This window comes from Pseudomonas sp. URMO17WK12:I12 (assembly GCF_000514395.1).
Classification (GTDB): domain Bacteria; phylum Pseudomonadota; class Gammaproteobacteria; order Pseudomonadales; family Pseudomonadaceae; genus Aquipseudomonas; species Aquipseudomonas mucoides.
This window is the reverse complement of record NZ_AZVV01000018.1, coordinates 1-56,967: the sequence shown is the minus strand read 5'-3', so window position 1 is coordinate 56,967 and position 56,967 is coordinate 1. Positions and strand designations below refer to the sequence as shown.

Sequence of the window (56,967 nt, the reverse complement as noted above, 5' to 3'; positions counted from 1 at the left end):
CGCGTTGATTTCCGGGGAGAACGAGCTGATCACGGCTTTTTCGATCCGGCGTGGCTGGTGCGCAAGGGCGACCAGGGTCGCGGCGCCGCCCCAGGAAAACGACAGCACGTGTTCGGCGCCGAAATGGTCGATCAGTTCCAGAAGGATCTGCCCTTCGACTTCCTTGGTCAGCAATTTCTCATGCAGGTTATGGGCCTTCGACTTGCCCGCGTAGGGCTGGTCGTAGCAGACCACGTTGAACTGCGGATGAAGGTTTTTCACGGTTTGTGCAAACGACGCAGTCGTGGCCATCGAGCCGTTGACCAAGATAATGGTCTTCTCTGCGGCGTCTGCGCGATAGAACTCCGTGTAAACCCGATACTGACCCTGTATATCCAGCACAGCGATTTCTGGCCTCATGTCATAAGACTCCTGGCAAGCGGGTATGCGCGCAAATGAGATTGCACGAGCTTTGTGACAGGTAGGCATACGCCTGGAATTTGGAGGCCCATGTCGATCCGTACAGCAGGTCGACGGGTATTATTATTGGCGGGCAGTCTGCCGGTCTGAGGCGGAACCTGAGGGTTCTCTAACCGACAAAAAGTTTCTTAGAAGTATGTTGTGACTCGTCAGTCACATTTCGGCTGACGACCTGATTCAAGCAGGGGTGACGTCTTCGCGCAAGTGTCATTGGTAAATTGTTCGACAACTTCTGCTGAGCGGTCGCCTGCTTAGATCAATTGAATCTCTTCGGTGCGCAATGCGCGGTACTCGCCCGGTTTTAGCGCGTTATCGAGCGCCAGCGGGCCCATGCGCTCGCGGTGCAGGCGCAGGACCTTGTTGTCGAAATGACCGAACATGCGCTTCACCTGGTGGTACCGGCCTTCGACAATGCTCAGCCGCGCCGATTTCGGCCCCAGCAGTTCCAGCCCGGCGGGCTGGGTGGTCAGGTCTTCGAAGGCGAAGTACAGCCCTTCAGTGAACTTCAACGCATATTCCGGGCCGATGTCCTGCTCGGTCTCGACGTAGTAGACCTTGGGCAGTTTGGTCTGCGGTTGGGTCAGGCGTCGCGACCAGCTGCCGTCATTGGTGATCAGCATCAGACCGGTGGTGTTGAAGTCGAGGCGGCCGGCGATGTGTAAATCGTCCTTGTCCGGTTCGTGGATCAGGTCCAGGACCGTCGCGTGCTCGGGGTCGCGGGTGGCGCTGACGCAGCCGGGTGGCTTGTGCAGCATGAAGTAGCGCGCAGGTTTGCCGGCTTGCAGGACCTCGTCATCGACTTCGACGCGGCTGAACTCGAGCACCTCGGCATGCGGGTCGCTGACGATACTGCCGTCGATCCGCACGCGCTTTTCCACCAGCAACAGACGCACCTGCTTACGGTTGAAGCGCGGCAGGTTACTGAGGAAACGGTCAACGCGCATGGCAAGGGTTCGGTGGGAAAAGGGCCGCGTATCTTACGTGATCGGCCGGGCGCTTGCTTACAGCTGCGCCTCGACCTGAGCGCAGCGTGGGCACAGGCAGGATTTATCGCGCAGTTCCGGCGGCAGCGCTTCGAGCACGGCCGGGTCGATGCTGACGCCATAGCACCAACAGGCGCGATCAGCGGTTTTCGGATCGGCCAGGGTGCAGTCGTTGGACGCACCGCAGGCCGGGCAGAAGTCAGGCTTGTTCATGGATTATTCATAGCTGGAGTGAGACTTTTCCACGCAGGTGCGATTACGGCCGGATTGCTTGGCCCGGTACATCGCATGATCGGCGCGAGAGAGCAGGGTGTGCAAGGTGTCATCCGGCTGCAAGGTGGTCAAGCCGATACTGACGGTCAGCTGCAAGGCCCGATCGTTGTAGGCATAACGCTGTGTTTCCACATGCTGGCGAATTTTCTCGGCAACTTTCAGACCGGTCTCACCGTCGGTGTCCTTGAGCAAGACGATGAATTCTTCACCGCCCCAGCGGCAGACGATGTCAGCGTGCCGCAGGCAACTCTGCAGATCCCGGGCGAAGCCGATCAGCACCTGATCGCCGGCCAGATGGCCGTAGGTGTCGTTTAATGCCTTGAAGTGGTCCAGGTCCAGCAGCAATGCGGTCAGCGGTTTCGGCTCGCGCTGGGCTTCGTGCATGGCTTGCGCGGCCAGCAGGTCGAAGCCGCGACGGTTCGGTAATTCGGTCAGGCTGTCGAGCGTCGCCTGGGCCTGGATCTTGTTCTGATAACGCTTGATCACCCGGTTCAGCAGGGCTAGCACAATCAGCGTGACGAGCAGGCAAATCAGCAGGTTGAGGTACAGCGACTGACGGATTTCACTGAGGGCACCGTCTTCGCGCTTGTCGACAAACAGATACCAGTTCAGCTCCGGAATGAACCGCACGTTGAGGAAATGTCCCTGGCCCTGCACGGAATATTCGTAGCTGCCGCTGTGGGGTTTGGGCAGTTGGCTGACCAGGGTTTTCATGCTGTCGAGCTCAGCGAGACTCTGCCCGATTTTTGCGCCTTGCGGGCCGCCCTCGGCGCCGGTGAGCACCAGGCGCCCGAAGTTGTCGACGAAATACACGCTGCGCTGATAGCGCTGCTGATACTTGTCGATCAGCTTGATCACTGCATCGACGGTCAGGCCGACACCCGCCGCGCCGATGAAACGGTCGTCGTAGTCGTAGACCTTGTAGTTGATGAAGAAGGTCAGGTTGTCCTTGTTGGCCATGTCCGGGTCGACATTGATTTCGTAAGGCTCGGCCATGTCGCGTACACGGAAATACCAGGTGTCCCGGGGCTCGCTGGCCTTGATCTGTTTGAGCACGCCTTTGGCGTGGTAGTAGGTCAGGGTGCTGTTGGAGACGAAAAACGCGGTGTAGGCGCCGTAATGGGTCATGACCTCGTTGAGGTAGCGGGTCATTTTTTCCGGCTCGTGCTCGCCGTTGACCACCCAGTCGCGCATGAAGGTGTCGCGGGACATCATCGAGGAAATCAGGATGGGCCTGACCAGGTCTTTCTGGATTTCCGAGTAGACCGTGTCCGATGTCAGTGGCAGTTCGGTGTTGACGATGTTGTCGCGAATCGACGCTCGCGAGGCGTAGTAACTGAGGAAGGACGTGGCGAGGAAGCCTGCGCCCAGCAGCGCAATCAGTGTGAGGACCAACGAACGTTGCGAATACAGCGGCGAGCGAAGCGGCATGACGATTCCGTTGGCAGAGACCCGATGGCAGGCATTCTAATGGCACTGCCGGGAAATAACTGCTCTATGTGCGCAGAACACGGTCCTTGTTGGAGTGAGCCTGCTCGCGATGGCGGTGTGTCAGTCGACATCTATGTCGGATGTTATGACGCTATCGCGAGCAGGCTCACTCCCACAAGGGGACGGTGTTTAGGTCAGGGATTGCAGGTAAGCGCGCCATCCACCGAGGTGGCTGATATCCACTGCGCCTTCCAATCCATACGCCTCGCAGATAAACCCGCTCTCCCAACGCCCATCCGCCAGTTGCACTTTGCCCAGCCCCAGCGGCGCCGGAATCCCGGTCAGGAACGAGCCCAACTCGCTGCTCGGCAATTCCCAAACCTCCACCGCAATCGCCACACCGCCATCCTTCACCCGCACCATCCCCGGACGAAACGGTGGGCCGCCGGCCAAGGCATACAGTTGATAGTCCGGCGAACTGAACGTCGTCTCGACCAACCGCGCCCCACGGCGCTTCAATTGCCAATTCAGCGCCAAGCCGTCCAGGTGCGCGCCACACACCACCAACCGCGCCCGATCGTTACGCGCCGCCGCCGTTGGCGCCGCCGTGGTCAGACCTTGCTGGCGCTGGAAAGCATCCGCCACGCTCAGCAAATACTGATCGGTAAACGCCCGGCCAAACAGTGTCACGCCCCACGGCAGGCCATTGCCCATAAAGCTGCTAGGCACCGCGACGGCGGCGTAGTCGAGCAGGTTCATGAAGTTGGTGTAGTAACCCAGTTCCGAATTGCGCAGCACCGGTTCGGCGTCCAGCTGTGCCCGTGTCACCGGGCGGCCGATGGTCGGCGTGAGCACGCAGTCGAGTTCTTCCAGCGCCTTGTCGCACAACGCTTTCAACGCTTGCAGCCGATACTGCGCGCGGAAAGTTTGTACGCCGGTCACCGCTGGCGCCTTGGCCAGCACCGCACGAATCACTGGCAGCACCGCTTGCGGATTGTGCTCCATCAACTCCCCGGCGATGCTGTAGCGTTCAGCCACCCACGGCCCTTCGTAGAGCAAACGGGCCGCTTCGAGAAACGGCGACATATCCAGTTCGACGGCTTCACCGCCCAACGCCTCGAGCCGGTCGATGGCATCCCCAAACAACAGCGGGCCTTCGGGGCAACCGAAAAATTCCAGGTCCTGCGCGCGCGGTACGCCGAAGCGGAACGGGCGCGGCGTACCGAATGCTGCGCCGTCATTCCACTGCGGATTGCGGCGGCTGTATTCATCACGCGGGTCGAGGTGGGCGGTGAGCGCGAGTAACTGGCTGGCCTCGCGAGCGGTCGCGGTGAAGGTCGTCACGCAATCGAGCGTGCGACAGGCCGGCACCACACCCGCCGTGGAGATCAAGCCTTTGGTGGCTTTCAATCCCACCAGATTGTTCAACCCCGCCGGCACACGCCCCGATCCCGCCGTGTCGGTGCCCAACGAAAAGCTCGCCACGCCGAGCGCTACCGCCAACGAAGACCCGGCGCTGGAGCCGCCCGACGGATACTCCGGCAACACGCTGTTCGGGCATGCCCCATACGGTGAGCGGCTGCCGTTGAGGCCGGTGGCGAATTGATCAAGGTTGGTCTTGCCCAACGGGATCGCCCCCAGCGCCAGCAACTGCTCGACGATGGTCGCCGATTGCTCTGGCACGTAGGCAAAGTCAGGACACGCGGCGGTGGTCGGAATACCGGCCAGGTCGATGTTGTCCTTGATCGCGAACGGCACGCCGTACAACGGCAGGCTGTCGATGTCGCGGCCGTCGAGGGCGGCGAGGTACGGTTCCAGTTCTTCGACACTGAGCAAGTGGATGAACAGGTGATAGTCCGGGTTCAGCGCGGCGGCTTTGTCGCGCAGACCCGACAGCAATTGACGGGGCGTGATGTTGCCGAGGCGATAAGTGCTGCGCAGGGCGTCGAGTTGCAGATTGATGTTCATGGCGTTAATCCTTTTAGAAATGGGTTCAGTCGAGTTCCAGCACCACGACGCGCTGTCCGGCGCGCACGGCGGAACCGGGCTGCACACGAATCTCACGCACCACACCAGCCGTCGGCGCGAGCAGCGGAATTTCCATCTTCATCGACTCCAGAATCACCAGCACATCGCCGGCTTCCACGCGGCTGCCGGTCTCCACCTGAACCTGCCAGAGGTTGCCGGCGATGTGGCTGTCGACGCTCATTTCACCGTTGGCGAGCGCGGCCTCTTCGGTCGCCTCCGGGACCAGTTCTTCGCTGTCGAAATGCGCTTGGCCGCTGGCGATCCAGCGTTCGCGTTCAGCGTTAAAAGCGCCTTGTTGCTGATCGCGAAACGCAGCGATGGTCTCGGCTTCTTTCGCCAGGAATGCCTGATAGTCCGCCAGGTTCAACTGGCTGTGCTCAATGTTCAGCTCGAAACGCCCGAGCGGGAAGTCCTTGCGGATGCGCAGCAGTTCATCGGCGCTCACCGGGTAGAAACGGATCTGGTCGAAGAAGCGCAGCAGCCACGGTTTGCCATCGAACGCGGCGACTTCGCGATAGCGGTTCCACATCTGCAAGGTGCGCCCGACAAACTGATAACCGCCGGGACCTTCCATGCCGTAGACGCACATGTAGGCGCCACCGATGCCCACCGAGTTTTCCGCGGTCCAGGTGCGGGCCGGGTTGTATTTGGTGGTCACCAGACGATGACGCGGGTCCAGTGGTGTGGCGACGGGTGCGCCGAGGTAGACGTCGCCCAGGCCCATCACCAGGTAGCTGGCGTCGAACACCGTGCGCTGCACTTCGTCGAGGTTGGGCAGGTCGTTGATGCGACGGATGAACTCCAGATTGCTCGGGCACCACGGCGCGTCCTTGCGCACGGTGGTCATGTATTTCTCGATGGCCAACTGGCAGGCCGGGTCGTCCCAGGACAGCGGCAAATGCACGATGCGCGAGGGCACTTGCAGGTCCTTGGCGGCGCACACGGCGTCCCATTCACCGGCGACGATGCCGAGCAGGTCGGCCAGCGGCAGTTGCTCGGGTTGGTAGTGCACTTGCAGCGAACGGATGCCTGGGGTGAGGTCGATCACGCCATGCAGGTGTTTGCTTTCCAGGGCTTGCATGAGGGCGTGGGCGCGGAAGCGCAAAACAAGATCAAGCTCCGGCGCGCCGATTTCGAGCAGCAGGTGAGTATCCCCGGAAAGGCGTGCAACCAGCCGCGTATCCCCCTGACCGATATCCAATACAACAGGCGACATAATTCCCTGTGGGAGCTGGCTTGCCTGCGATGAAGTCGATGCGGTGTCTGGCCTGGCCCCATCGCAGGCAAGCCAGCTCCCACAGGGGGAGTTCCATTTCAATGCGAGGGTGCGGGCGGTCTGGATATCGACCGGGATGAATTGCACTTTGTCCCCGGCCTTCAATTGACCCAGCTGCCAAAGGTCCGCCTCGATCACCGTCACCGGGCACACAAACCCACCCAGACTCGGGCCGTCCGGCCCCAGAATGACCGGCATATCTCCGGTAAAATCCACCGCCCCGATGGCATACGGATTGTCATGAATGTTCGACGGATGCAGACCCGCTTCACCGCCGTCGGCCCGCACCCATTCCGGCTTCGGCCCGATCAGGCGCACGCCGGTCCGGCTGGAGTTGAAATGCACTTCCCACTGGGTCGAGAAGAATGTGCCGATATAGTTTTCAGTGAAGTATTCCGGCGCGCCATGCGGGCCGTAGATCACGCGAATTTGTCGTACGGCAGACATCTCAGCGACTTCAGCCAGTTCGGCACCCGCGCTGCGGTCGAGCAAAGCAGGCACATGCAACACATCCCCCGCCCGCAACGCACGACCGCCATGCCCGCCAAACTGACCGAGGGTGAAGGTGCTTTTGCTCCCCAGATAATCCGGCACCTGCAAGCCACCGCGTACGCACAGATAGCTGCGCGCGCCCGCACCGGCCATCGTGCCGAGGCCCAACGTGGCGCCGGCCGGAATCAACAGCGTCGTATTCATCGCGACGGATTCACCGTTCAGCGTCAGTGGAGTCACCGCACCAGTCACCGCCACCACCGCATCACAATTGAAGCGCAGCAACGGTCCGCTCATGGTGATTTCCAGCGCGGCGGCACCTTCTTCGTTGCCCAGCAAAAGATTGCCCAGACGCAACGCGCGACTGTCCATCGGACCCGACGGTGGCACACCCACCGCCCAATAACCGAGGCGCCCCGGATAGTCCTGAACGCTGGTTTGCGTGCCGGCGCTGAGCACTTCAAAGGTGTTGGCCTGATACACCAGGCCTTCCAGGCAACGCGTCCACGGCTGGCCGCTGGCGAAAGGCACATCCAGCAAAATCTGCCGCAGATAATCGCGGTTGGTTTCCACGCCATAGAGCAGGCTGTCGCCCAACGCCTGATGCAGATCGGCGCGTGCTTCTTCGCGGGTCGGCGCCCAACTGATGACCTTGGCGATCATCGGGTCGAAGTATGGCGGAATCTCGCAACCGGCCTCGACCCAGGTGTCGATGCGCAGTTGGATGCCGTTGGCGGCCGGGAAATTCACGGCAGTGAGCAAGCCTGGGCTTGGCTGGAAATCACGCCCCGGATCTTCGGCATACAGTCGTGCCTGAATCGCATGCCCTTCGGCTTTCAACCCTTGGCTCAACTCACGCAGCGGCGGCAAATCACCCGCCGCGAGTTCGACCATCCAGCGCACCAGATCGACGCCCCAGACTTGTTCGGTAACGCCGTGTTCCACCTGCAAACGGGTGTTCACTTCAAGGAAGTAGAAGCGCTGGTCTTCGCTGTCGAAGACAAATTCCACGGTGCCGGCGCTACGGTAGTTCACCGCTTTCGCCAGTTTGATGGCCGCTGCGCACAGGTCGTCGGCCATGCCTTCCGGAAGGTTAGGCGCCGGGGTTTCTTCGAGGACTTTCTGGTTGCGCCGTTGTACCGAGCAGTCGCGCACGCCGAGGGCAATCACCTCGCCGCGACCATCGCCGAACACCTGGACTTCCAGATGCCGCGCGCGCTGGATGTACTTCTCGATGAACACGCCGGCATCGCTGAAGTTGTTCTGGCCGAGGCGTTTCACCGCCTCGAAGGATTCGCTCAGTTCAGCCGCGCTGCGGCACACACGCATGCCGATACCGCCACCGCCGGCAGTGCTCTTGAGCATCACCGGGTAGCCGACCTGTTCGCCGGCGATCAGGGCGGCGTCGAGGCTGTCGAGCAGTTCGGTGCCTTCGAGCATTGGCACGCCGTGTTGCTTGGCCAGGGCGCGGGCGGTGTGCTTGAGGCCGAACACGCGCAGCTGTTCAGGCGTCGGGCCGATGAAGGCGATGTTGGCAGCTTCGCAGGCTTCGGCGAACGCGGCGTTTTCCGAAAGGAAACCGTAGCCGGGATGAATCGCCGTGGCGCCGGTGGCTTTGGCGATGGCGAGGATTTTGTCGACCGCCAGATAGGTGCCGGCCGCCGCGCCTTCACCGAGGCTGTGGGCTTCATTGGCTTGCAGGATGTGCAGGCTGGCGGCATCGGCTTCGGAGTACACGGCGACGCCTTTGACCTGCAAATCACGCAGGGTGCGCAGGATGCGGCAGGCAATGGCGCCACGGTTGGCAATCAGGACTTTTTCGAACATGGCATAACCCCCGGAGGCGATTGCGCATCAGCCTCGACCTGGGATGCGGGCCGTCCCGCAGTTTTTCGATAGGCGCCAGGGTCGTCCCCGACGGCAGAATCACTTCTCTTGCGAACAACGCCGAACCTGTGGGAGCGGGCTTGCCCGCGATTGGGCCGGCACATTCAACATTGATGTGGCAGACGTACCGTCATCGCGGGCAAGCCCGCTCCCACAGGGTTTAGTGGTGGTTTTACTTTTTGAGGCACTGGCCGGAGCGGGCCTGGCACAGGGTGAACAACCATTTACGCAACCGCGCGATTTTCAGTTCCATACCAGTAACTCCGCAGGTGTCGGGTTGTAGGCGTTGCACGGGTTATTCAATTGCGGGCAATTGGAGATCAGCACGATCACGTCCATCTCGGCCCGCAGATCGACGTATTTGCCCGGCGCCGAAATGCCGTCTGCAAAGGTCAAGCCGCCGTCCGCCGTGACTGGCACGTTCATGAAGAAGTTGATGTTCGGCCCGATGTCGCCCTTGCCCAGTCGCCCGTCGTGGACGCAGGCGCGCAGGTAGTTGTCGCGACAGCTGTGCATGTAGCGTTTTTCCAGGGCGTAGCGCACGGTGTTGCTCTCTTGTGCGCAGGCGCCGCCGAGGGTGTCGTGACGGCCGCAGGTGTCGGCGACGATGGTCAGCATCGGTTTGCCGAGGTTCGAATACAGGACGCTGCCGGTGCTCAGGTAGACGCTGTTTTGCCGACGCAGCGTGCGTTGCACGTCGTAGCGTTCTTTCGGATTGGCCACGCTGTAGAACAGCGTATCGACGGCTTGATTGCCTTCCAGGTCGAGGATGCGCAAGGTCTGGCCGGCCTTGACTTCCATCAGCCACGGTTCGCCGGCCGGGATGGTTGCGCGGTAGATCGCAGTGTCAGGTTGTTTGTGAGCGGTAGCGATTGCAAGTGACATGGCAGCGATCCTCAAGCGAACAAACGGTCGGTGTTGATGAAGCCGCGCTCGTTTTCCGGGCGCGAAGTGCGGCAGTGTTCGGCGACGCTGGCGTCGGCGTTCATCCAGCTGAGCTTCAGCGGTTTTGGCGCGTAGTCGGGCGAGGGGTCCATCGGGTGTTGCAGTGCGGTGAGCACCACCAGTGTGTCCATCGGCGCGTACAACTCGATGTAATCGCCCGCCCGGGAATTGCCTTCGACGAAGTGGAAGCGCCCGGCTTCGTCGACGTCGACGCGGCTGAACAGGTTGAGGGTCATCAGCAGATCGGACAGGCCCAACCCCCACTTGCCGAGCTCGACCAGCAGATTGTCGGTGCCGTTGCGGAAGAAGCCGTTGCGCAGTTCCTGATAGCGGCCGGCGCCGTATTTTTCCGCGACTTCTTCAGCGCAGAGCACACCGCCGAGGCTGTCGCTCCAGCCGCAGGTGTCGGCGGTGATCGCGGCCAGTACGCGGCCCATGTCCGAGTACAGGCAATGGCCACGGGTGAGCTTGGCGGTGTGTTGGCATTTGAGGCTGTCGGGCAGGTTCAGGCGTTCGGTTTTTTCGTTGGCATTGAGCAGCGTCAGGCTGACGTTGGCACCGCCGCGCAGGTCGGTCAGGCGCAGCAGTTGGCCGCGCTTCAACACGAACGAACGATGGCCGCCACCGGGCAGTAATTCTTCGGCGAAGGGGGTGAACAGTTGGGTCGAATCAGTCATGTGCAGATTCCTCTAAGCGATACGAAGCGTGCCTGCCATGGGCATCGGCAGGGCGTCGACGGCGGCACGGGTGGTGCGGCGGTCGCTGTTCAAAGGGATGTCGTAGGTGATGCGCGCGCCATAGGCACCGGGGGCGTGCGGGTCGATGCGAACCTTGTCGAACACCAGCAGACGCGTGCCGAGGCTGAAACCTTCGGACAGGTCGTGGGTGACCATGAACACCGTCAGTTGGGTCTCGCGCCACAGCTCCAGCAGCAAGGCGTGCATGTCTTTGCGGATACCCGGATCGAGCGCGCCGAAGGGTTCGTCGAGCAGCAACACCCGAGGTTTCATGATCAGCGCTTGGGCGATGGCCAGCCGTTGCTGCATGCCGCCGGACAGCTGCGCCGGGTATTTGTCCAGCGAGTGGCCGAGGCCGACTTTGTGCAGCAACACCGAAGCCTGTTCGCGCGCATCACGCTTGGCGCTGCCGAACAGGCGTCCGATCAAGGGCGAGCGCGGCAATTCGAGACCGAGGGCGACGTTGTCCAGCACGGTCAAATGCGGGAACACCGAGTAGCGCTGGAACACCACGCCACGGCTCGAATCCGGTTCGCCTGCCAGGGTTTGGCCATCGAGCAGGATCTCGCCGCGACTGGCGCGTTCCTGGCCAAGCAGCAAGCGCAGGAAGGTCGATTTGCCGCAACCGGAAGCGCCGACCAGTGTGCAGAACTCACCCTCGTTGACGTTCAGGTTCAGGCCTTCGAGCACCACCTGATCGCCGTATTGCTGCCAGACGTTTTTTACCGTGATGAAGCTCATGCGCGTGCTCCTTCATACCAAGGGAAAGCACGTTGGGTCAGGCGCTTCAGGCCCCAGTCCATCAGCCAGGCGAGGAGGGTGATCCACACCACGTACGGCAGGATCACGTCCATCGCCAGGTAACGGCGCACCAGGAAGATCCGGTAGCCGAGGCCGTCGGTCGAGGCGATGGCTTCGGCGGCAATCAGGAACAACCATGCCGAGCCGAGCATCAGCCGCAACGAGATCAGCAGACGCGGCAACAGCTGCGGCAGCACCACGCGCAGCATCAGGGTCCAGGTCGAGGCGCCGAGGGTCTGGGCCTTGATCAGCAACTCGACCGGAATTTCCCGGGCGCGCTGTTCCAGATCACGGGCCAGGGCCGGGGTGATGCCGATCACGATCAGCATCACTTTTGACAATTCCCCAAGGCCGAACACGATGAACAGAATCGGCAGGATCGCCAGCGGCGGCACCATCGACAGCACTGTCAACAACGGTGACAGCGGCGCGCCGAACAGCGGCAACGTCCCGGCCGCCATGCCCAGGCACAACCCTGCCAATGCGCTGATACCGAGGCCGATGGCCAAGCGGCGCAGGCTTGAGGCGCTGTCCTGCCAGAGCAGGTATTCGCCGGTACGGGAGTCGGCGACGAAGGCCAGGCGCTTTACCGCGTCGGTCATCTGCACGGCGCTCGGCAGCAGCTTGTCGTTGGGGTTGTCCATCAGCCGCTCGGCCGAGCCCATGAAGTAGGCGAACAGCACCAGGGCGAACGGCAGGATCACCAACAGCAGGCGACTCGGGCGATCCGGGTGGCGATTGATCAGGCGCATGGCCAGCTCCTCGTGATTACAGCTGGGCGTCAGCAGCCATCTGCACGTAAGTCGGGTCGAAGCGCAGCTTGAGGTTGGACTTGTCACCGCTGGTCACACCGTTGGCGAATGCCATGCCGACCGCGCTGGTGTCCTTGGCGCCTTCGCCGAGCAAGCCGTGCTGGAACGAGAACTCGGCGACTTTGCGCATGGTTTCCGGCAGTTGCTTGCTGGTGGAGAAGTCCAGCGCCTCTTTAGGCGTGGCGAACAATTTGGTGGTGTCCAGTTGCGCCTGGAAACCCGGCAGGTCGGTGCCGGAGGCCTTGGCCATGTGTTCAAGCGCGGCTTTGCTGGCAGCGTTTTTCGCGTTCATCAACTCGACCACTTCGAACCAGGCGCCGGTCAGCGCTTTGCCCAAGGCCGGGTTGTCTTTGAGGGTGGCGCTGTTGACCACCATCATGTCCATGATCTCGCCGGGGATCTGGCTGGAGTTGAACACTTCGGTGACGTCAGGCTTGGCCTTGATGTCCGAGAGCATCGGGTTCCAGGTGGTGACGGCGTTGACCTGCTCGGTGTTGAAGGCGGCCGAGATGTCGGCGTCGGAGGTGTTGACCACTTTCAGGTCTTTCTCGGTGAGGTCGACCGAATCCAGCGCGCGGGCCAGCAAGTAGTGGGAAACCGAGAGCTCCACGAGGTTGACGTCCATGCCCTTGAGGTCGGTGATTTTCTTGCCGTCACCCTTGAGCACAATACCGTCGTTGCCGTTGGAGAAGTCGCTGACGATCAGCGCGGTGCTGTCGACGCCGCCAGCGGCCGGAATGGTCAGCGCGTCCATGTTGGTCATGGTGCAACCGTCGAACTGGCCGGCGGTGTATTGATTGATCGATTCGACGTAGTCGTTGAGCTGCACCACGTCAATCTTGATGCCGTACTTCTTCGCCCATTTGTCGACGATGCCTTGGCTGCCGGCGTATTCCCATGGCATCCAGCCGGCATAAATCGTCCAGCAAACGCTGAAGTGGTCTTTCTGGGCGGCCTGGGACGAGAAACTCACGAAGACTGCGAACGCAGCGGCGAGCAGGGCGGGTAAACGAAGCTGGGACATGGTGGTTCTCCAGTTGATCAGGGGCGGGCAGGAGTCAACGCGGCACCGCGAACGGTGGCTTGTCTCCCGGGCTTTTGTCCCGCCGTGTAACCTCAACTGGAGGTCGCCAACTCTCGGACCAGCCACTCGCACAAGCGAGCCGGAACCCTAGTCAGCCATTGCAAATTGTGGTGCCGCGAACCTGTGATGAACTCCTGCACACAGTTGCTAAAGCGAGAGGCGTGCCAAGTCGACGCGAGCGCTCTAACGCGGGGGATGACGCGCGGATGGGCGCCGGAAGGGCAGGCGCGTTGCCTTTTGATGGTGCGCGGCTGCACCGCAATGGGACGGGGGGGCCGCTGATCTGAAGGTGTTCGTGGTGCAGCACTCGACGCTGGTTTTCCAGTCAAACGCTATGTCAGCCGACCGTTGCCGGCTGCTGTCCCGGGTCTTTTCGGAGGCCGTCATGCTGCGTCGAATGGTGTTCTGTGCGTTGCTGGGTGTGGGGTTGTCTGGCTGCTACTACTACGCAGGCTACGACGACGTGTACACCGCACCTTATTACTACCCCGGTTATTACTCGCCCTATTACTACGGTGGCTATTACAGCCCACGGTATTACGGGCGCTATCGCTATCGTTACTACGGTGGCCACGGTCCACACTATTACAACGGTGGATACCACCGCTGGCACCATTAATCAGCGTGTGAATAGATGAAAAACCTTTCATCGGCCAGATGTTTCAATGTGTTTCAAGAACGCACCAGATTTCGAAATCGATGTCTGATCTTTCGACAGTCACCGAATAATTGACTGTCGCTCGCCAGCGTCGCTGGTGTGGCTCACTCGCGGTCCAGGAGGCCGCCATGAACTGTCGAAAACAGCTCAGCCGAATTCTTCTGATTGCTCTGTCCGGATTGTCCCTGGGTGCTTGCGTGCCCTATTCCGATGGAGGAGACAGCTACTACGGTTCCGAGGTCTATACCTCGCCAGCGCCCACCTATTACGCCGGTGGCAGTTCCTACTATTCCGGTGGCGGGGGTTATTACTCACCACCGCCCCGGTACTACTCACCGCCCGCGCGGTATTACCAGCCAACGCCGCGCTATTACTATCAGCCAAGGGTGTATCAACCGGCCCCGCGTTATTACCAGTCCCGAGGCGATTACCGGGGCCATCAGAACCAAGGGTGGGACGGGCATAACCGAGGCGGCTGGAATAATGACTACCGGGGGGGGGGCGGACGCAACAACAACCACGGTGGACGCGGTGACCACAATGGTCATGGCGATCACGATGGCCGGGGTGGCCACCGGTAGGCATCACAAGACACTTTTTCGAGAAAGCGGCGCGTCAAGCGCCGTTTTTTTTTCCTCAGAAAAAGCTCGTAGGGAGAAAAAAATGAGGGCACTGCCTGATCAATTCGAAATTCACTCGCTTTGCTCCATCTCCTCGGACGTTCTCGGAACCCTCCTACATTTTTATTTCTGAACGTTTGTTAGCGTTTGTGCATTCGTATTGATGTTCGAAAAAATTCAATTAAATCGGGGTGCACATGAAAGAACCTGAATCATGAATTTACTGATTATTCATCAAAACTTTCCAGGTCAATTTCGACACGTTGCGTCGGCGGCGTTGAATCGAGCAGGCGTTAGGGTTACTGCCATTGGACGAACTACTTCTCCAGGCTTGCCAGGAATAAAATTATTCAGATATCGGCCGGTAAGAAAAGTATCAGGTTGTACGCACCCGTTTTTACATAAATATGAAGACGCAATAGTTGATGGGCAACAAGTACGTCGAATATTACTTGGTCTTAAACAAGACGGTTATTGCCCTGGCGTGATACTTGCTCATCCGGGATGGGGTGAAACGCTGTTCATCAAGGATGTGTATCCCGACGTCCCTCTTATTCATTTGTGTGAGTATTATTATCATCCGAAAGGTACGGATGTCGATTTTGATCCGGAATTTCCGTCTACCCCAGATACTTCTTCAAGCCTTCGTCCGCTTAATTCGATGCATTTGTTGAATCTTGAGCAATGTGATATTGGAATTGCGCCAACCCACTGGCAACGGAGTCTGTTTCCTCGAGCGTACCATTCTAAAATTCACGTAATTCATGAGGGAGTACCTCTGCAAGTAACCGAGTATGTGCCGGTTTCCTCTGTGCAGTTAAATAGCGGGTATGTGCTGGAGACCGGGCAGCCAATCGTTACCTATGTCGCCAGAAATCTTGAGCCTTATCGTGGCTTTCATAGTTTTATGAGATCTATTCCTTATATTCAGGCCGAGTGCCCGGATGCCCAAATTGTAATCGTGGGAGGTGATGAAGTCAGCTATGGGCGTTTGCCGAAAGGGTTTGAGAGTTGGCGTAGTAAATTGGTCGCTGAGTTGGATCTGGATCTTTCCAGAATACATTTTACGGGACGGTTACCTTATAAAACTTATAGGGCCATTTTGGAGGTTTCAAAAGCACATGTTTATTTGACTTATCCCTTTGTTTTGTCTTGGTCATTGTTGGAGGCGATGGCGTCTGGGTGTGTTGTCATAGGTTCAAATACCGCTCCAGTTGAAGAGGTTGTCGTTGATGGCGTCAATGGGATGTTAGTCGATTTTTTTGACGCTGAGGCGATAGCTGGAGAAGTATGCAGGGTTTTGCAAAACGCTGATGATTTCAGTTTTATGAGAGAAAATGCGAAATCGACAGCGAGCAGATTTGATCTGAAATACGGAGTGCAAGGCTATTTCGATATTTTTGATCGGGTAATTCAATAGGCTGGTTTATCATTTTAAATGGAGTTTGAAATGTATAAGGTGATTCGCAAGGATGCATATTGGTGGTGTAAAACCATAATCAAGTACGGTTTGGTTGTGGTTCTTTGTTCTTGGTTGGTGAGTTGTTATGTTGAATCGGAGCGCATGGCGGAGGAGCAAGATCGTAGCCGAGAGATATCAAAGAAATGCAATCAAAAACTAGCGGGTATGGAGCATGTTCCAATATTGGGAGGAAGCCTTCTTGATATAGCTAAAATACCGGGGTTCCATTTCGGTTCTGCCACAAGGAATGGCCAGTGCATTGCAACGCTCCTGGAAGGAGACTTCTGGTGGACTGGCACTGAACTTCGCCCCACTTATCAGGACCTCGGGAACGAGCCGTTATCCCATTGGAGGTATTTTAGTTTGGCTGCCAGGTTGTACACAAGGACAGAGTCCACCGAGCCAATTAACATGGGACGTCAGACCAAGGAATGGCCAGAAGAGCTTATTGTGAAGCTCAAGAATTATCCCGGTCTGGAACTCTGGCTCAATGCTCCCCCTCCTAGTGTTGAAAATGAATTCGCGGTAAGCGGTTTTATAATGCGCGATTGGCGCCGAAGTGATGGAACTCCACGAGTGATTGCATGTGATGGTTTGGGTTCTCCATCTAGCGAAGTTTTGGAAAGTGGGTTCAGCAGAGAGGTTTTGTTAACGTTTAATAAATCACAACTGGAAAACCTGGATTTTGGTCAGTTAAATACCCGTTGCACAGTGGGGTTGCATAATTTCGATTTTGCAGGTGGAGACGCTCGTGTTCATCTAGGGACGCGGTCGCTGCGTGTTGCTCCTGCAGCGCTTAAATTTATTAGTGAATATCTTTCGAGTGCCATAATTACAGGGAAGTAATGATGAGTTATGTTTTTAATGCTGAAGAGAAAGAAAAAATTATTGATGCTGTCAGTGTATGCACCGGAATGAAGTTCGATCTGCATGATAAAGAGTATAAGGCAGTTGCGGTGGTGAGTACGAACTGTGAGCCCTTTTATCAAACATTGTCAGATATGATTGGTGAAAAGCTTTCTGGTTTTGTGGTTTTTGATGAGAGTGTCAAGAAGGTTTTCAAGAGTGCTAAGTTGTGGCTTGATGTGGCGATCGATGCGAACGGAGGGAACGGTGCTTATTCAGCGTTGATCCGTGCTTACACAGTGCGGCAAGGACAGTTGCGACTGAATAAAATGTTTAGTGAAGAATTGATGCAGGAGTCATCGAACCAGGTGGCCGTCAACTTCATGAATACTTTGCTGTACGGATCAATTGAATTCAACTTGGCACCGTGGACCGTGCCTGCAATTGACCAAATCGCTTCCATCGATGCAAGCGCCATCGGTAAAATACTGTTTCCTCAGGAAGGAGCGGAAAAAGACACCGCTGCAAGTCGCAACGCTGGATGGTCTGGCACAATTGGCTTTAGTCTGTTGGGCGGGGAATATCCCTATGAAACGTGGCGATTGATTTCGGCAGGTGATCCCGACTCGGAAATAAAAGGAAGACACGAACTGGCGAGAGTTAATAGGCTGGATGATTTTAAGAATATCTTGTTCGCCATCGATTCCTACAATGTAGCGCTTGAAGCAGTGGCCAAAAATTTTGGTTGGAATGCATTTGAGAGCCTGTTTTCAGTTGTGCCTGAGCAGATAAATATTGCGCGCAGCAGTCGAAGTTATAATCCGTTCATCCAGTCTATTATCAAAGGTACACCTATTTCATCCGCGGTGGATTTGATATTAAGGTATGGGGTGAATGCCTTCCTTGATATGTTCAAACTAACCTATGATGGTGTTTCTTCAGCGTCACTCACTACAGATGCAACATTTGCCGCAAACGCCCATGCGTTTTTCTCGTCTTTATCACCGAGCCAATCTCAAAATATTGTTGCCAGGGCAATTAGAGAATATGGCAGCGCTTCTGATTGGGGAACACTAGCGGCCCAGGAGTCGCCTGCCGGGATGGCGCTACGGAATTCCCTGAAATACTTGAGTGAAATAGTCATTGAAAGAATTGACGGTTTTTCAGGGAGGGGACTAGAACTCTACGACTCTAAAACCGGCGAAGGCTTTATCACCGAACGATGGCTGGTTGATCGCGCGGATATGTTAGGTCGCTTGATAGCCAGGACCAACGGATCATTCGGAGAAAACACGATTCAGGCCCATTCCTACTCGGATCTTCAATCAGGTAAACAAGTGTCTATGACTACCGGGGTTTCAAATCCTCTGGTGATGTTTGGTGATGATGGAAGTCGTTCGCTCAGCGGCGGCCCCAATAGCGACCATCTCTATGGTGGCTTGGGTAATGACACGATCATCGGCCTCGAAGGAAATGATTACATTGAAGGTGGTCAGGGGCGTGATTGGTTAAAAGGCGGAGATGGCAGAGACGTGCTACGCGGTATGTCTGGGGATGATGTATTAGTCGGCGGTCAAGGTAACGATATTCTGATTGGAGGCGTTGGCAGTGATCGATACGAGTTTTCGAGTGGTGATGGCGTCGATCAGATTTCCGACTTTGACGTTGATGGCCAGATACTTATAAATGGTTTACCTATTCCTGCCCTTAAGCGTAGTGGTCCTCTGAGCAATACTTGGGTTACGGAAGATGGGGCTATCGCTTTAACTGTCATCGAAGAGCTTTCTGAAAAAACGCTCCATATCAAATACGGCCGGAATGATCTGGTTTTTATTAAACACTTCACGCCTGGCATGTTGGGCATCCTTCTCCCGGATTACCAAAGCCAGGACTTTTCAGGGCCTGGTCTAACCGTCGTGGGCGACTGGAAAGCAAAAGACACCGACCCCACTGTTCCCGGTGATCAGCTCGCTCATGATGAATTGGGCAACGTTATCGTGCGTAAGGTGAAGCAGAGAAATAAGGCAGATGTGCTTCACGGATCGACGAACGACGACGTCCTAATCGGGCTTGGTGGCTCCGATCAGCTATTTGGTAAAGCCGGAAATGACCGGTTGTTTGCAGATCAGCCGTTAACAATCGAACAAGCGATGGCTGCTGGAGCTGGTCCCGGAAAGGCAAGTCGTGGCGATTGGCTTGATGGGGGGCAGGGTGAGGATCTACTCGTGGGCACTGAGTCCCGAGACGTGCTGCTCGGTGGCGACGGTCCAGATACGCTCATTGGAGGAGCTGGCGATGACAATTTATCCGGTGATGATGTGACCGGGATGCTGGAAAAAACCTGGAATTTCAAAAGGATTGATGTCCCCATTGGTGAAGGTGTCGTTAGCAAGCGTAACGTCTTTGCCCGTGCCTCTCTCAGCGCTCCTGCGGGAGGTGGCAATGACGTTCTTTTTGGTCAGGGAGGCAGTGACTTTATCAACGGCGGCTGGGGCGATGATTTACTCGATGGTGGAACTGAAAATGATGTTTTGAGTGGCGATGGGGGGAATGACACTCTTCATGGTGGCAACGATAACGACATTTTGTTGGGTGACAACCTGGATTGGGGAGGCGGTCTGCAAAGTCGGCACCACGGCAACGATTTGTTGGAGGGGGGCGATGGTAATGATTCCCTGGCCGGTAATGGTGGTAGCGATGTGTTGTACGGCGGTCTCGGTAACGATGAGCTGACCGGCGATGACTTTGTTTTGCAGGGTGTTGAGGGTAACGCAGCAAATTACTTCGGTAATGATTTTCTGGATGGTGGTGCAGGTGACGACACTCTCCAAGGTGGCGGTGCTGATGATTCTCTTTATGGCGGCGCCGGCAACGATGTTTTATCCGGGGATTACTCCGATCACCCGGCTCGATACCAAGGTAATGATTTTCTAGATGGCGGTACTGGTGATGACACGCTTCGAGGCATGGGGGGCTCCGACACGCTGATAGGGGGCGAAGGGAATGACGCCTTGGATGGAGACGAGCACAGCCAGCCAGCCGGACTAACCAATAATGACTACATTCGAGGTGACGCTGGAAACGATACGCTCTGGGGAGGCTTAGGCGCCGACACGCTTCACGGTGGTGCCGATGATGACTTCTTGCTGGGTGATTATGAGCAAACACCCGAAACAGAGCACGGAGCGGACTATCTTGATGGCGGTTCAGGAAATGACACCCTAATAGGCGGTGGCGGAAACGACACTTTGTATGGTGGTGCAGGTGCAGATTACCTTCGCGGTGGTTCCGGTAATAACGTATATAAAGGAGGCCGCGGCAACGACTATTTGGATGGGGAAGACGGCGATGATACCTATCATTTTGGCATTAGTGATGGGCTCGATGTTATTGCTGATGCAGGCGGAAACAACGTCATAAAGTTCGACCCTGGATTTACTGTGGGTAATTTAAAAGCTGACATCATTGTTGTAGATGTTGATCCGGTATTACGAATTTTTAACGGGCTGGGTGATGTTGTTCTGATTCGTGGTTACGATAAATGGCAATATTCATCGTTCAGTTTTAGTGACGGTTCTGTTTTAAGTTTTCAGGACGTTATGAAAATAGTCCATGGCCCGACAGATGTTTCGTCCTTGGCGGAAACGTTTGTGGTGCAAGGTGTAGACGACAGCGTCATTGGGGCTCCAAATAATACTCATATTAAGTCGCAATTAGGAGATAAAGAAAAAACCAATGGGGCGGAGGATGCCAATAATGCTGTGGTTGATATTCCACGAGTTGAAGCTGAAGCTAGTAAATTGTGGAGCGAAGAGTTTCTGGTGAATATGAAAAAGCGCCGCTCGGCATTCATACTAGCATCGGGTTTTGTGCTGAATTCTCAGGGTGCCTGGAGCAAAAATCATATCGTTGATGACGACTACAGCTACCACGAAAAAACTAACATAATTGTTGAACGCTTCCAGGCAGGATCATTGTCAGAGACCCCGGAGCGAATGAGTCTGGTTTCTGGGAGGGCGGTAATTAGCGAAAGAACTTCAAGTGCAACGTCCCATGCTGAGTCCAGACTCCCTGTAGTAGGCGGTATGAAATACAAGCCAAAACAAGAGCCACAGTATTACCCCTCCGGCTCAAGCCATGGTGGTTTTTCTTTAAGTGCTGGGGAAGTTATTGTCGAGCATAAAAGCGCGACTGGTTTCATTCAAGGTTGGTATGTGTATCCACCTGGAAGCTTCGAAGGTAGTGAGTTGAGTTATAAGAAATTCATTTGGGATGTGACGACTGAATCTATCACTCACCAAATTGTTCAAGGCGATGATGAGGGTGGCAGGGTAAATCTCGAAGCCGGTAATATTTTTCATGGTGGAACAGGTGACGACTTGGTGGTTACTTATGAGGCTCCCAATATTTTTTATCGAGAGTATGAGGATAGGATGTCCGGTGCGTTTTTGTCAGGCGGGGCAGGAAACGATACGCTGCTCGGATCAGAGGGCCAAGATTATTTGATCAGTGGCTCAGGGCATGATTGGCTTTACGGAGGAAATGGTCCAGATACTTATATAATAGCCGCGCATAGTGGAGCGACTACTATTGTTGCGGATATTTTAAGCCCTGTTTTTCTTCGTCCAGAAGTGGGCGTTGCCGAGTGGAAAGCTGAGTTCGGATTAGACGATACGGACACCATTAGATTTCCTGAAGGGGTAACGCTTGAGCAGTTGCAGTTAAGCTGGGGTGCTGTGTTAGTTGAGGCGGTTAATATTGAGTTGGCGCCAAACCCCAAACCCGACACCTATCGCAATCCACCCCGTGGACAGATGCTGTATTCGACACTTGATATCTCTTGGAGTAAAGATCAACAAGTTCGCATTGTATTGCCGAATGCTAGTGATCTCGGCGGTTCTGGCATTGAAGTTGTGAAGTTCGCAGATGGGTCAGACATCAGTCTGGAACGCCTTATAAGTAATGGTGAATTGGGTCCCGCGCCTGATACTTATCGCCACGGTGTTTTTATCGATAATGCGCCGGAGTTTGTCTCCCTTAGGGATGATAAAAAACTCCCCCTTGTTGGCGGTCAAGGTAATGATACTTTGAGCGGTAATGGAGATATGCGGGGCATGCAGGGGGATGACGTGATCTCGGGTGGTGCAGAGGACGATATCCTGTGGGGAGGGCCTGGTAACGACACTTTAAACGGCGGCGCGGGTAATGATATTTACAAGTATGAGGGGCTTGGAAGAGATTTAATTGTTAATGCGTCTGGCGGTATGGATGGAATCGATTTTACAGACTTTGGTGCATCCATTCATCAGTTGAAATTTCATCGCGATAATAACGATCTCGTCGTAGTGGTGAATTATGGTGTGGCTCCGAAGATACGAGTGGCCAATCATTTTTTAGGCGGTGACTCCGCGATAAGTTTTGTAAGAACTCAAGGAATGGATAGAACCACTCAGGACTACACCGCTGATCAATTGGTTGGGCTTCTACATCCTCTACCCCCGCTAAGGGATATGGACGATATATTTCTACGTGGTGAGGAGGGGGTTTTGGAGGCGACCAAGGAAATAGCTGAATTTTATGGGCTTAAAATTTAGCTACAGCCCCGAAAAAAAACAGGCAGTGATTATTAGCTAGATCGTACCAAGCGACTTGATCTTGAATTAAAGCCGCCCGCGATAGCCTCCTTTAATATGGCTATCGCGGACAACGCCAGCATTTTAGTATTCGGATAAATCCGCCAGCGGATGCCGACCTTCCCAAGCCTTCTGAAAGTGCGCATCCACCACCGCACCCGGCACATTATTGATGTCTGGCCAATGCCAATGCGGTTTCTGGTCCTTATCAATCAACCGTGCCCGCACACCCTCGCTGAATTCCGGATGACGGCAGCAGTTGAGGCTCAGGGTGTATTCCATCTGGAAAACCTGAGCCAGAGACATATGCCGGGCCCGGATGATTTGCTCCCAGACCAAGTGCGCGGTCAGCGGCGAGCCTTCGCTCAGGGTTTTTGCGGCACGGCTGAGTAACGGATCGGCGCTGTCGCGTTGCAGGCTGATGGCTTTCCAGGCGCAACTCACATCACTGACATCCAGCAGTTCATCGATGTGCTGGCGCCGTGGCAACCACTGGGCTTCGGGCATTTGTGCAACCGCTTCCTGCTGCAAGGCCTTGAGCAAACTGTTGAGTTGCATCGGCGTTTGCTCCTGCCAGTTCAGCTGCAGCAACCCTTGGATCAATTCCTCTTGCTGTTCATCCAGCAGGAAGCGGTCGGCGAGGTCCAGGTCGATGGCATCGCGTCCGTTCATATGGGCGCCGGTCAGGCCCAGAAACAGGCCGAGTTTGCCGGGCAGTCGCGAGAGGAACCAACTGGCGCCAACGTCCGGGTACAGGCCAATGCTGATCTCGGGCATCGCCAGCCGACTGCTCGGCGTGACAATCCGGATGCTCGCGCCTTGCAACAACCCCATCCCGCCTCCGAGCACATAACCATGGCCCCAGCAGATCAACGGTTTCGGGTAGGTGTGCAGTTTGAAGTCCAGGCGATATTCCGCCGCAAAGAAGTGCGCGGCCAGGGGCGGCACCTCTCCGGGATGCGCACGACAGGCTTCCACCAGGCTGCGCACTTCACCGCCCGCACAGAAGGCCTTGGCGCCGTTGCCGCGCAGTAACACGCAGACGATTTGCGGGTCCTTGGCCCAGGTGTCCATTCGATCGCTCAGGGCGTTGATCATCGGCAAGGACAGGGCGTTGAGGGACTTTTCGGCATCGAGGCTGGCGATGCCGATGCGCGCGCCGTCGGTGCCGGTGAGTTCTTCGAAGTGCAGATTCATCGTGACCTCGATCGGGAATTTGAGCGTTCAGTATGATCGCTGTTGAGGAAAGTGCCGGATGTGCGTCAGATCAATTGACAAGCGTGATGGGCTTTCCTAGGGTTCGCCCCATTGTTTTTGCCGGATGTAACCATGACTGCTGACGACCGTATCAAACTCGAACCGAGCTGGAAGGAGGCACTGCGTGCCGAATTCGACCAGCCCTATATGGCGCAGTTGCGTGAATTCCTGCAACAGGAGCGTGCGGCAGGCAAGGAGATCTATCCTCCGGGCCCGATGATCTTCAACGCACTCAACTCCACGCCGCTGGACAAGGTCAAGGTCGTCATCCTCGGTCAGGATCCCTACCACGGCCCGGGCCAGGCCCATGGTCTTTGCTTCTCGGTGCAACCGGGCGTCCCGGCACCGCCGTCGTTGGTGAACATCTATAAAGAGTTGAAGCGCGACCTGAACATCGATATTCCCAGCCATGGCTACTTGCAGAGCTGGGCCGACCAGGGCGTGCTGATGCTTAACACCACCATGACGGTCGAGCGCGCCAATGCCAATGCGCACAAGGATAAGGGCTGGCAGTTTTTCACCGACCGGATCATCGAGGTTGTCAGCGAGCAGCAGCCGCATCTGGTGTTCATGCTGTGGGGCGCGCATGCCCAGAGCAAGCAGAAGCTGATCGACGCGACCAAGCACCTGGTGCTGACGTCGGTGCATCCGTCGCCGTTGTCCGCGTATCGCGGATTCCTGGGCTGTGGGCACTTCAGCCGGACCAACAAGTTTCTTGAGCAGAATGGCGAGACGCCGATTGAGTGGCGGTTGCCGCCACTCTAAAAGCATCGCGAGCAAGCTCGCTCCCACAGGGTTTTTGTGAACGCTGAAGATCCAGTGTGGGAGCGAGCTTGCTCGCGATGGCGGCACCTCGGTCTCAAGAGGACTCAGGCATCCGGTTCCAATACTTGAACAACGGCTCCGCCAGAAACAGCACAAACAACAACCGCATCACCTGCATCGCCGTCACCAGCGGCACCGACAATTGCAGCGTCTCTGCCGTCAGGCTCATCTCCGCAATCCCGCCGGGCATCATGCCCAAAGTCAGCGAACGCAGATCCAGATGGGTCAACGCACTCAACCCCAGCGCCGCCGCCGTGGCGATCAACATGGTCAACACCGTGCCGATCAAGGTCCGTCCCATGAACGAAGGCGCCCGCCGGAAAAACTGTCGGTTGAAGTGACAGCCCAGGCCGCTGCCGATCAGCCATTGGCCAATCTGACTGCCGCCGTGGGGCAAACCGATGTGCAAATCCCAACCGATGCTCACCGCTGCACTCACCAGCAACGGCCCGAACAGCCACGGATTGGGTTGACGAAGACGCTCCCAGAGCCACGCCGCCAAGGCGCCTGCCGGGAACAAAAGGGCCAGCCACCACCCATTGACGGCTGTCGGATGAGCAACTGGCGCACCGTCACCCAACAAATACTTGAACGCCGCCGGCACACACAGCACCACCACCAGTACGCGCAGACTTTGTCCGGCCGCGACACGGCTGAGTACTGCGCCATTGCGCGCGCCGAGGTTGACCATTTCCCCGGAACCGCCGGGCATGCTGGAAAAGAAGGCAGTGGCGCGATCCTCGCCGGTACGGCGCATCAACCAGACGCCAACCACGGCCGACAGGCTGGTGACCAGCGCACCGAAGAAGATCAAACCGAAATGACTCAGCACCTGCTCCATCACCACCGGGGTGAAGTGCAAACCGATGCCGATTCCTACAATCCACTGGCCGCACTTGCGGCCGCCAGGGATTTCCGCCAATTGCCACGGCGTCAGGCAGCGCACGAGGATGATCGCCAGCAACGAGCCGACCATCCACGGCAGCGGCCAGCCGACCTGACTGGCAAGGAAACCGCCCAGCGCGCCGACCAGCGGCGTACCCCACCAGGCGTTGAACGGTGTTCGATCAGACATCGGCGATCGTGCGTTGGGCAGCCGAACGTTTACGCCAGATACGCACGATCGGCATCAACAGCATGATCGCGGTCAGTACCCAGACACCGAACGTGATCGGGCTCGACCAGAGGATTTCCAGCGCACCGTTGGAGATCGACAGCGCCCGACGCAGGTTCTGCTCCATCAATCCGCCAAGGATGAAACCCAGCAGGACGGGCGACAACGGGAAGTCCAGCTTGCGCAGGAGGTAGCCGAAGATGCCGATGCCGATCATCAGGAACAGGTCGAACGTGGTGGCGTGTACCGCGTAGACGCCGATCCCGGTGATGATCGCGATCACCGGCACCAGTGCCCAGTTCGGCACGGCGAGGATGCGGGTGAAGATGCGGATCATCGGGATGTTGAGGATCACCAGCATGATGTTGGCGACGAACAACGAAGCGATCAGGCCCCAGACGATATCGGGTTGCTGTTGGAACAGCAGGGGCCCCGGTGTGATGTTGTACAGCGACAGGGCGCCGATCATCACCGCCGTGGTGCCCGAACCCGGAACACCGAGGGTCAGCATCGGCACCAGTGCGCCGCATGCTGCGCCACCGATGGCGGTTTCCGGTGCCGCCAGGCCACGCATGTCGCCTTGGCCGAAGGTGCCTTTGGCGCCGGCAATACGTTTTTCGGTCATGTAGGCCACGGCGCTGGCGAGGGTCGCACCGGCACCCGGCAACACGCCCATGATGAAGCCCAGCACACCGCAACGAATGTTCACCACGAACACCGCCGAGGCTTCCTTGAAGTTGAACATCATGCGGCCGGTGGCTTTCACCGCTTCCTGACCGTGGTGGGTTTTTTCCAGCAGCAGGAGAATTTCACTGATGGAGAACAGCCCCAGCACCAGCACGACAAATTGAATACCGTCGGTCAGGTGGATGTTGTCCCCGGTGAAGCGGTACACACCGCTGTTGGCATCGATGCCGACGGTCGACAAAAACAGGCCGATCAACGCGGCAATAAACGTCTTCAACGGTCGGTCACCGGCCATGCCGCCAAGGCAGACAATGGCGAATACCATCAGCACGAAATACTCCGCCGGGCCAAAGGCAATCGCCCATTTCGCCAGTAGCGGGGCGAACAGCACCATGCCACAGGTGGCGATGAACGCACCGATGAACGAACTCCATGCCGACAACGACAGCGCGACACCGGCCAGGCCTTTGCGGGCCATCGGGTAACCGTCAAGGGTGGTCATGACGGTGGACGCTTCACCGGGAATGTTCAGCAGGATCGAGCTGATTCGCCCGCCGTATTCGCACCCCAGGTACACCGCCGCCAGCAGGATCAATGCCGATTCCGGCGGCAGGCCCAGGGCAAACGCGATCGGAATCAACAGCGCCACGCCGTTGATCGGGCCCAGACCCGGCAACAGGCCGACCACGGTGCCAATCAGGGTGCCGCACAAAGCGGTCACCAGGTTGTACGGGCTCAGCGCGACGCCGAACCCCTGACCCAAATAGCCAAGCGTATCCATATCAGTTCTCCAGAACGTCGAGCACGCCCAAGGGCAGCGGGACATCCATCAACTTGTCGAACAGCAGGTAAAGGCCGACGGCCATTAGCGTGATGATCACAATGCTGGGCACCCAGCGACCGCCGTACAGGCGCGCCATCGGAATGCCGATCAGGATGCTGGCGACGATGAAACCAAGGGGTTCGAAGGTGCCGGCAAACACCAGCAACAGCGCCACGCAAATGCCGATTTTGTTCAGGGTCTCGCGGTCCATCGGGGGTTCGTCAGCGTCGTGCTTGATCGGTGCGGGACGAAATACCATGTACAGCAGCGCAAGGCCCATCAGCCCGAGCATCAGCAGCGGAAAGGCTCGCGGCCCCACTGGTTCGTAGGAAAAAGCCGCTTGATACGGCCACGCCATCAGCGCCAGGCCAACACAGGCCAGCAACAGCACCGAAGCAAAAATGCGTTGTAAGAGCATGGGAAACTCCTGTGCCGCAGCCCCGCGAAACGGGGCCGCGGCCGCTAGACAGAGGCGATCACTGGATCAGGCCGAACTCTTTGGCCAGCACTTTGTAGTCCGCAACCTGCTTCTTCACGTAGGTGTCCAGCTCCGGGCCGGTCATGGCGAACGGGAACAGTTCACGCTGATCGCGCAGCTTGGCGAAGTCTTCGGACGCCAGCAGCTTGTCGAAAGCGTCTTTCCACCAGGCGTAGTCTTCGTCGCTGACCTTTGGCCCGAGGTAGAAGCCGCGAACCACCGGCCAGACGATGTCGTAGCCTTGCTCTTTGGCGGTCGGGATGTCTTTCATTTCCGGCTCGTCCAGGCGCTTCTCGGCGAACACGGCCAGCAAGCGCATGTCGCCGCTCAGGATGTGTGGCATGGAGTCGGAGATGTCGGTGCTGCCGACCTGAATGTGGCCGCCGAGCAGGGCGGTGGCGATTTCACCGCCGCCTTCGAGGGCGACGTAACGCAGGTCACGCGGGTTGATCCCGGCGGCCTTGGCGATCAATGCGGTTTGCATCCAGTCCTGGCTGCCGACGGTGCCGCCGGAACCGATCACCACTTTGCTCGGGTCTTCTTTCAGTGCCTTGACCAGATCGTCGAGGGTTTTATAAGGCGAGTCGCTTTTCACCGCGATGGCGCCATAACTGGTACCGACGGCAGCCAGCCAACGCACGTTGGTTTCATCGAAACGCCCGAACTTGCCTTGGGCCAGGTTCAGCAAAGAGCCGCTGGACCACGCCACCAGCGTGCCGGCATCGGCGGGGCGCTGAGCGACCACCGCGTTGTAGGCCACAGCGCCGACACCGCCGGGCATGTAGGTCACGCGCATCGGTTTGGTCAGCAGTTTTTCGTTGACCAGCGCGCTCTGCGCCAGTTTGCAGGTGAGGTCGAAACCGCCGCCCGGTGAGGCCGGGGCGATGCATTCCGGACGTTTGGGTTCGGCCATCAATTGACCGGCGAACAGCATGCAGCTGGCGGCGAGGGCGAAACGGCGCAGTGATCGATTCATTATTGTCTCCACGGGAGTTTTTGTTTTTGGGGATGTTTCAGGTGCGGCGGTTTCGCGTCGTGCAGCCGACAACGGCGCTGGCAAGCATCAACGACGGGATTCTGAAGAAAAGGTGGGGCGGGCAAGCCTGAAGCTGTGTGGACAGCATGGTGCAGTACCTCGTTTTATTGTTCTTATTGGCGAAAACGCGTCATGGCGTTTTTCGGGAGCTACATTTCAAAGCACGACTGGAAGGCCGGCAGTCGAAACCCTCCGTGGTGCGACTCTAACGGCCCAACCTTTCACTAACCTTTCAGCAGGCTTTCACGGCTTTCGGGCTTCACAGCAGCGGATGCGGCTGTAAACTCCGCGCCAAAGAATGGCGTCGACCATCCCCTGAATGAGGTAAAGATCCATGCGCGTTCTGCTCGTCGAAGACCATTTGCAGTTGGCCGAAAGTGTCGCCCAGGCGCTCAAGAGCACCGGGCTGACCGTGGATGTGCTGCACGATGGCGTCGCCGCAGACCTGGCCTTGAGCAGCGAGGAATACGCCATGGCCATTCTCGACGTCGGCCTGCCGCGCATGGACGGTTTTGAAGTGCTCGCGCGCTTGCGCTCTCGGGGGAAGAACCTGCCGGTGCTGATGCTGACCGCGCGCAGCGACGTCAAGGATCGGGTGCATGGCCTGAACCTTGGCGCTGACGATTACCTCGCCAAACCCTTTGAACTGACCGAACTCGAAGCCCGGGTCAAAGCCTTGTTGCGCCGCAGTGTGCTGGGCGGTGAGCGTCAACAGCGCTGTGGCGTGCTGGCCTATGATCTGGACACCCGGCGCTTCACCCTCGGTGAAGAATTGCTGACCCTGACTTCGCGCGAACAGGCGGTTCTCGAGGCGTTGATCGCCCGGCCCGGTCGGGTGATGAGCAAAGAGCAACTGGCCTCCCAGGTGTTCGGCCTGGACGAAGAAGCCAGCCCTGACGCCATCGAAATCTACGTGCATCGCTTGCGCAAAAAACTCGACGGCCAACCGGTCGCGATCGTGACGTTCCGTGGCCTTGGCTACTTGCTGGAAAGCCGCGATGCATAAGCCCAGCAGCCTGCGCTGGCGGTTGCTGTGGAACCTCGCGCTGTTGCTGGTGGTGTTAATGCTGGCCAGCGGTTTGAGCGCGTACTGGAATGGTCGCGAAGCGGCCGACACGGCGTATGACCGCACCTTGCTGGCGTCGGCGCGAACCATTGCGGCGGGTGTCACCCAGCGTGACGGCACGCTCAGTGCTGACGTGCCTTACGTGGCGCTGGATACGTTTGCCTACGACAGTGAGGGGCGAATTTTTTACCTGGTCAATGACATCCACCAAAACTTGATTTCCGGTTACGAAAACCTTCCTGCGCCACCGCCCGGAACGCCGCGCACCGATGACTACCCGGCGCTGGCACGGTTTTACAACGCCACCTATCGCGGGCAGAACGTGCGGGTGGTCAGCCTGCTCAAGCCGGTCAGTGAGCCGAACATGAATGGCATGGCGGAAATTCGCGTGGCCGAAACCGATGAAGCACGGGTCAGCATGGCGCGCAGTCTGGCGGCGGATACGCTACTGCGGCTGGGCATGCTGGCGATTGGCGCGCTGTTGCTGGTGTGGTTCGCGGTGAGTGCGGCGTTGCGTCCGCTGGAGCGCTTGCGCACGGCGGTGGAAGAACGCCAGTCGGATGATCTTCGGCCATTGCCGTTGGTGGAAGTGCAGCACGAATTGTGGCCGCTGGTACGCGCGCTCAATCACTTTACCGAGCGGTTGCGCGGACAGTTCGAGCGCCAGGCGCAGTTCATCGCCGATGCTGCCCATGAACTGCGTACGCCGCTGGCAGCGCTCAAGGCGCGGCTGGAACTTGGCCTGCGGGCGAGTGAACCGGAAACCTGGCGCAGTACCCTGGAAACGGCGGCCCAGGGCACGGACAGATTGACGCATCTGGCCAATCAATTGCTGTCGTTGGCACGGGTCGAAAACGGTGCACGGGCCATTGCCGAGGGCGGCGCGCAGTTGCTGGATTTGAGTCAGTTGGCCCGGGAGTTGGGCATGGCCATGGCGCCGTTGGCCCATGCGCGCGGCGTGGCCCTGGCACTCGAAGCGGACGAGCCGGTGTGGCTGCGTGGTGAGCCGACGTTGCTGAACGAACTGCTGAGTAACCTGGTGGATAACGCATTGGCTCATACGCCGTCAGGCGGCAATGTGATTCTGCGGGTCACGGCACCGGCGGTGCTGGAGGTCGAGGATGACGGGCCGGGGATTCCGGTGGATGAGCGGGATCGGGTGTTTGAGCGCTTTTATCGGCGTAATCAACAGGTCGCCGGGTCTGGGTTGGGGCTTGCGATTGTGGGGGAGATCTGCCGCGCGCATCTGGCGCAGATCAGTCTGCATGATGGCGAGACGAAGGGGTTGAAGGTTCGAGTGAGTTTTATTGCCGGGGAGTGAGGGTGCTTGGTATGGCCTCATCGCGAGCAGGCTCACTTCTACGGGGGATTTTCAGTTCAGCGCAGATCCAGCGTAGGAGTGAGCCTGCTCGCGATGGGGGGCGACGCGGTCTCGACTAGTAAAACATCGACCGCGATTCTTCCAGATCCTTGATCACCGCGTCGTTTTCCAGATCAATCCCAAGCTTCTTGAATGAAGGCACGCTGGTCAGGTCGAAACGGGCCAACGGGTGGTCGCTGTCCTTGTGGCAATACAGGCTGGCCACTTGCACCAGATCCACATAATCAATCCGCTCGGATTCACGCTTGAAGTCCAGGTATTGTCCCGGAACCATCACCAGTTTCTCCGGAAACTCCCAAACCCTGAGCAGTTTGTCGCCGATCAGGGGGTGAATGTGGTCGATCACATGGTTGAGGCTGACCGGGTCGGACAGCAGCTCATAGTGATCTTCGGCGTAGGTCAGAATCGGCAACACGCCAATCTGATGCACCAGACCGCCGAGGGCGGCCTGGTCGGGCTTGAGTTGCGTGTAGCTGCGGCACAGCGCATAGCTGACCCCGGCGATCTCCAGGCTTTTGCGCCAGACATCGTGCATCTTCTGCTGCACCACCTCGGAGCGGGCGTGGAAAATCTGTTCCATCACCAGACCGATCGCCAGATTGCTGCTGTAGTTGACGCCCAGTCGCGTGATCGCCGTGTGCAGGTCGTTAACTTCTTGAGTCGCGCGCAGCAGTGGGCTGTTGACCACTTTGATCAGGCGCGCCGACAACGCCGTATCACGGCCGATCACTTTGCTCAGGGTGCTGACACTGATTTCCGGGTCTTCGGCGGCCTTGCGAATCTGCATGGCCACTTCCGGTAACGTTGGCAGAACCAGGTCATCGTTATCGATGGCCTCAACCAAATCCTGTTGGACCTTTTCCGCCAGATCGCTCATTTCGTTTCTCTAGGTGTTGCCACAAATGCTGCGGTTAACGCTGGATCTCGCGATCGCGGTCCAGTGAGTAAGGCAGGTCGAGCAAGTTCAGGGCGGGTCCTTCCAGGGTGCCGAGATGAATGTCGCCACCCTCGGCAGCTTCGGCTTGCAGCACGGCAAGGAGTTCAATGTTTTGTTCCGCGTTGGCCGCCAGCACCACTTCGCCGATGGAACTGCCATGGCTCGGGGAAAACAGCGGCGTGCCGGGGGCGGGCAATTCGCTGGCGTCCAGGGTCAGTCGGTACAAGCGGCGCTTGAGTTTGCCCAGGTACTGCATGCGCGCGACGATTTCCTGACCGGTGTAGCAGCCTTTCTTGAAGCTCACACCACCGACGGCTTGCAGGTTGAGCATCTGCGGAATGAATAATTCTCGTGTTTGCGGCATGACCTGACCGATCCCTGCGCGGATCTGGCCCAGCAGCCATTGATTCAAAGTGCCTTCGGCCAGCAGGGCGGACAGCTTGCCCTTGATGGCGACGGCCTGATCGGCGGCGACCCACAGTTCCGCGCGATCCGGCGAGACGCGGATGGCGATCAGGCCTTCGAGACGCACGACACTGTCGGTGTCTGCCGGCAACGCCAGGCCAAGGCTGCTCAGCGCGGCATCGCCATGATCAAGGCCGAAGCGGACCCAGGCGGCGCTTTCGTCGGTCAATTTGGATTTGGAGAACACGGCGTACTTCTTCAGGTCCGCCAGTTGCGGTTCCAGCAGTTCGGTGGCCATGGCCATCACTACGCCGTCACCTTCCAGCAGGATGCGGAAACTCGACTGCATCCGGCCTTTTTGCGTACAGCGCGCGCCCAGGCTGGCCTGGGTTTCACTGAGGTAATTGAGGTTGCAGGTCAATTGGCCTTGCAGGAATTTGCCGGCATCCGCGCCGCGGACCGCGAGAACGCCTTCGTGAGACAGGGTGCAGAAAAAAGCAGAATCGGCCATGGGTCATCGCAGGGTAAAGAGTCTGGGGGACATCATAAGGGGGCGCCCGTGAAATGGGTAGTTCACAAAAGGTCGGCAGTGCCCGACCAAAGCCGACTGTTCGACGAGGCGCGGGGCTGTATACTTGCCGCCTATTTGAGGAGCGCTCCATGGTCGAAGATGTTGAACTGAATCGCCTCTACTGGCACAGCCGCCGCGGCATGCTTGAGCTGGACGTATTGCTGGTGCCGTTTGTCAAAGAAGTCTACCCGCACCTCAATGAGGTCGACCGCGATTGCTACTGCAGGCTGCTCAAGTGTGAAGATCAGGACATGTTCGGCTGGTTCATGGAGCGCGCCGAATCGGAAGATCCGGAGCTTCAGCGCATGGTTCGCATGATCCTGGACCGTGTCCAGCCCAAGTAATGCGTTCGAATGCCGCTGGCATGCCTCACGGCAGTTGCTGGCGGCGTATCTTCTGGCCCAGCTGTTCGCGCTGGGCTCGTTGTTTCTTTTGTCTATACCGGTCTGGGCCAGTGTGCTCGGCGCTTTCTGCTGTCTGGCGCATGGCGTTTGGGTATTACCCCGTCAGATTCTGCTGACACATCCGCAGGCATATCGCGGCTTGCGTCGCGATGCCGAAGGCTGGCAGTTTTGGAATCAGGCGCGGGGTTGGCAGCCGGTGCAGTTGCGACCGGACAGCCTGGCGCTGCCGTTGATCGTGGTGCTGCGGTTTCGCCTGCGCGGCGAACGACGTATCCGGTCGATCTGCGTACCCCGTGACTCGCAGGCGGCGGATGTGCATCGACGCCTGCGGGTTCGATTGACGTTCAGTCGACGTAGGTGGGCGGCACCAGAATAGTGTCCAAGGCAACCGGTAGCATATCCGGATAGTCGAGGGTGTAATGCAGGCCCCGGCTTTCCTTGCGTTCCATGGCGGACTGGATCATCAGTTCTGCCACCTGGGCCAGGTTGCGCAATTCGATCAAATCGCGGCTGACCTTATAGTTGCTGTAGAACTCGTCGATCTCGTCCAGCAGCAGCCGCACGCGGTGTTGCGCTCGTTGCAGGCGTTTGTTGGTGCGCACGATGCCGACGTAGTCCCACATGAATCGGCGCAGTTCATCCCAGTTGTGCGCAATGATCACGTCTTCGTCGGAATCGGTGACCTGGCTCGCATCCCAGATAGGCAGGGCGGCGGGGATCGATACGTGCGGCAACTGTTCAAGAATGTCCGCCGCCGCCGAACGGGCGTAAACGAAACACTCCAGCAGCGAGTTACTGGCCATGCGGTTGGCACCGTGCAGACCGGTGAAACTGGTTTCGCCAATGGCATACAGCCCCGGCACGTCGGTGCGGCCGTTCTGATCGACCATCACGCCGCCGCAGGTGTAGTGCGCCGCCGGAACCACCGGGATCGGCTGCTTGGTGATGTCGATGGAAAACTCGAGGCAGCGTTCGTACACCGTCGGAAAGTGCGTCTTGATGAACGCTTCGGGTTTGTGGCTGATGTCCAGATAGACGCAGTCGATACCCAGGCGCTTCATTTCATGGTCGATGGCCCGGGCAACGATGTCCCGTGGCGCCAATTCTGCGCGCGGGTCGAAGCGCTGCATGAAACGCTCGCCGTTAGGCAGTTTGAGGTGCGCACCTTCGCCGCGCAGGGCTTCGGTGATCAGGAAGCTTTTTGCCTGCGGGTGGTAAAGGCAGGTGGGGTGAAACTGGTTGAACTCCAGGTTCGCCACCCGGCAACCGGAACGCCAGGCCATGGCGATGCCATCTCCGCAGGCGCCGTCGGGGTTGCTGGTATAGAGGTAGACTTTGGCCGCGCCACCGGACGCGAGGATGACGAAACGTGCGCCGTAGGTGTCGACTTCGCCGGTCCCGCGGTTGAGTACGTAGGCGCCGAGGCAGCGGTCGCCTTCCAGTCCGAGGCGTTTTTCGGTGATCAGGTCCACCGCGACGCGCTGTTCCAGCAATTCGATGTTGGGCCGTTGTCTGGCCTGGGCCAGCAACGTTTTGAATATCGCAGCGCCGGTGGCATCGGCGGCATGAATGATGCGCCGATGGCTATGGCCGCCTTCGCGGGTCAGGTGAAACTCGAACCCGCCGTCTTCGGTTCCGGATTGTTCATCGCGGGTAAACGGCACGCCTTGGTCGATCAGCCATTGAATCGCTTCTTTACTGTGCTCGACGGTAAAGCGCACGGCGTCTTCATGGCACAGGCCACCGCCGGCATTGAGGGTGTCGTCGACATGGGACTCAACGGTGTCGGAGTCATCCAGTACGGCAGCGACGCCACCCTGGGCCCAGAATGTCGAGCCGTTGGCGAGGTCGCCTTTGCTCAGCACCGCGATGCGCAAGTGACCGGGCAGGGTCAGCGCAAGACTCAAACCGGCAGCGCCGCTGCCAATCACCAGAACATCGTGTTGAAACTGTTGGCTCATTTCAGGATTCCGCTCAAAGCGACCCGGGTCGGGGTTGGCGCAAGACTGCTGGAACGGCGAGTCAAGTCGGCCACACAGCCCACTAGTATATAGAGGGGGGGAGCGGCACAATACCCGAGCGCATATGGCATTGTGAAACTACTGTGACGGGAAATACTCGACGCTTCGTCGGATGGTTTTTTGACCGGTTCGACGACAAGGCGACTGTATCGTGGATTTAACAGTATTTTTCTACTCACGGTCTCACAATGTCGGTGCCGTCCGGTTTTAAATAATGGAACTTTTGCCAAAGGCCAAAGATCAATAGACGGTTGCCTGATTCAAGGGACAGTGTCGGCTTCAGGGCAGGATCTGCAGTTTGATCCTTGCTGGCGAATCCGACGACAAGATTATTCGCGCAGCCGGTAACCCGCGCTGCGCTTTTCGTGCGTGCCAAATCAGAGCCCGCAGGAAACTTGCTTGGAGGGGGAGAACTTTTGCGGAAAGCCCGAGTCTATGTTTGCAAGTCTGGTCGTTTAGTTATGCAAGCTTCCTCCGAGCTTATCGAGGAGTGTTCATGCTAACCCAGGAAGAGGATCAGCAGCTGGTCGAGCGCGTTCAACGTGGCGACAAGCGAGCTTTCGATCTGCTAGTGCTGAAATACCAGCACAAAATTCTCGGGTTGATCGTGCGTTTCGTGCACGACACCCATGAAGCCCAGGATGTGGCGCAGGAAGCCTTTATCAAGGCATACCGAGCCCTAGGGAATTTTCGCGGAGACAGCGCGTTTTATACGTGGCTTTACCGCATCGCCATTAACACGGCGAAAAACTATCTGGTTTCGCGCGGCCGTCGGCCGCCGGATAGCGATGTCAGTTCCGAGGATGCAGAGTTCTACGATGGCGATCATGGCCTCAAGGATCTCGAGTCGCCAGAACGAGCGTTGCTGCGGGATGAGATCGAAGGCACCGTCCATCGGACCATCCAGCAACTGCCAGAAGATTTACGTACGGCTTTAACTTTACGTGAATTCGATGGTCTGAGTTACGAGGACATTGCAGCCGTCATGCAATGTCCGGTGGGTACCGTGCGCTCCCGGATTTTCCGCGCTCGGGAGGCCATCGATAAAGCCCTGCAGCCGTTGTTGCAGGAAAACTGAGACAGCGGCGACAGCCAAGAGAGGAACGCCATGAGTCGTGAAGCCCTGCAGGAATCGCTGTCCGCAGTGATGGATAACGAAGCGGACGAACTGGAATTGCGTCGGGTATTAAATGCCTTTGACGATGTTGAAACCCGTGAAACCTGGGCTCGTTACCAAATCGCTCGGGCAGTCATGCACAAGGACTTGCTGCTTCCACGTCTGGATATCGCTGCGGCAGTGTCTGCTGCGTTGGCCGACGAAGCCGTACCGGCAAAAGCCTCCCGTGGTCCATGGCGCAGCCTGGGTCGCCTGGCAGTAGCCGCTTCGGTCACACTGGCTGTACTGGCCGGCGTTCGTTTGTACAACCAGGACGAGATCGCTGGTGTCGAACTGGCTCAGCAATCCAATCAACCGGGTCTGGCCGTTCCTCAGGTCAAGGGTCCAGCTGTATTGGCAGGCTACAATGAGAGTTCGGATGCCACTGGCCCTATGGCCAACGGTGTATTGCAAGGTCAGCCAGGCTGGCACGATCAGCGTCTGCCAAGCTACTTGCGCCAACATGCTCAACAAGCTGCATTGAAAGGCACTGAAAGTGCTCTGCCTTATGCTCGTGCAGCAAGCCTGGAAAACCGCTAAGGAGGATCATGCGCGCCATACCTCTACTTTCGCTTCTGCTCGCAGGCTGGTTTGTCGTACCAGCCCACGCTGATGAAGCCCAGGACTGGTTGACCCGTCTGGGCCAGGCCGAGCAACAGCAAAGCTTTCACGGTACTTTCGTTTACGAGCGTAACGGTAGTTTTTCTACCCATAACATCTGGCATCGCGTCCAGGATGGCAAAGTCCGAGAGCGTTTACTCCAGCTCGACGGCTCCGCACAGGAAGTCGTGCGCATTGATGGGCATACTCAATGCGTCAGCGGCACCCTGATAGCAGGATTGGGGGATTCACCCAATACCGCTGCTCGTGCACTGGATCCACAAAAGTTAAAGAATTGGTATGACCTTGCCGTCATCGGCAAGTCGCGTGTGGCTGGGCGTGCGGCAGTGATTATTTCGCTGACGCCACGTGATCAGCATCGATACGGTTTTGAGCTCCATCTGGACAAAGAAACCGGCCTGCCACTCAAGTCATTGTTGCTCAATGACAAAGGGCAGTTGCTGGAGCGATTCCAGTTCACACAACTGGATACCGCTGACGTGCCGTCTGACAAAGACTTGCAGGCGGGTGATGATTGCAAGGCTGTCACCCTCGACAGTGACAAGGCTTCCGCCATTAAGGTCGCTCAGGTGTGGCATTCGGACTGGCTACCACCCGGTTTTGAGTTGACCAGCAGCAGTGCTCGCAAAGATCCGGAGACCAAAACACAGGTCAACAGTCTGATGTATGACGATGGCCTGGCGCGTTTCTCGGTTTTCCTTGAACCGTTGAATGGCGCAACCGTGACGGACACTCGCACACAATTGGGCCCCACCGTTGCTGTATCCCGCCGTCTGACCACGCCTCAGGGCGAAGTGATGGTGACCGTGGTCGGAGAGATCCCGATAGGCACCGCAGAACGGATTGCGCTATCCATGCGCACCGATGCCACCGCAACCAAGTAGTGGGTCATTACCGAAATGTTTGGTGAGCATTTCAATTTGCAAAAAAACCTGAATTTTTCTATAGGTCAGAGCCTCACGGCTCTGGCCTTGTTTTGTTGTTCCCGGAACAAAAATACCGGCGTATTGTTCCCGGTGTTCCTTGCTCCATATCGCTTAACCATGCTCGTCGTAACGGGAGCCGTATGTCGATACCACGCTTGAAGTCTTACCTTTCCATTGTTGCCACCGTGCTGGTACTCGGTCAGTCGGTCACTGCGCAAGCGGTCGAACTGCCTGATTTCACCCAGTTGGTCGAGCAGGCCTCGCCTGCCGTGGTGAACATCAGTACCACCCAGAAACTGCCGGACCGCAAAGTGTCCGGGCAAATGCCGGACCTTGAAGACCTGCCGCCACAGCTGCGCCAGTTCTTCGAGCGGGGCATGCCTCTACCGCGTTCGCCTCGTGGTGATCGCCAGCGTGAAGCCCAGTCCTTGGGTTCTGGCTTCATCATTTCGCCTGATGGCTACATCCTGACCAACAACCATGTGATTGCCGATGCGGATGAAATCCTCGTGCGTCTTGCTGATCGCAGTGAGCTGAAAGCCAAGCTGGTCGGCACTGATCCACGTTCCGACGTGGCGCTGCTGAAGATTGAAGGCAAGGGCCTGCCAGTGCTTAAACTCGGCAAATCCCAGGACCTGAAAGCCGGTCAGTGGGTGGTCGCCATCGGTTCGCCGTTCGGTTTCGACCACACCGTGACCCAAGGCATCGTCAGCGCCATCGGGCGTAGCCTGCCAAACGAAAACTATGTGCCGTTCATCCAGACCGACGTGCCGATCAACCCGGGTAACTCGGGTGGCCCGCTGTTCAACCTTAATGGCGAAGTGGTCGGGATCAACTCGCAGATCTACACCCGCTCCGGGGGCTTCATGGGCGTATCGTTCGCGATCCCTATCGATGTCGCCATGGATGTTTCCAATCAGCTCAAAGACGGTGGCAAAGTCAGCCGTGGCTGGTTGGGTGTGGTGATTCAGGAAGTGAACAAGGACCTGGCCGAGTCGTTTGGTCTTGAGAAACCGGCCGGTGCGCTGGTCGCTCAGATCCAGGACGATGGCCCGGCAGCCAAGGGTGGCCTGCAAGTGGGCGACGTGATCCTGAGCATGAACGGTCAGCCGATCGTCATGTCGGCCGATTTGCCACATCTGGTAGGCGCACTGAAAGCGGGCGCCAAGGCCAATCTTGAAGTGATTCGCGAAGGCAAACGCAAGAACGTCGAACTGACGGTCGGCGCGATTCCTGACGAAGGCAAAGAACTGGATTCGATGCCTAAGTCGGGCGTTGAAATCAGCAGCAATCGTTTGGGTGTCGCCGTCGCCGAACTGTCTGATGAGCAGAAGAAAACCTACGACCTCAAAGGTGGTGTGGTGATCAAGGAAGTTCAGGACGGTCCTGCCTCGCTGATTGGCTTGCAACCAGGTGACATCATCACTCACCTGAACAACCAGGCCATCAGCTCCAGCAAGGAGTTCACCGAGATTGCCAAGGCGCTGCCGAAGAACCGATCGGTATCGATGCGGGTTCTGCGTCAAGGTCGTGCCAGCTTCATCACCTTCAAACTGGCTGAATAAGCCGGTTGTTGGCTGAATAAAAAAACGCCTCGAAAGAGGCGTTTTTTTGTGCCCGGAATTTGCAGCCAGGCCGTCAGCCCATCATGTCCTTGATCATGCGCTCCTGCTCCATCAACTCACGCTGACGTGCATCGATACGCGAAGACAACGGGAAGTTGCTGCCAGCCTTACGCTTGGCGAAGTCCAGTTGCTGAATGGCCTGACGATAGTCGCCGACCAATGCAAAGTACTCCGCGCGAGCTTGATGCAGGCCGATGATGTTGCCGGAAAGGCCGCGAGTCTCGGCCACCTGATACCACACGTCAGGATCGTCCGGGCGTGACTTGAGCAGGCCTTCCAATGCCTTTTCAGCATCGGCGGTGCGGTTCTGTTTCAGCAGCAGATCGACACGCACCTGATTCAGCGGATAGTTGCCGGGGTATTGCGTGAGCAACCGGTCGACGCGTGATTGAGCATCCGGCAGGCGATTGTTGGTGATGTCCAGATCGACTTCCGCCAGGTTATAGATGATCTCGTTCGGCGCCTTGGCCAGCAGAGGCTTGAGGTTCTCCCGAGCTTCATTCAACTGACCCCCCTTGATCTGGGCGATGGCCAGGCCATAGCGCGCGACATCGTTTTTCGGGTTTTCTTCAAGCAGGGCACGGAAGCGCTTGGCGCCCAGGCCAGGGGTTTCTTCGTAGAACAACTGGACGCGCGCGCGAATCAGCTGATAACGCAGGGTGTCCTCGATGCCGCCCTGCGGAGCCTGTTCGGCGCGGTTGCGGGTGTCGGCGATCCGCGATTCGGTGACCGGGTGAGTCAGCAGGAATTCCGGTGGCTTGGCGTCGAAGCGGTACTGGCGCCCCAAGCGCTCGAACATGGTCGGCATCGAGCGCGGGTCGTAACCGGCTTTTTCCAGATTGACGATGCCGATGCGGTCGGCTTCCTGTTCGTTCTGACGCGAGAAGCGTCGCTGTTCCTGGATCGCCGCCGCTTGCGTACTCGCAATGGCCGCGATCCCGGCATCGCCGGCACCGGCCGCCGCAATCACGATCCCGGCCAGCAGGGCGGCCATCATCGGCACTTGCATGCGTTGCTGGGCTTCAATGCCACGGGCAAAGTGGCGTTGCGACAAGTGAGCCAATTCGTGAGCCAGTACCGAGGCGTATTCACCCTCGGTCTGCGCATTGAGGAACAAGCCGCCGTTGACCCCGACAATCCCGCCCGGCGCCGCAAAGGCGTTGAGCTGCGGGCTGTTGATCAGGATGAACTCCAGGCGCCGGTCATTGACCTGGCTGGTCTCCACCAGTCGGTAAACGCTGGATTCGACGTAATCCTTGAGCTGCGGATCGTTGAGCTGCGCCACCTGGCTGCGCAACAGCGCCAGCCACGCACGGCCCAACTGGTGTTCCTGTTGTGGCGAGACGATGGCAGAACTGGCGTCGCCGAGTGACGGCAGGTCGTCGGCAAAGCCCGGTGAGGCAAGCAGGCAAGCGAGCGTCAGCAGGGTAGGGCGCAAAAAAGTCATGCACAAAGCCTTAGTCGACAAAGACCTTACTGTAGCCGGACACTGGGCTTGGGACCAGATATTCTAGGCAACTCAACCACCTGACTCGGAGTGAAACAATGACCGACGCTGTAGAGCATGACGTCGAACTGGACGCCAGCGGCCTGAATTGTCCGTTGCCCTTGCTCAAGGCCAAGCTGGAGCTCAATCGCCTGGCCAGCGGCGCGGTGCTCAAGGTAATCGCCACGGATGCGGGTTCGCAGCGTGACTTCCGCACCTTTGCCCGATTGGCCGGTCATACGCTGCTTCGCGAAGAAGATGAGGCGGGTGTTTACCGCTACTGGTTAAAAAAAGCCTGAAACCTGCTGCGTTCGTTTTTAAGGAATATTGATGTTCAAGGTGTTACGCGACTGGATTCAGCGCTACTTTTCCGATGAAGAAGCCGTGGTGCTGGCGGTGCTGCTGGTGCTGGCATTCACCGCCGTGCTCACCTTGGGCGGCATGCTCGCGCCGGTACTGGCCGGGATGGTGCTGGCGTACCTCATGCATGGCCTGGTGGCCACCCTCGAACGTTTGCGCATGCCCGGTGGCGTGGCGGTGGGGCTGGTGTTCACACTGTTCATGGGGGCGCTGCTGGTCTTCATGATTGTCCTGGTGCCGCTGCTGTGGCATCAGCTGATTACGCTGTTCAACGAGTTGCCCGGCATGCTCGCCAAGTGGCAGTCGCTGTTATTGCTGCTGCCCGAGCGCTATCCGCATCTGGTGTCCGATGAGCAGGTATTGCAGGCCATCGAAGTGGCACGGGGCGAGATCGGCAAATTCGGCCAGTGGGCGCTGACGTTCTCGTTGTCGAGTCTGCCGTTGCTGGTGAACATCATGATCTACCTCGTTCTGGTGCCGATCCTGGTGTTCTTCTTCCTCAAGGACCGGGAGATGATCGGCCAGTGGGTGCGCGGTTATCTGCCCCGTGAACGGGCGTTGATCACCCGCGTCGCTCATGAAATGAACCGGCAGATTGCCAATTACATTCGCGGCAAGGTCATCGAGATCTTCATCTGCGGCGGTGTGACCTACATCGGTTTTGTCGTGCTGGGGCTTAACTACGCCGCGCTGCTGGCCTTGCTGGTGGGCGTGTCGGTGGTGGTGCCTTACGTCGGCGCTGTGGTAGTGACCGTGCCGGTCATGCTGATTGCTCTGTTCCAGTGGGGCTGGAGCGATCAGTTCATCTATTTGATGGCGGTCTACGGGATCATTCAGACGCTGGACGGCAACGTGCTGGTGCCGTTGCTGTTCTCGGAGGCGGTCAACCTGCACCCGGTCGCGATCATTTGCGCGGTGCTGTTGTTTGGCGGGTTGTGGGGATTCTGGGGGGTGTTTTTTGCGATTCCGCTGGCGACGCTGTTCAAGGCCGTGCTGGATGCGTGGCCGCGCAAGGAGCCAGAAGTCGCGCCGCTGCTTTAGTACTACAGCGAGGCTGATGGCCTCCATCCCGAGCAAGCTCGGTCCCACAGGAATATCACGATACCTGTGGGGCCGAGCTTGCTCGCGATAGCGTCGTAACAGGCGCCAAAAAAATCAGGCCTTATTCAAAGCCTGAGCCGCCGCCAACACCGCATCCACATGCCCCGGCACCTTCACACCGCGCCATTCCTGACGCAGTACACCGTTCTTGTCGATCAGGAACGTGCTGCGATCGACGCCCATGTATTCCTTGCCATACAGCTTCTTCAGCTTGATCACATCAAACAGCTGGCAAAGCGCTTCTTCCTTGTCGCTGATCAGCTCGAAGGTGAACGCCTGCTTGGCCTTGAAGTTTTCGTGGGACTTGAGGCTGTCACGCGACACGCCGAATACTTCGGTGTTGGCCGCTTTAAACGCCTCAAGCTGATCGCGAAAGCCCTGACCTTGAGTGGTGCAACCCGGCGTGCTGTCCTTGGGATAGAAGTAGATCACCACTTGCTTGCCTTTAAGGCCCGCGAGGCTGACGGTCTGTCCATTGGTGGCGGGTGCTTCGAAGTCGGCAACCGGTTGGTCGATGGCAACGGCCATGAAAGCTTCCTTACATTGGGTTTTGTGGGCGCCACGGTTCGATCAGCGCGTCCAGGTTCAGCGCGTCGGCGAAATCCAGGAACTGATCGCGCAGCCAGCTGATCTGCACGCCAGCCGGCAAGGTCACGGTAAACGTGGCGTTGAGCATGGTGCCGCCGGTTTGTGGCGCCTGATAGGTGTCACAGGTCAGGTTTTCCAACTCGACGTTGTGGTCCATGAAGAACTGGCACAGCTCATTGATGATGTCAGACCGGTAGGCCGAACTGACATAAGCCACGTAAGGCAGCGCCTGAGGACGGTTCTCCAGGGCCGCGCTGCGCACCACATTGACGGTGAACGCATGCTTTTTGGAGAGGCTCGGCAAGCTGCCTTCCAGACGCGCCAGGGCGTCCCAGCTACCGGAAATCTCGAGGATCAACGCACTGCACTCGCCATGACGGGTCAGGCGGGAAGTGACCACGGCGCAGCGATTTTCATGGCTGGCGCGGCACAGGACGTTAGTCAGCTCCATGGGGTTGGCGCCGAGGGCACTGATGACAAGGAATTGTTCGCGAACTGTGGGGGTGGACATGCAGCATTCCTAAAGCGATGAGCGGTCGGTACGACTAAGGGCTTTTTTCGGGGACAAGCCTGCGGATGCGAATTCAGAAAACCCGAGTCACAAGTTGCAACGTGCTCCAGTGAGGCCGGAGCGAGGGGTGGCAACGCTGGATCGGGGCTTGTGATGCCGTAAATGGAGGCTTGAACCTGGCGTACGAGCTTATCAGTACCGATCAAAGTCTGAAGGGTAGCGAAAAGCAACGCCAAGGGGAATGGCGGCAGCGCAGTACTTTGCTTGTGCAAGCATCTTGGCGCCAGTACCATTACCGCTCTCTTTTTCCGGCAGGAGCGGTTTCATGATTGCGGGCAGTATGGTGGCACTGGTCACACCCATGGATGCACAAGGGCGTCTTGACTGGGACAGCCTCAGCAAACTCGTGGACTTCCACCTTGAAAACGGCACCCATGCCATTGTCGCGGTCGGTACTACCGGCGAGTCGGCAACCCTCGACGTAGACGAGCACATCGCGGTCATCAAGGCCGTGGTCAAGCAGGTCAATGGTCGTATTCCGGTGATCGCCGGCACCGGCGCCAATTCGACCCGTGAAGCCGTCGAACTGACCCGCAACGCCAAAGCGGCCGGCGCCGATGCCTGCCTGCTGGTCGTTCCGTACTACAACAAGCCGACTCAGGAAGGCTTGTACCAGCATTTCAAGCACATCGCTGAATCGGTCGACATTCCACAGATCCTCTACAACGTTCCTGGCCGCACCTCCTGCGACATGCAGGCCGAGACCGTGATTCGCCTGTCCACCGTGCCGAACATCATCGGTATCAAGGAAGCCACTGGCGACCTGAAACGTGCCAAGGCAATCCTTGATGGCGTGAGCAAGGACTTCATCGTGCTGTCCGGCGATGATCCGACCGCTGTCGAGCTGATCCTGATGGGCGGCAAGGGCAATATCTCTGTCACCGCCAACGTCGCCCCGCGCGAAATGGCCGACCTGTGCGAGGCCGCGCTCAAGGGCGACGCCGAGACTGCGCGGGCCATCAACGAAAAATTGATGCCGCTGCACAAGGACCTGTTCATCGAAGCCAACCCGATTCCGGTGAAGTGGGCTTTGGTCGAAATGGGCCTGATGCATGAAGGCATTCGCCTGCCGCTGACCTGGCTGAGCACACCTTGTCATGAAACGCTTCGCTCGGCCCTGCGCCAGTGCGGCGTCCTGGTTTAATTGAGGAAGTACAACGCATGAAGCGAATGGCCGGACTTTCCGCACTTGCCTTGATTATCTCCAGCACCAGTGGCTGTGGATGGGTCTGGGGCCCGGAAGGTTATTTCCGTGACCGTGGTAGCGACTACCTGGAAGCGCAACAGACAGCACCCATGCAATTGCCACCGGATGTCACCACCGCCAAACGTCTGGATCCGCTGCTGCCGATCCCGCGTAACGTGGCCGATGACACCGCCAAGGGCGAATACATCGTTCCTCGTCCGCAGCCGTTGTCGGCGTCGGCCGATGCCAGTGCCTACTCCCTGCAGAAAGTCGGCGATTCGCGTTCGATCCTGGCGCAGAACCCTCCGGCCGAAGTCTGGCCAGTGGCTGTGCAGTTCTTCCAGGACAACGGTTTCCGTCTGGATGAACAAAAGCCGCAAACCGGCGAATTCACCACGACCTGGCAGCATTCCGACGAACTGTCCGCAGCGATGGCTAAACGCCTGAGCGCAGCCGGCGTCAGCACCGACAGCCAGACCCGCGTGCGAGTGCGGATCGAGCCGGGCGTGCAGCGCAACACCAGTGAAGTCTATGTGGTCAGCGCCGAGCGTCCTGCCGGCAGCACCGCCGATGTGGACTTCACCAACCGTTCGGTCAACACCGGCCTGGATGCAGCACTGGTCGACGACATGCTCGCGAGCATGAGCCGCATTTCGGAGAAGGGCGGTTCGGTCTCCATGCTGGCTTCGCGTGATTTCGATACGCCAAGTCGTATCAGCATGAGCGAAGACGGCAGCGGCAACCTGGTTCTGAACGTCGGCAACGACCTGGACCGTGCCTGGTCGAGCGTCGGTCGTGCGCTGGAACAGGGCGAATGGCGCGTTGAAGACATCAACCGCAGCCTGGGCCTGTACTACATCAACCTGTCCGAAAAAGCCGAGAAGAAAGACGAGAAGCCTGGCTTCTTCAGCAACCTGTTCGGCAGCGCGCCGAGCAAGGAAGAAGTTGAAGCCCGTGCCGAGCGTTATCAGGTTCGCCTGAGCAAGGTCGGTGAAAACGTCCAGGTAACCGTCGAGAAAAACATCAACACCGTGGCGCCGGCAGACGTGGCGCGTAAAGTGTTGAGTGAGATTCAGGACAAACTGGGCTGATCACATGCGTTTTGCCGTTCTCGGCAGCGGTAGCCAAGGGAACGGCACGCTGGTAGCCAGCGATGACACGTACGTGCTGGTGGATTGTGGTTTCTCCCTGCGGGAAACCGAAAAACGCCTGCTGCGCCTGGGTGTGAACCCTGCGCAGTTGAGCGCGATACTCGTGACCCACGAACATGCCGACCACGTGCATGGCGTGGGTTTGCTGTCTCGGCGCTACAATCTGCCTGTCTACCTCAGTCGCGGGACCCTGCGCGGGATGCGCAAACCGATTGAACCGGCTGGCCTTCTGGCCGGCGGCGAGCAACTGCAGATCGGCGCTCTGAGCATCGGCGTCATTGCCGTGGCCCACGATGCGCAGGAGCCGACGCAATACGTCTTCAGCGACGGTGAGCGGCGCTTCGGCCTGCTGACTGACCTGGGCTCGTATTGCGACACGGTGCTGGACGGCTATCGGGACCTCGATGCGTTGATGATCGAGTCCAACCATTGCCGTGACATGCTGGCTCGCGGTCACTACCCCTACTTTCTCAAGCAGCGGGTGGGCGGTGAACTGGGACATCTGAACAACCACCAGGCGGCATTCCTGGTGTCTGAGTTGGGCTGGCAAGGCCTGCAACACCTGGTCCTGGCCCATCTGAGCAGCAAGAACAACCTGCCGCAGCTGGCCCGGCAATGTTTTGTCGACACCCTCGGGTGCGACCCGGACTGGCTGCAACTGGCCGATCAAGATTCAGGGCTCGACTGGCGACACATCGCCTAGCCCATCTACTTAGCAAGCGGAGCCCATCATGGAAAAACGTGAAGAACTCTACCGCGGCAAAGCCAAATCGGTTTACAAGACCGATGACGCTAACCGCTTGATCCTGCTGTTTCGCAACGACACCTCGGCGTTCGACGGCAAGCGCATCGAGCAGCTCGACCGCAAAGGCATGGTGAACAACAAGTTCAACGCCTTCATCATGCAGAAACTCGAAGCCGCCGGCGTGCCGACCCAATTCGACAAACTGCTGGGCGACAACGAATGCCTGGTGAAAAAACTCGATATGATCCCGGTCGAGTGCGTCGTGCGTAATTACGCCGCCGGCAGCCTGGTCAAGCGCCTGGGCGTCGAAGAGGGCATGAAGCTCAACCCTTACACCTTCGAACTGTTCCTGAAGGACGACGCCAAGGGCGACCCGTTCATCAACGAATCCCACGTCGTGGCCTTCGGTTGGGGCACCGCCGAGCAACTGGTTCGCATGAAAGAACTGTCGCTCAAGGTCAACGAAGTCCTGAGCAAACTGTTCGACGACGCCGGCCTGCTGCTGGTCGACTTCAAACTCGAATTCGGCGTATTCCACGACGGCTCCATCGTCCTGGGCGACGAATTCAGCCCGGACGGCTGCCGCCTGTGGGACAAGGCCACCGGCAAGAAAATGGACAAGGACCGCTTCCGTCAGGGCCTCGGTGACGTCATCGAAGCCTACGAAGAAGTCGCCAATCGTCTGGGCGTACCGCTTTAATCGACGCAAGCATCTGATAGCACAGAATTATTTTGCTTAGGGGGGTTCGCTTCCTGCGAAAGTGTTGTTATGATGCGCGCCGTTGGAGAGATGCCAGAGTGGCCGAATGGGACGGATTCGAAATCCGTTGTACCTTCACCGGTACCTAGGGTTCGAATCCCTATCTCTCCGCCATTATTGAACAAGACTAAGCCCCTGTAATCGTTAGAGATTACAGGGGCTTTTTCGTTTCTCAAGTTTGGTTTAGGGCAAATCTAGGGCATAAAAGGCTTCTATGAAACCGCTCTAGGCTGCTACAGCCCATCCGTTTAACGGCCGTGGCACTTCTTGAATTTTGTCCCGCTACCGCACCAGCAGGGTTCATTGCGCCCCGGAATTCGTGTTGGGCTTTTGGCTAACGCTGACGATGAGGTCATTAATTCAATTGTCCGGCGGCTCAGGGCTACCGCGTCCGCTTTAATTGCGTCCGAAGTCATCTGCTCGCGCCGAATCCAGTATGGAGTTGCATGTTTGTACTGGCCCTGCTCACAGACTTCAATAACGAGCATCATCACCTGCTCGACATTAAGGGATTCAGCTACGGCTTGTGCTTTGAACTGAGCGGCTGAGATGTCAGGAGTATCACCATTGCGATGCAGCCAAAACAGCAGTCCCACGTCAACGCGTACTGCAAAATAACGGTGTTTGTACTGACGAAGGCTTTTTCTCAAAGGTTCAAGCTGCTGAGCCAAGTCCTTACGACCTTCAGAGCTAAAATCTCGCAATTTGTTATCAGCCTCGATCCAACCGGAAGCTCGAGTCTCATCCAAAGCTGCGAGTATCCCTTGCAGCTCTTCTGGAATTTCTTGTGTAGGTAGCTGCTTTTTTTCCCATTCGTGCTGGCTGAAATAATCATCCACAATGGAACTCATACCATCCATGGTAATAAGGGTTGCTCCTTCCTTCAGTTGTCGTCGCACGGTTTCGCAAAAGCGATTGTTCGTAATGTATGCCCCCAGATGATCAAATTCGTCGAAAAGGAATACCTCTTTGATCCCTCCAGCTTCCTGCCGAATACTCAGATAATGGATTAGTGCTCCGGTATCGGGAAGGAAACGGTTGAGTACCAGCAGCTCGTCGATGGCCACTGAAATAAATGGATGCTTGCCCAAAATTGGACTAATCCCTGTCAGCTGTTTGCTACCAGTGGAAAAAGGCGAATAAGACTCAACTGTTAATCCTACGGGTAGAACCAGCCAGTAGTCGGAGAGACGGATTCGAGCCACCTCTACGTACCGGCCATCTTTGAATTCGTATATTGGCACTTCGTCCGCTGAAGCGAGGTATTCAATGAACCGTTGACATTGATCGTAGGCTTTCACGACCAAGTCACGCACAGCCCTTGCATGGCGCTCGAAGCTTTCGGCGGGTGAGGCTATCGTCGCGGCGGCGCCTGACTTCGCCTCAATAACCGCGAGCACTCTGTCGAGCATGACCAAAGTATCGTTCTCGAACCACTTACCATTGCGACGGTAATAAACCTCGTTCAGAATTTTTGCACCTTTTAGCTGGCGACCAAAAATTTTTACAAATGAACTCTCACTCCAATCCTTCTGGTTTTGTTTGAAATTTTCGGAATATCCGGGATCTCTAACTAAAAGGTTGTAAAGAATCGCTCGATACGCGGCATCGCGGGCAAAACTTGGATCGGTTAGGTAATGAGCACCATCTAATTTGATCAGCGGTTTTTTGCGTGCGGGCAGCGTACGAAATGGAGTTCCTGAGTAATCTCCGGGAGCATAGAATTCTGTTTCTTCGGCCAACTCGTATGAGAGATCGTCTAAAAGAATATCTGGGAGATTGGTATGGTGCCGGGCGTTGCAGATGCCCCCTTGAAAAAGATCAACGAATGCAGCGCTAGCTGAGTTGGCCTCTTCCGCACGCTCGGCTCTCCATTGTTTCATGCCTTCTTCCATTGACTGTCCGCGAGACTGCACAAACCGTTGTGCATTATTCATGGAGCTTTCAATTGCACGAGCGGCCTTGTCATGCCCCATTCGTATTGAGTCGGCCAGCGCTTGTATACCGATTGCTACTTCGTCAGCCCCTATGCCATAGGTGTGTAGAAGGGCATCATGGTGTGGTTGAAGGGCGAAGCTGAAAAACTCTTGCTCCAATACCTGGTAGCGTCCTCCACGAATCAAAATCCACGTGGAGAGGGCGCGAAACATGAGGTCTCTCGTTCCAGGTCCATACTCGGTTTCGGAGGTTCCCGAGGCAATAAGCATTGTAGCGATCATTGATGCCATTCTCAGCTCCGCGGCAACGAGAATGATCTCCGTGCAGATAGCCTCATCGAGTGCGGTATCCACTTCCAGCGGAGTCGTCGCCAACACGGCATGAACGTATTCAAGCAAGAATTGGGCTTCATCAACGTTAAGCTTTGCTGAATATTTTGCCGTCTTGTCCACTGCGTCTTCGTCTGACCTCGTGATTCCACCAAACAACAGACCGGCGTAGATATACCCCAGCAAATCCTTGGGAGGTTGAGTCGTAATGAGTTGCCGCAATCTCAGCGCCAAAGTTTTCAAATCGTTCAACGCTTCTGATACATGTGTTTCAGAAAAAGCATTTTCACTTAAACTCATGGCGACGATCCTTGGCAACGTTCAAAGATCAGAACATTACATCAATTTAAAGCAGGCCCGTATCGGGCTTATGTTCAATCCGTTCTAAACCCCAACATCTTCGAGACGATACCCGCCATGCTCTTGGTGTCCTTCGGTATCCATCTCCCGTAATGCTTTCGTACCATGGTTGTATCGGCGTGCCCCAGCTGCCTGCGCGAGCTGAACGCCCTGGCTGATCGGGATGAGTTCGAAGCGATTACGCGCAAGATCAATGGCGGCCTCAATGGCCTGACGGATCGACTACAGCTGTGGGAGCGGGCGAGGGCGGTGCTATGCGTCTCGTCGACCTGAGTCCTACGCCGTATCGGCTGTTCGCCGTTGGTGTGTTGCTGATCGCCGTAGCTGGTGGTTCGGCCGCGTTGGCCTGGCAGGTACAGGACTGGCGCTACGGCCAGCAACTGGCGGAGCAGTCCAGTCTGCACACCGACACTATTAACCAATTGATGTTGGTCTCGGCCGCGCAACAACGTGCCGAACAGGACAAACGCCAGTCGCTTGAACAACGGCTTTCCGCCAGTGAGCAAACCCATTACCGAGTGTTAAGCGATGCCCAACGTGATCAAGGTCGCCTGCGCGACCGTCTTGCCACTGCTAATGTGCGCTTGTCAGTCCTACTCGACGCCACTGAATCCGCCAGTGGCTGCGCAGTGTCAGCCACCCCCGCAACCGGCGGCGTGGTTCATGGCCCCACAAGAGCCCAACTTGACCCAGCGCATGCTCAACGAATTATCGGCATCACCGATGCCGGCGACCAAGGACTGATCTCCTTGGCGGCCTGTCAGTCCTATGCCAAAGAAGTCTCAACACCGAAGTGAAAAAGAGCGGCCGGGGTGGATGCGTCAACATCCAACCCGACCGCCGTCCCTGCAGATTGCCCCTGCAAGTCCAGCCAAGGCTCTTACTCCGTGCACGAAGCGCGGCGAGCCTAGCACCTGTTCATCCATACAGTAAAGGTCTTGCACTCTATGTCTACCCCCATCATCCCTTGGATGGGCGGCAAACGCCGTCTGGCCGATCGCCTCATTCCGCTTTTTCCGCCCCACGAATGCTACGTTGAAGTCTTTGCCGGCGGCGCCGCGCTGTACTTCATGCGACCCCAAGCCGCGCCGGTTGAAGTTCTCAACGACATCAACGGCGACTTGGTGACGTTGTACCGCGTCGTGCAGAACCACTTGGAAGAATTCGTGCGCCAGTTCAAATGGGCGCTTAGCTCACGCCAGGTGTTCGAGTGGCAGAAGATGACTCGCCCCGAAACCCTCACCGACATTCAACGCGCCGCCCGATTTTTCTACCTGCAGCACCATGCCTTCGCCGGCAAGGTCACCGGGCAGACCTTCGGTACCGCGACCACCGGCCCAGCGATCAACCTGCTGCGGATCGAGGAAAACCTCTCGGCCGCGTGGCAGCGCCTGTCTGGCACCTACGTTGAAAACTTGCCTTGGCTTGATTGCGCAGAACGCTACGACCGTGCCCACACCTTCCACTACATGGACCCACCTTACTGGCAGACCGCCGGCTACGGTGTGGACTTTCCGTTCGAGAACTACGAGCGAATGGCTGACTTCATGCATCGTTGCAAAGGCAAAGTGATGGTCAGCATCAACGACCACCCGGACATCCGACGGGTGTTTGAGGGCTTTCATTTCGAAACGTTGGACATCCATTATTGCAATACTAATCAGCGTCAAGGAAAGGCAGAGTTGAGTGGAGAACTGGTGATTATGAATTGGAAGCCCGATGCATTGGGAGGGTTGTTTTAGATAGTGATAATTGTACTTCCTGGCTAACCATGTCCAGATCTGTCGCTGATCGCTCTTGTGGCAGTACAGTTCGCTAACAACAAAAAGCACCGTCTGCTGCGGGGCCATTTAAAAGAAGGTTGTTATTGTTTTGCCCGGGAAAATACCGCCAGCTTACATATAAAAATTCTGCCCAGTAAATAAGGGTGAGAATTTACTTGATTAGCCCTGTTCTTGATATTCAAATTGTTCGTACTATAATTTGGATGCTTTCGGCCAGCCAAAAGCCACCGCTGCGAGTATTAGGCTCAAGATAAACAAAATTTTCGCCGCTGTAACGAGAAAGTCAAAATCATCGGTACTCCCCCCACCTCCGGTCACGGTGCCTGCAACACCGCCCATCCACAGCAAGGCACTGAATATCGAAATGGCAAAAAGCACAGCCGCCAATACTCCCAAGAATTTACGCATCGTGCAGGTCCTTTAGCTATTGTGTCTTGTTGGCTAGCATGGCTCAAAAAGCCATTGCAGCGCTTTTGGGTAGGGCTTTTCTACCGCGACGCACTAAATTAAATCGTCGCGGTTGGATTTAACTTCGTCACTCAGATTTCCGGTCTGCTTTCTGGGTGCTCCGCGTCATAACCTTGCTCAGGGTGAGGTGGAAGTGGGTGGTCGTTCATAAGATTAGGGAAGCGAAGAGCTGGGTTGTCACGAACCTGCACCCATAGATCAGAATATAATGTATAAAGTTTTTGATCCGGACTGTAACCAAAATTATATAATGGGTCAGGTTGTGAATCGAACGCGCCTTGTAAGTTACTTAATCCGGTGGGGCTGCCCAGTGATGCGGCTCGCTGATAATAAAACAAGGATCGAGGATTGTTCTTTTTAGCTATTTTGTAAAAGCTTGCAGTTTCCTCTATGGCGTCGGGGTTACCTTGCGCTCCCGCGCAACGATAATAAAGCTCCGCCATGTCATCATCTTGCTTGTCCCTAGGCAATGCAAAAGCGAAATATTGGCCGATTTGAACCTGCGCCAATGGGCTACCTAATTGAGCGGCTTGGAACATATAAGAACTGGCCATACGATCCGATTTCAACACCCCTTGTCCATTCTCAACCACCACGGCCCAGTTGTAATAACCCAGTGGGACTTTAAGCTTGACCATGCGCTCGTAGAGGTCGAGCATCTTGTCGGTATTTTGCTCAACGCCAGGCTGTCCGGGCCAGCCAGTGCGATAAAGTCCCGCCAGGTTATGCATCGCCTTCCAATGGTCTTTGCCAATGGCTTTTTCGTAAAGGTCGACGATGGCACGCCAGTCTTTAACCCCTCGTGCCTTCTCCATAGCGCGAGCCTGTTGGAACCAGCTTTCCGCTTCGACATCCAACGGCGGGTTATGGTCTTTTTCATAGGCGCAGGTAAAGGTTGGATAGGCCATGGCCGGAACTCCGTTCAACAAAATTGAAAAAATGAAGACACCCAAAGAAATGCCTTTAATCAAGGGCGTTAGCATAAGGCGTCTCCACATCCCAGAAACGGGTCAGATGAGCGATCAATGGTTCATTTTTATTTTTGTTTTTCCAGTTTTCGTTCATTACTGCATTCCATCGTTTAAAATTTTCAGCGGCGTCACATTGCCAGCGATCTTTATTGATTGACTTGCCGGCATGTAACTTCCAAAGCTCGTCGCGCCACTGCAAGGCCAGATCGGGATCCGGTGCCGCCAGCCCCAACTCGGAGTCGGTGTGCATACTGCGTGTGTTGATATTGGCGGAACTGAGCAAACTGAAAACATCGTCCACTATCAATAGCTTCGAATGCACATAGATGTCGCGAAAAAATGCCTGTTGCCCCTCGGACAACTTGTTTCCAGGTTCTGGAGTACACGCGGTGAGCGTGGCAAGAACGATCTTGAGTCCAGGTATATCTTTAAGCCTGTAAGGTTTGGGTTCTTCTATGCCATCGGTTTTCGGCTTGCCAAGCTCAGGGATGTTTTCTGGTTTGAGTCCCCCAAGACGTTGTTCCGATTCGGGGGTAACGCCCATTTGTTCTAAATTCGTGATATCGCCCTTCAGCCAATCGATTTGTTTGAGCTGATTCCTCTTCACGCCGGGATTAGTACTCAGGTTTGCTTTCAGATAGGCCAAACGGCTGCGTTTTTGCAGCATTTCTTGCACCAGCGTGCGTTGGGCCTGCGGCATCAATTGCTCTTGCCCTAGTTCTTGCAGGGTGGCATAGGTGGTACTGGAAAAACTTTTGTCGTTTGGGTTATTGGTAACCACGAACAGGTACAGGTCTTGCTCTCGACCCTTAGCAAGGTAAGCGGCTGCTAGCTCCCGCAACTGCTTGGCGAATGACGGATAACGGAAATACTGATTTTCAAAGTAGGCGTAGTTGCGCACATTACCTAATGCATTGTGGTACAGCTCCAGAATCGAGGTCTCTGCCCCTTCCTGTGGTTGTGTACGGCAAATCTGTGCGGTGACTGTACCGGCGTCTTTAAAGTGGTTCGGTTTGATCGCCCGGCGTTGCTCAAGTAGGCCATCCTCAAACCATTTTGTGATCCAAGAGGTTTCTCGATCCCAAGCAGTGCAAAAGTTGTTGTTAAGATCGTGTAGTACCGGGCCCTGCACTCTCATGGACAGATCTTGCCACGGGCCGAAGCCGGGGCTTCGCTGCGCCGCGTTATCGTCATACAGATGGGCGCTGGTATCCCAGTAATTACGATGCATGTTATGACCCATGACGAAACCCACTGCATTAGGGGTATCTTCGTAGTCGACCATAACCATTTTTTGGTGGTGGCTCGCAAAAAGTGTCAGCAGCATCATGTGTGCAAAGTTGACGTCGGGAGCTTCCCCTTTGATCAATCGATAGAGAGTTGCCAGTCGTCCCTTTTCTTTGGCCATTTGAGGGCCGCGTATGATTGCATTGAGCGGGATTTCGGTGGAGAAGTCTCGTGTGCGAAACTCGACGTTCTGCATACGCCCATCGTGCAGGCGGTTGAACCATTCCCTAGTGTATTCCTCATCACGCGGAGAATACTTGGGCGCACCTGATCCCTTGAGTTTGTTGTAGCCACCCGTAGTATTGAGTTGGGATTCGATGTCAGCCAGCATGGCTTGCAACTCACGCTCTCGCGCAGGATTGGGAGGCAGGGAGGTAAACCCGCCCCCATCCACTCGCTGTTGATTAGCGTGCACTTTGGCTAAACGTAATTTATCTAATTCATGCTGATAATAAGTGCGCTGAGACTCCAGAGCCTGACGATACTTGAGGTCGCTATCGGAGGCTGCACTCCCTCGGGTTATACCTGATCCGGTTGCTGTACCTCCAGACCCCATGAGCCCGTCACCGATGATGGTATTTTCAGCGAAGTTGGCCACCGGATTTTTCCAGATCAGTATCCGCGTCTTGATGCCGTGTCGACCTCGAACGTCCAGCAATTCTCCGATCCGATCCCCGTCGGGTTTGAAACGCATCGCCGGGTCAAAACCCCAACTGATGATGTCGATACTCTTTTGTGCCGCCAGGATGGCATCATAAACGGCACCAAATGCCCGCTGACCGTTGATAAGTGGCGTGATGTTCATACCTGCACGCGGTGGATACAGTGCTTTTTTTGCGTACCAGTCCATGGTCAGGTTCGTGGACTTATGCTCAGTGGGCGTAAGTTGAATTACTTGTTTGTTGTAGTCAGTGGTCATTCTATTGCTCCCTGCAATCAATGTCTCTTCGGTGTGTTTGCAGGGCTCTGCGCTAAGGCACGGTAGTCATCCGCCGAACCCAGTGGTTCGAGCTGATCTAGCGTTGCGTGATAGTCGCGATAGCCCTGGCGCGCCAAATCGTGATTCTGGGAAGCGGATTCACTGCCGTCTTCTTTGGGTTCAATCTCGAAGCGATGACCATTGACCAATTCGACTGCGTAGCATTGAGTGCCCGGCACATGCTTGAACCTGATCGCTCCGTCGGCGCCGGTGAGTCCTTCCTGGATCACGGCACCATCGGCGAACAGCGTATACGGCTCATCGAGGTACCCTGGCATTCCTGGTAACGGTCTCACGATCGCGCTCAGCTTGTGGATGACATCTGGGGCAGGCTGCGAAATCCCTCGTTCCAAAAGTTCGCCCACTTTGGCCATATCCACGGGTAGGGGAATGACAGGCAGTAACGCCGCATTCTCGGAGCCTTGGGTCGGAGCTCCCCCCGAGTTGACCTTCACATCAGCCCCACTGATCGTCACGCCTCCCGCATCCACCTTGACGAAACTCCCACCAGCCTTGGCTGTCAGTTCCATCCCGCCTTCAACCACGACCTTGTTGCCAGCGTTGTAGTGAATCTCTTCACCCGCCTCGACGAACTGCGCCGTGCCGACCTTCACATGCTGGGTCGCCGCCACCGTCAGGTGATCATCGGCCCGCGCTTCAGTCTTGCGGTCCAGGTGAGTGATGCGGTGTTCTTCAACCTTGAACTCGCTGAAGACATTGGCCTCGACCGTGTCGTGCCGCTCGTTGCCGATGCGGATTTTCTGGTCGTGTTCGATGTTTTCGTCCCAGTCGCGCTGGGCGTGGAGGTAGATCTGTTCGGCGCCTTTTTTGTCTTCGATGCGAAATTCGTTGTAGCCCTTGCCGCCCGGTGAGCTGAGGGTCTTGAAGGTGCTGCGGGTTTTGTTTGCCGGCAGGTCGTAGGGGACGACGTTTTCCTTGTGGTACAGGCAGCCGGTGACCAATGGCTGGTCGGGGTCGCCTTCGAGGAAGGTGACGAGCACTTCCATGCCGACGCGCGGGATGGCGATGCCGCCGTAGGCACTGCCGGCCCAACCGGTGGCGACGCGCAGCCAGCAGCTGGTTTTGTCGTTGGCCTGGCCGTCGCGGTCCCAGAAGAATTGCACTTTGACGCGACCGTATTCG

Annotated in this window: 49 protein-coding genes, 1 tRNA gene, 2 pseudogenes and 1 riboswitch (1 of these 53 only partly in view); of the genes and pseudogenes, 24 read left to right on the top strand and 28 right to left on the bottom strand. The window is 57.1% G+C overall.

Annotated elements, in window-relative coordinates; translation table 11 throughout:
- The 11 genes from D882_RS0123860 to D882_RS0123805 all read right to left on the bottom strand — a co-directional run.
- Nucleotides 1–399 carry the start of an alpha/beta fold hydrolase gene (locus D882_RS0123860; protein WP_027925565.1) on the bottom strand. Its footprint begins 486 nt before the window's first position, so 399 of the gene's 885 nt are visible here — the first part of the coding sequence; its start codon is at nt 397–399; its stop codon lies off the left edge, out of view.
- A 311-nt stretch (nt 400–710) separates the two neighbouring features.
- Nucleotides 711–1,403 (bottom strand): pseudouridine synthase, encoded by a 693-nt coding sequence (locus tag D882_RS0123855; protein ID WP_027925564.1) that lies wholly within the window; start codon nt 1,401–1,403, stop codon nt 711–713.
- A 57-nt stretch (nt 1,404–1,460) separates the two neighbouring features.
- Nucleotides 1,461–1,655 carry a cysteine-rich CWC family protein gene (locus tag D882_RS0123850; protein WP_027925563.1) on the bottom strand — a complete coding sequence of 65 codons (195 nt, stop codon included), beginning with the start codon at nt 1,653–1,655 and terminating at the stop codon, nt 1,461–1,463.
- Between the two features lie 3 nt (nt 1,656–1,658).
- Entirely contained in the window at nt 1,659–3,146 is a 1,488-nt protein-coding gene (locus D882_RS0123845) for a sensor domain-containing diguanylate cyclase (RefSeq protein WP_027925562.1), read from the bottom strand.
- Between the two features lie 189 nt (nt 3,147–3,335).
- Nucleotides 3,336–5,114, bottom strand: a complete 1,779-nt coding sequence (gene atzF, locus D882_RS0123840; protein WP_027925561.1) for an allophanate hydrolase — start codon at nt 5,112–5,114, stop codon at nt 3,336–3,338.
- Nucleotides 5,115–5,139: 25 nt separating this feature from the next.
- Entirely contained in the window at nt 5,140–8,769 is a 3,630-nt protein-coding gene (gene uca, locus D882_RS0123835; protein WP_027925560.1) for an urea carboxylase, read from the bottom strand.
- 303 nt (nt 8,770–9,072) lie between these two features.
- Complete coding sequence (locus tag D882_RS0123825) at nt 9,073–9,714, bottom strand: urea amidolyase associated protein UAAP2 (protein WP_027925559.1); 642 nt, start codon at nt 9,712–9,714, stop codon at nt 9,073–9,075.
- Nucleotides 9,715–9,725: 11 nt separating this feature from the next.
- Complete coding sequence (locus tag D882_RS0123820; RefSeq protein WP_027925558.1) at nt 9,726–10,451, bottom strand: urea amidolyase associated protein UAAP1; 726 nt, start codon at nt 10,449–10,451, stop codon at nt 9,726–9,728.
- Nucleotides 10,452–10,463: 12 nt separating this feature from the next.
- Complete coding sequence (locus tag D882_RS0123815; RefSeq protein WP_027925557.1) at nt 10,464–11,252, bottom strand: ABC transporter ATP-binding protein; 789 nt, start codon at nt 11,250–11,252, stop codon at nt 10,464–10,466.
- Complete coding sequence (locus tag D882_RS0123810; protein ID WP_027925556.1) at nt 11,249–12,064, bottom strand: ABC transporter permease; 816 nt, start codon at nt 12,062–12,064, stop codon at nt 11,249–11,251. The genes D882_RS0123815 and D882_RS0123810 overlap by 4 nt, the downstream gene beginning before the upstream one ends.
- 16 nt (nt 12,065–12,080) lie before the next feature.
- Complete coding sequence (locus tag D882_RS0123805; protein ID WP_027925555.1) at nt 12,081–13,148, bottom strand: putative urea ABC transporter substrate-binding protein; 1,068 nt, start codon at nt 13,146–13,148, stop codon at nt 12,081–12,083.
- A 61-nt stretch (nt 13,149–13,209) separates the two neighbouring features.
- A riboswitch (guanidine-I (ykkC/yxkD leader) is annotated at nt 13,210–13,310 on the bottom strand.
- A gap of 283 nt (nt 13,311–13,593) precedes the next feature.
- Here D882_RS0123805 and D882_RS0123800 point away from each other — a divergent pair.
- The 5 genes from D882_RS0123800 to D882_RS1000000133355 all read left to right on the top strand — a co-directional run bounded on the left by D882_RS0123800 (nt 13,594) and on the right by D882_RS1000000133355 (nt 22,388).
- On the top strand, nt 13,594–13,827 hold the full coding sequence (locus D882_RS0123800; RefSeq protein WP_027925554.1) for a hypothetical protein: 234 nt from the start codon (nt 13,594–13,596) through the stop codon (nt 13,825–13,827).
- Between the two features lie 167 nt (nt 13,828–13,994).
- Nucleotides 13,995–14,447, top strand: a complete 453-nt coding sequence (locus D882_RS1000000132300) for a hypothetical protein (RefSeq protein ID WP_081744009.1) — start codon at nt 13,995–13,997, stop codon at nt 14,445–14,447.
- Between the two features lie 253 nt (nt 14,448–14,700).
- The gene (locus D882_RS01000000131385) at nt 14,701–15,906 is read left to right on the top strand and encodes a glycosyltransferase family 4 protein (RefSeq protein WP_050590235.1); all 1,206 of its coding nucleotides are present in this window, start codon (nt 14,701–14,703) and stop codon (nt 15,904–15,906) included.
- A 30-nt stretch (nt 15,907–15,936) separates the two neighbouring features.
- Nucleotides 15,937–16,794 carry a hypothetical protein gene (locus tag D882_RS0123775; protein WP_027925551.1) on the top strand — a complete coding sequence of 286 codons (858 nt, stop codon included), beginning with the start codon at nt 15,937–15,939 and terminating at the stop codon, nt 16,792–16,794.
- 2 nt (nt 16,795–16,796) lie between these two features.
- Entirely contained in the window at nt 16,797–22,388 is a 5,592-nt protein-coding gene (locus D882_RS1000000133355; RefSeq protein WP_027925550.1) for a calcium-binding protein, read from the top strand.
- A gap of 123 nt (nt 22,389–22,511) precedes the next feature.
- Here the strand turns inward: D882_RS1000000133355 and D882_RS0123765 are convergent, their stop codons facing one another.
- Nucleotides 22,512–23,624: an enoyl-CoA hydratase/isomerase family protein gene (locus D882_RS0123765; protein WP_027925549.1), complete on the bottom strand. Its 1,113-nt coding sequence runs from the start codon at nt 23,622–23,624 to the stop codon at nt 22,512–22,514.
- 132 nt (nt 23,625–23,756) lie between these two features.
- On the opposite strand from D882_RS0123765, the gene ung reads away from it, so the two are divergent.
- The gene (ung, locus tag D882_RS0123760) at nt 23,757–24,449 is read left to right on the top strand and encodes a uracil-DNA glycosylase (protein ID WP_027925548.1); all 693 of its coding nucleotides are present in this window, start codon (nt 23,757–23,759) and stop codon (nt 24,447–24,449) included.
- 94 nt (nt 24,450–24,543) lie between these two features.
- Here the strand turns inward: ung and D882_RS0123755 are convergent, their stop codons facing one another.
- The 4 genes from D882_RS0123755 to D882_RS0123740 are packed head-to-tail and all read right to left on the bottom strand — an operon-like array spanning nt 24,544 to nt 28,587.
- Entirely contained in the window at nt 24,544–25,584 is a 1,041-nt protein-coding gene (locus D882_RS0123755; protein ID WP_027925547.1) for an AbrB family transcriptional regulator, read from the bottom strand.
- Entirely contained in the window at nt 25,577–27,091 is a 1,515-nt protein-coding gene (locus D882_RS0123750) for a tripartite tricarboxylate transporter permease (protein ID WP_027925546.1), read from the bottom strand. The genes D882_RS0123755 and D882_RS0123750 overlap by 8 nt, the downstream gene beginning before the upstream one ends.
- 1 nt (nt 27,092) lies before the next feature.
- A complete protein-coding gene (locus D882_RS0123745) occupies nt 27,093–27,551 on the bottom strand; it encodes a tripartite tricarboxylate transporter TctB family protein (protein WP_027925545.1) in 459 nt (152 codons plus the stop codon).
- Between the two features lie 58 nt (nt 27,552–27,609).
- A complete protein-coding gene (locus D882_RS0123740) occupies nt 27,610–28,587 on the bottom strand; it encodes a tripartite tricarboxylate transporter substrate binding protein (RefSeq protein WP_027925544.1) in 978 nt (325 codons plus the stop codon).
- A gap of 394 nt (nt 28,588–28,981) precedes the next feature.
- On the opposite strand from D882_RS0123740, the gene D882_RS0123735 reads away from it, so the two are divergent.
- Together D882_RS0123735 and D882_RS0123730 are read left to right on the top strand one after the other, a co-directional pair.
- Nucleotides 28,982–29,653, top strand: coding sequence for a response regulator (locus D882_RS0123735; RefSeq protein ID WP_007944085.1), 672 nt, complete (start codon nt 28,982–28,984; stop codon nt 29,651–29,653).
- The gene (locus D882_RS0123730; protein WP_027925543.1) at nt 29,646–31,034 is read left to right on the top strand and encodes a sensor histidine kinase; all 1,389 of its coding nucleotides are present in this window, start codon (nt 29,646–29,648) and stop codon (nt 31,032–31,034) included. The genes D882_RS0123735 and D882_RS0123730 overlap by 8 nt, the downstream gene beginning before the upstream one ends.
- 115 nt (nt 31,035–31,149) lie before the next feature.
- Here the strand turns inward: D882_RS0123730 and D882_RS0123725 are convergent, their stop codons facing one another.
- Together D882_RS0123725 and D882_RS0123720 are read right to left on the bottom strand one after the other, a co-directional pair.
- On the bottom strand, nt 31,150–31,971 hold the full coding sequence (locus D882_RS0123725) for an HDOD domain-containing protein (RefSeq protein ID WP_027925542.1): 822 nt from the start codon (nt 31,969–31,971) through the stop codon (nt 31,150–31,152).
- A gap of 34 nt (nt 31,972–32,005) precedes the next feature.
- Nucleotides 32,006–32,947: a folate-binding protein YgfZ gene (locus D882_RS0123720; protein WP_027925541.1), complete on the bottom strand. Its 942-nt coding sequence runs from the start codon at nt 32,945–32,947 to the stop codon at nt 32,006–32,008.
- A gap of 149 nt (nt 32,948–33,096) precedes the next feature.
- Here D882_RS0123720 and D882_RS0123715 point away from each other — a divergent pair, with 149 nt between their 5' ends.
- Both D882_RS0123715 and D882_RS0123710 read left to right on the top strand, forming a co-directional pair.
- A complete protein-coding gene (locus tag D882_RS0123715; RefSeq protein ID WP_027925540.1) occupies nt 33,097–33,351 on the top strand; it encodes a succinate dehydrogenase assembly factor 2 in 255 nt (84 codons plus the stop codon).
- On the top strand, nt 33,335–33,787 hold the full coding sequence (locus D882_RS0123710; RefSeq protein ID WP_027925539.1) for a protein YgfX: 453 nt from the start codon (nt 33,335–33,337) through the stop codon (nt 33,785–33,787). Before D882_RS0123715 ends, D882_RS0123710 begins: the two co-directional genes overlap by 17 nt.
- Here D882_RS0123710 and nadB read toward each other — a convergent pair.
- A complete protein-coding gene (gene nadB, locus D882_RS0123705) occupies nt 33,756–35,372 on the bottom strand; it encodes an L-aspartate oxidase (RefSeq protein ID WP_027925538.1) in 1,617 nt (538 codons plus the stop codon). The genes D882_RS0123710 and nadB overlap by 32 nt on opposite strands.
- Before the next feature lie 556 nt (nt 35,373–35,928).
- Here nadB and rpoE point away from each other — a divergent pair.
- The 4 genes from rpoE (at nt 35,929) to D882_RS0123685 (ending at nt 39,700) form a co-directional block, all read left to right on the top strand.
- A complete protein-coding gene (rpoE, locus tag D882_RS0123700; protein ID WP_007944079.1) occupies nt 35,929–36,510 on the top strand; it encodes an RNA polymerase sigma factor RpoE in 582 nt (193 codons plus the stop codon).
- 30 nt (nt 36,511–36,540) lie between these two features.
- Nucleotides 36,541–37,128: a sigma-E factor negative regulatory protein gene (locus tag D882_RS0123695; protein ID WP_027925537.1), complete on the top strand. Its 588-nt coding sequence runs from the start codon at nt 36,541–36,543 to the stop codon at nt 37,126–37,128.
- A gap of 8 nt (nt 37,129–37,136) precedes the next feature.
- The gene (locus D882_RS0123690) at nt 37,137–38,093 is read left to right on the top strand and encodes a MucB/RseB C-terminal domain-containing protein (protein ID WP_027925536.1); all 957 of its coding nucleotides are present in this window, start codon (nt 37,137–37,139) and stop codon (nt 38,091–38,093) included.
- 182 nt (nt 38,094–38,275) lie between these two features.
- Nucleotides 38,276–39,700, top strand: a complete 1,425-nt coding sequence (locus D882_RS0123685) for a DegQ family serine endoprotease (RefSeq protein ID WP_027925535.1) — start codon at nt 38,276–38,278, stop codon at nt 39,698–39,700.
- Between the two features lie 73 nt (nt 39,701–39,773).
- Here D882_RS0123685 and D882_RS0123680 read toward each other — a convergent pair whose 3' ends face one another.
- Nucleotides 39,774–41,207, bottom strand: coding sequence for a M48 family metalloprotease (locus D882_RS0123680; protein ID WP_027925534.1), 1,434 nt, complete (start codon nt 41,205–41,207; stop codon nt 39,774–39,776).
- 98 nt (nt 41,208–41,305) lie between these two features.
- Between D882_RS0123680 and D882_RS0123675 the strand changes: the two genes are divergently transcribed.
- Complete coding sequence (locus D882_RS0123675) at nt 41,306–41,545, top strand: sulfurtransferase TusA family protein (protein ID WP_027925533.1); 240 nt, start codon at nt 41,306–41,308, stop codon at nt 41,543–41,545.
- 31 nt (nt 41,546–41,576) lie between these two features.
- Nucleotides 41,577–42,647, top strand: coding sequence for an AI-2E family transporter (locus D882_RS0123670; RefSeq protein ID WP_027925532.1), 1,071 nt, complete (start codon nt 41,577–41,579; stop codon nt 42,645–42,647).
- 114 nt (nt 42,648–42,761) lie between these two features.
- On the opposite strand, the gene D882_RS0123665 is transcribed toward D882_RS0123670, so the two are convergent.
- Together D882_RS0123665 and D882_RS0123660 are read right to left on the bottom strand one after the other, a co-directional pair.
- On the bottom strand, nt 42,762–43,235 hold the full coding sequence (locus D882_RS0123665) for a peroxiredoxin (RefSeq protein ID WP_027925531.1): 474 nt from the start codon (nt 43,233–43,235) through the stop codon (nt 42,762–42,764).
- Nucleotides 43,236–43,245: 10 nt separating this feature from the next.
- Nucleotides 43,246–43,806, bottom strand: coding sequence for a glycine cleavage system protein R (locus D882_RS0123660; protein ID WP_027925530.1), 561 nt, complete (start codon nt 43,804–43,806; stop codon nt 43,246–43,248).
- 325 nt (nt 43,807–44,131) lie between these two features.
- Between D882_RS0123660 and dapA the strand changes: the two genes are divergently transcribed.
- The 5 genes from dapA to D882_RS0123635 all read left to right on the top strand — a co-directional run bounded on the left by dapA (nt 44,132) and on the right by D882_RS0123635 (nt 47,822).
- Nucleotides 44,132–45,010, top strand: coding sequence for a 4-hydroxy-tetrahydrodipicolinate synthase (dapA, locus tag D882_RS0123655; RefSeq protein WP_027925529.1), 879 nt, complete (start codon nt 44,132–44,134; stop codon nt 45,008–45,010).
- A gap of 17 nt (nt 45,011–45,027) precedes the next feature.
- Nucleotides 45,028–46,143, top strand: coding sequence for an outer membrane protein assembly factor BamC (gene bamC, locus D882_RS0123650; RefSeq protein WP_027925528.1), 1,116 nt, complete (start codon nt 45,028–45,030; stop codon nt 46,141–46,143).
- 4 nt (nt 46,144–46,147) lie between these two features.
- Nucleotides 46,148–46,906 (top strand): MBL fold metallo-hydrolase, encoded by a 759-nt coding sequence (locus tag D882_RS0123645; RefSeq protein ID WP_027925527.1) that lies wholly within the window; start codon nt 46,148–46,150, stop codon nt 46,904–46,906.
- Nucleotides 46,907–46,934: 28 nt separating this feature from the next.
- Nucleotides 46,935–47,648, top strand: coding sequence for a phosphoribosylaminoimidazolesuccinocarboxamide synthase (gene purC, locus D882_RS0123640; RefSeq protein ID WP_007944067.1), 714 nt, complete (start codon nt 46,935–46,937; stop codon nt 47,646–47,648).
- An 84-nt stretch (nt 47,649–47,732) separates the two neighbouring features.
- A tRNA-Ser gene (locus D882_RS0123635) sits at nt 47,733–47,822 on the top strand.
- Nucleotides 47,823–47,956: 134 nt separating this feature from the next.
- Here the strand turns inward: D882_RS0123635 and D882_RS0123630 are convergent.
- Both D882_RS0123630 and D882_RS1000000133260 read right to left on the bottom strand, forming a co-directional pair.
- Nucleotides 47,957–50,275 carry a YecA family protein gene (locus tag D882_RS0123630; protein ID WP_032833663.1) on the bottom strand — a complete coding sequence of 773 codons (2,319 nt, stop codon included), beginning with the start codon at nt 50,273–50,275 and terminating at the stop codon, nt 47,957–47,959.
- 74 nt (nt 50,276–50,349) lie between these two features.
- Nucleotides 50,350–50,469: pseudogene (locus D882_RS1000000133260) on the bottom strand (integrase); the annotation flags it as partial.
- A gap of 7 nt (nt 50,470–50,476) precedes the next feature.
- Here D882_RS1000000133260 and D882_RS1000000132920 point away from each other — a divergent pair.
- The 3 genes and pseudogenes from D882_RS1000000132920 to D882_RS0123615 all read left to right on the top strand — a co-directional run.
- A pseudogene (locus D882_RS1000000132920) lies at nt 50,477–50,608 on the top strand (glycoside hydrolase family 19 protein); the annotation flags it as partial.
- Nucleotides 50,590–51,132, top strand: coding sequence for a lysis system i-spanin subunit Rz (locus tag D882_RS01000000131380; RefSeq protein WP_032833661.1), 543 nt, complete (start codon nt 50,590–50,592; stop codon nt 51,130–51,132). The pseudogene D882_RS1000000132920 and the gene D882_RS01000000131380, both read left to right, overlap by 19 nt.
- 150 nt (nt 51,133–51,282) lie before the next feature.
- Complete coding sequence (locus D882_RS0123615) at nt 51,283–52,077, top strand: DNA adenine methylase (RefSeq protein WP_027925524.1); 795 nt, start codon at nt 51,283–51,285, stop codon at nt 52,075–52,077.
- A gap of 234 nt (nt 52,078–52,311) precedes the next feature.
- Here D882_RS0123615 and D882_RS0123610 read toward each other — a convergent pair whose 3' ends face one another.
- The 4 genes from D882_RS0123610 to tssI form a co-directional block, all read right to left on the bottom strand.
- Nucleotides 52,312–52,527 carry a hypothetical protein gene (locus tag D882_RS0123610; protein ID WP_027925523.1) on the bottom strand — a complete coding sequence of 72 codons (216 nt, stop codon included), beginning with the start codon at nt 52,525–52,527 and terminating at the stop codon, nt 52,312–52,314.
- Nucleotides 52,528–52,658: 131 nt separating this feature from the next.
- The gene (locus tag D882_RS0123605) at nt 52,659–53,570 is read right to left on the bottom strand and encodes a tetratricopeptide repeat protein (RefSeq protein ID WP_032833660.1); all 912 of its coding nucleotides are present in this window, start codon (nt 53,568–53,570) and stop codon (nt 52,659–52,661) included.
- Nucleotides 53,551–55,764 (bottom strand): phospholipase D-like domain-containing protein, encoded by a 2,214-nt coding sequence (locus D882_RS0123600; protein ID WP_027925521.1) that lies wholly within the window; start codon nt 55,762–55,764, stop codon nt 53,551–53,553. The genes D882_RS0123605 and D882_RS0123600 overlap by 20 nt, the downstream gene beginning before the upstream one ends.
- A 17-nt stretch (nt 55,765–55,781) precedes the next feature.
- Nucleotides 55,782–56,967, bottom strand: a 1,186-nt coding sequence (tssI, locus tag D882_RS01000000131375; RefSeq protein ID WP_032833659.1) for a type VI secretion system tip protein TssI/VgrG, incomplete at its 5' end; no start/stop codon positions are given.

What these genes read in the sequence shown, in the direction of transcription:
- D882_RS0123855 (WP_027925564.1), bottom strand. Translation starts at nt 1,403, where the DNA reads ATGCGCGTTGACCGTTTCCTCAGTAACCTGCCGCGCTTCAACCGTAAG.
- D882_RS0123850 (WP_027925563.1), bottom strand. Translation starts at nt 1,655, where the DNA reads ATGAACAAGCCTGACTTCTGCCCGGCCTGCGGTGCGTCCAACGACTGC.
- D882_RS0123845 (WP_027925562.1), bottom strand. Translation starts at nt 3,146, where the DNA reads ATGCCGCTTCGCTCGCCGCTGTATTCGCAACGTTCGTTGGTCCTCACA.
- atzF (WP_027925561.1), bottom strand. Translation starts at nt 5,114, where the DNA reads ATGAACATCAATCTGCAACTCGACGCCCTGCGCAGCACTTATCGCCTC.
- uca (WP_027925560.1), bottom strand. Translation starts at nt 8,769, where the DNA reads ATGTTCGAAAAAGTCCTGATTGCCAACCGTGGCGCCATTGCCTGCCGC.
- D882_RS0123825 (WP_027925559.1), bottom strand. Translation starts at nt 9,714, where the DNA reads ATGTCACTTGCAATCGCTACCGCTCACAAACAACCTGACACTGCGATC.
- D882_RS0123820 (WP_027925558.1), bottom strand. Translation starts at nt 10,451, where the DNA reads ATGACTGATTCGACCCAACTGTTCACCCCCTTCGCCGAAGAATTACTG.
- D882_RS0123815 (WP_027925557.1), bottom strand. Translation starts at nt 11,252, where the DNA reads ATGAGCTTCATCACGGTAAAAAACGTCTGGCAGCAATACGGCGATCAG.
- D882_RS0123810 (WP_027925556.1), bottom strand. Translation starts at nt 12,064, where the DNA reads ATGCGCCTGATCAATCGCCACCCGGATCGCCCGAGTCGCCTGCTGTTG.
- D882_RS0123805 (WP_027925555.1), bottom strand. Translation starts at nt 13,148, where the DNA reads ATGTCCCAGCTTCGTTTACCCGCCCTGCTCGCCGCTGCGTTCGCAGTC.
- D882_RS0123800 (WP_027925554.1), top strand. Translation starts at nt 13,594, where the DNA reads ATGCTGCGTCGAATGGTGTTCTGTGCGTTGCTGGGTGTGGGGTTGTCT.
- D882_RS1000000132300 (WP_081744009.1), top strand. Translation starts at nt 13,995, where the DNA reads ATGAACTGTCGAAAACAGCTCAGCCGAATTCTTCTGATTGCTCTGTCC.
- D882_RS01000000131385 (WP_050590235.1), top strand. Translation starts at nt 14,701, where the DNA reads ATGAATTTACTGATTATTCATCAAAACTTTCCAGGTCAATTTCGACAC.
- D882_RS0123775 (WP_027925551.1), top strand. Translation starts at nt 15,937, where the DNA reads ATGTATAAGGTGATTCGCAAGGATGCATATTGGTGGTGTAAAACCATA.
- D882_RS1000000133355 (WP_027925550.1), top strand. Translation starts at nt 16,797, where the DNA reads ATGAGTTATGTTTTTAATGCTGAAGAGAAAGAAAAAATTATTGATGCT.
- D882_RS0123765 (WP_027925549.1), bottom strand. Translation starts at nt 23,624, where the DNA reads ATGAATCTGCACTTCGAAGAACTCACCGGCACCGACGGCGCGCGCATC.
- ung (WP_027925548.1), top strand. Translation starts at nt 23,757, where the DNA reads ATGACTGCTGACGACCGTATCAAACTCGAACCGAGCTGGAAGGAGGCA.
- D882_RS0123755 (WP_027925547.1), bottom strand. Translation starts at nt 25,584, where the DNA reads ATGTCTGATCGAACACCGTTCAACGCCTGGTGGGGTACGCCGCTGGTC.
- D882_RS0123750 (WP_027925546.1), bottom strand. Translation starts at nt 27,091, where the DNA reads ATGGATACGCTTGGCTATTTGGGTCAGGGGTTCGGCGTCGCGCTGAGC.
- D882_RS0123745 (WP_027925545.1), bottom strand. Translation starts at nt 27,551, where the DNA reads ATGCTCTTACAACGCATTTTTGCTTCGGTGCTGTTGCTGGCCTGTGTT.
- D882_RS0123740 (WP_027925544.1), bottom strand. Translation starts at nt 28,587, where the DNA reads ATGAATCGATCACTGCGCCGTTTCGCCCTCGCCGCCAGCTGCATGCTG.
- D882_RS0123735 (WP_007944085.1), top strand. Translation starts at nt 28,982, where the DNA reads ATGCGCGTTCTGCTCGTCGAAGACCATTTGCAGTTGGCCGAAAGTGTC.
- D882_RS0123730 (WP_027925543.1), top strand. Translation starts at nt 29,646, where the DNA reads ATGCATAAGCCCAGCAGCCTGCGCTGGCGGTTGCTGTGGAACCTCGCG.
- D882_RS0123725 (WP_027925542.1), bottom strand. Translation starts at nt 31,971, where the DNA reads ATGAGCGATCTGGCGGAAAAGGTCCAACAGGATTTGGTTGAGGCCATC.
- D882_RS0123720 (WP_027925541.1), bottom strand. Translation starts at nt 32,947, where the DNA reads ATGGCCGATTCTGCTTTTTTCTGCACCCTGTCTCACGAAGGCGTTCTC.
- D882_RS0123715 (WP_027925540.1), top strand. Translation starts at nt 33,097, where the DNA reads ATGGTCGAAGATGTTGAACTGAATCGCCTCTACTGGCACAGCCGCCGC.
- nadB (WP_027925538.1), bottom strand. Translation starts at nt 35,372, where the DNA reads ATGAGCCAACAGTTTCAACACGATGTTCTGGTGATTGGCAGCGGCGCT.
- rpoE (WP_007944079.1), top strand. Translation starts at nt 35,929, where the DNA reads ATGCTAACCCAGGAAGAGGATCAGCAGCTGGTCGAGCGCGTTCAACGT.
- D882_RS0123695 (WP_027925537.1), top strand. Translation starts at nt 36,541, where the DNA reads ATGAGTCGTGAAGCCCTGCAGGAATCGCTGTCCGCAGTGATGGATAAC.
- D882_RS0123690 (WP_027925536.1), top strand. Translation starts at nt 37,137, where the DNA reads ATGCGCGCCATACCTCTACTTTCGCTTCTGCTCGCAGGCTGGTTTGTC.
- D882_RS0123685 (WP_027925535.1), top strand. Translation starts at nt 38,276, where the DNA reads ATGTCGATACCACGCTTGAAGTCTTACCTTTCCATTGTTGCCACCGTG.
- D882_RS0123680 (WP_027925534.1), bottom strand. Translation starts at nt 41,207, where the DNA reads ATGACTTTTTTGCGCCCTACCCTGCTGACGCTCGCTTGCCTGCTTGCC.
- D882_RS0123675 (WP_027925533.1), top strand. Translation starts at nt 41,306, where the DNA reads ATGACCGACGCTGTAGAGCATGACGTCGAACTGGACGCCAGCGGCCTG.
- D882_RS0123670 (WP_027925532.1), top strand. Translation starts at nt 41,577, where the DNA reads ATGTTCAAGGTGTTACGCGACTGGATTCAGCGCTACTTTTCCGATGAA.
- D882_RS0123665 (WP_027925531.1), bottom strand. Translation starts at nt 43,235, where the DNA reads ATGGCCGTTGCCATCGACCAACCGGTTGCCGACTTCGAAGCACCCGCC.
- D882_RS0123660 (WP_027925530.1), bottom strand. Translation starts at nt 43,806, where the DNA reads ATGTCCACCCCCACAGTTCGCGAACAATTCCTTGTCATCAGTGCCCTC.
- dapA (WP_027925529.1), top strand. Translation starts at nt 44,132, where the DNA reads ATGATTGCGGGCAGTATGGTGGCACTGGTCACACCCATGGATGCACAA.
- bamC (WP_027925528.1), top strand. Translation starts at nt 45,028, where the DNA reads ATGAAGCGAATGGCCGGACTTTCCGCACTTGCCTTGATTATCTCCAGC.
- D882_RS0123645 (WP_027925527.1), top strand. Translation starts at nt 46,148, where the DNA reads ATGCGTTTTGCCGTTCTCGGCAGCGGTAGCCAAGGGAACGGCACGCTG.
- purC (WP_007944067.1), top strand. Translation starts at nt 46,935, where the DNA reads ATGGAAAAACGTGAAGAACTCTACCGCGGCAAAGCCAAATCGGTTTAC.
- D882_RS0123630 (WP_032833663.1), bottom strand. Translation starts at nt 50,275, where the DNA reads ATGAGTTTAAGTGAAAATGCTTTTTCTGAAACACATGTATCAGAAGCG.
- D882_RS01000000131380 (WP_032833661.1), top strand. Translation starts at nt 50,590, where the DNA reads ATGCGTCTCGTCGACCTGAGTCCTACGCCGTATCGGCTGTTCGCCGTT.
- D882_RS0123615 (WP_027925524.1), top strand. Translation starts at nt 51,283, where the DNA reads ATGTCTACCCCCATCATCCCTTGGATGGGCGGCAAACGCCGTCTGGCC.
- D882_RS0123610 (WP_027925523.1), bottom strand. Translation starts at nt 52,527, where the DNA reads ATGCGTAAATTCTTGGGAGTATTGGCGGCTGTGCTTTTTGCCATTTCG.
- D882_RS0123605 (WP_032833660.1), bottom strand. Translation starts at nt 53,570, where the DNA reads ATGCTAACGCCCTTGATTAAAGGCATTTCTTTGGGTGTCTTCATTTTT.
- D882_RS0123600 (WP_027925521.1), bottom strand. Translation starts at nt 55,764, where the DNA reads ATGACCACTGACTACAACAAACAAGTAATTCAACTTACGCCCACTGAG.